The following is a 57,122-nucleotide window of genomic DNA, read 5'->3' as shown; positions in this document are numbered from 1 at the left end:
ACGTTGTTAAACGAATACATCCGTGAGACCCAGAGGTCCGACGGTTGAGTACTCACTCTAGGAGCGAGCTATGAGCGGCAAAATCTCTATCATTCAGCAGATCGAAGCTGAGCAGATGGGTAAGCAGATACCTGAATTCGGCCCCGGTGATACCGTTGTCGTACAGGTTAAAGTAACTGAAGGCGCCCGTACGCGTCTGCAGGCGTTTGAAGGTGTAGTGATCGGCAAGCGTAACCGCGGCCTGAACTCTGCCTTCACCGTACGCAAGATCTCCCACGGCGTGGGCGTTGAGCGTACTTTCCAGACCTTCAGCCCGACTGTTGACAGCATTGGTGTCAAGCGTCGCGGCGACGTGCGTCAGGCCAAGCTGTACTACCTGCGCGAGCGTAGCGGCAAATCTGCACGTATCAAGGAAAAACTGGGCTGAGCCTTGGCTCACTTCGGTTTCTAAAAGGGCGGCCCTCGGGTCGCCCTTTTTGTGTTTGGGGCTTTAGTGGGTCTGTCGTTGGCCTGATAGCGATTTGTCGCTATGATGCCTAGTATTAAAATCTCTGTAAGCCGGTACTGACAGACTACAAAGGAGCTGCGGTTATGCGGAAGTTGTTTAGGTTACTGGGATTTTTACTGGTGCCGGCACTGATTGTCGGTGGTGCCTACGGGTATTACTGGTACCAGGTAAAAAGCTCCGCTGATCGCATGGTTGAGGCCGCGGCACCCTACGCAAAGATCACCTATGCGCGCGTTGTTGCCGGGCTCGATGGCAGTGCCGGCATTGCTGGCGTGCAGGTAACGCCGGTGGGTAGCAAGGATGCCGTAGAAGTTGGGTCTGTTCTGTTCCAGGCGCCAGATCCGCTGTTTTACCTCGATGCTGAGAAGACCCTGCGCGAAGGCAACTGGCCCGAGCACATGGGGCTGTCGATCAGTGGTCTGGAGATGAATCTAGATGCCGATTACCTGGCGCAGTGGGAGGCCATGGGGCAATCCTTTGCCGTACCGCAGCAAGGTACCGGCTTTGAAGCTCTCGCCTGCGGCGATGTGCAGCGCTTTGATCTGGCCACCACTCGGGCAATGAAGTACCAGCGCCTGAGCATGGATATGCTGGTGGCGATGGACTTTATGCCCCGTACCCAGTCGCTGCGTCTGCGCTCCGATGTCAGCGTCGCCGACATGGCGCAAAGCAGTTTTTATGTCGATCTATCCCTGGCCAGTCAGGTGCTTTCTATCGGCTCGCTGGTGCAGGCGCAGCCGTCCCTTGAACGCGTCTCGCTGGATTACAGCGACCTGGGCTACAACGCCAGGCGCAACCGTTTCTGTGCTCAGCGTGGTGGCTACGCGCCGAACGAGTATGCGCAGCGTCACAGCGACCTGGTGCAGTCCGAGCTCAAGCAGCTTGGCTGGTCGGTGCCTGATCTGCTGGTGAAAGCCTACGCGGATCTGCAGCAGCCGCGGGCCATATTGCAGCTGGCGGTTGAGCCGCCGCCGGGCTTTGGTGCTCAATCAGTGGCGACGATTTCCTCGCCGGAGGAGCTGCTTGATCTGCTTAATATCCGGGTGTCTGTTAATGGCGTGAACCAGGATCTGAGTGGTATCGACTGGTCGCTGGATCAGGCTGAAACCGTCGCCGCAAATGGCACTGGGGCTGAGGCTCTGCCGGGTGAGGCTGTGCAGGCTGAAGTACTGAGCACTGAAGAGCTGCCCGTCGAGCTGCTGGCGCCGCAGACCCAGGCCGCCGGCGTGGTTGAAAAACGTGCGCCACAGGAAGATCTGGTGGTGGAACTTGAGCAGTCCAGGCCGGAACCGGAGCAAGTGGCTGTCATTATTGACCCCGACGTGGTTCAGGTTATGCCTGGGATCGTGGTCAAGGCCAGGGCCGCGGAAAAAACCTTCAAGCCGACCTCGGTGCAACAGGTGAACGGCTATGCCGGGCAGAAGGTCAAGCTGCGTACCTATTTCGGGCGCCGTATCGAGGGCACTCTGGTGCGGGTGGCTGAGGGTAACCTTGAAGTAGAGCAGCGTCTGAGCCGCGGAGTGGCAGTTTTCCCGATTGCCGCTGACAAGGTGGCAGAGCTGCTCGTCTGGCGTTAACCGCACAGTGCAGGATGTAGAAGGCGACGGCCGCTTGCGCCGGCGCTCGCCGGATGTGGCTGATCAGCGCGACATAGAGCGCTATATCGACGCCCTCTGGCTGGAAAAGGGCCTCAGTGCCAATACGCTGGCGTCCTACCGGCGTGATCTCAGTCTTTTTGCCTGCTGGCTCAATGATCAGGGCGCGGTCTTGCTGGAAGCGGACCGTGCGCTACTGCGTCATCATCTCGACTGGCGGCTCGAAGCTCGGCTCAAGGCCAGCTCTACGGCGCGCTTGCTGTCCTGCCTGCGCGGCTTTTATCGCTACTGGATTCGCGAGGAGCGCCTGGCTGATGATCCGACGCTGCAGATCGACAGTCCGCGGCGTGTCCGCCCATTGCCCAAAACACTGACCGAGGACGATGTTGAGCAGTTGCTGGCGGCGCCGCCGCTGGATGACGCCCTGGGCCTGCGGGATCGCGCCATGCTGGAAGTGCTCTACGCAACCGGCTTGCGGGTGTCGGAGCTGGTCGGTCTGTCCTGTGGTCAGGTGAACCTGCGTCAGGGGTTGGTGCGGGTGATCGGCAAGGGTGATAAGGAACGGCTGGTGCCACTGGGTGATGAGGCGGTGCACTGGCTGCAGCGTTATCTGGCGCAGGGTCGGCGGGAGCTGATTGAAGCGGGTTCAGAGGTCCTGTTTCCCAGTCGGCGCGGGCAGCAGATGACGCGCCAGACATTCTGGCATCGTATCAAGCTGCACGCCGTGGCAGGGGGTATCGACAAGCCACTGTCTCCCCATGTGTTGCGTCATGCCTTCGCCACCCATCTGGTGAACCATGGCGCTGATCTGCGAGTGGTGCAGATGCTGCTGGGGCATAGCGATCTTTCGACCACGCAGATTTATACTCAGGTTGCGCAGCATCGGTTGCAGTCCGTGCACCGTCAGCACCATCCGCGGGGCTAGGGTTTTCAAGGAACTTATTAGTGCCTGTCTCGTCTGAGAAGGTCTATGAACATCGACTGATATTGAGGGTTTTATGCATAAATCTATCCTGGGTGCCCTTCTGGTGCTGGGCTTCAGTGGCACGCTCCAGGCAGCCGAGGCTGATGCCGGGGTCGCCGAGGTCATTGCTCAGCAGTTGATGAAAGTTGATGCACGTCTTCCGGTTGAATCCGTCACCGCAGCGCAGATTCCGGGGATCTATGAAGTGGTTCTGGGTACCGGCGAAGTGCTTTATGCCGACCAGAAGGGCGAGTACTTCATGCTGGGGCAGCTTTACAAGCTGAGTGATGACAAGGGCTTTGTAAACCTGACGGAAGAACGTCTGAATGCCCAGCGGGTCGCGCTGATCGGGGGTGTGGATGCAAAGGATCGCATCTCGTTCAAGCCCGAGGGTGAGGTCAAGGCGACGATAGCAGTGTTTACCGATGTCGATTGCCCCTACTGCCGCAAGCTGCACGCCGAGGTTCCCAAGCTGAACGCCATGGGTATTCAGGTGGATTACCTGGCCTTCCCGCGCGGTGGCGAGCGTTCCGCAGCCTTTGCCAAGATGCAGTCGGTCTGGTGTTCGGCGCCGGATCAGCGTGCCGCGAATCTCTCCAAGGTTAAAAATGGTGGAGCCATCGAGGCTCAGGTCTGTGATTCGCCGGTGATGGATCAGTTTACGCTGGGGCAGAAAGTGGGGGTAACCGGTACGCCTGCGCTGGTATTCGAAGACGGCAGTCTGGTGCCGGGCTACATGCCGGCGGCGCGCCTGGCTCAGATGCTCGGTCTGGCGCAGTAAAATTGCTTCTGAAGGTGGCACGGTTTTACCGTGTCACTGGTTGTCTGTCTGTCCTTCCCTGGTCTGCCGTTCGGCAAATTCATCCTGCATCTTCTGTCTATCCCTATCCAAGTCAGGTCCAACACCCGTTATAATACCCACCCATTTTTACCGCGGATGATGAAAGGTCATCCGGATCGACTCAACAGCGAGTGAGGTATTGATTTGAAACCGGTTAAAGTTGGTATCTGCGGTCTTGGCACCGTAGGCTGCGGCACCTTCAACGTGCTTCAGCGCAATGGAGACGAAATCAGCCGTCGTGCAGGCCGCGATATTGTCGTAGCCCAGGTGGGAGCGCGGCGTGAAAACCCGAACGCTGATACCCGCGGCATTGACATTACCGCCGACATTTTCGCGGTTGCGACCAATCCGGAAATCGATATCGTGGTTGAGCTGATTGGCGGCTATGACGTCGCCCGCAAGCTGGTGCTGACGGCGATCGAAAATGGCAAGCATGTCGTTACCGCCAACAAGGCGCTGATCGCCGTGCACGGCAACGAGATTTTTGAAGCAGCGCAGAAGAATAACGTGATCGTGGCTTTTGAGGCGGCGGTTGCCGGCGGCATCCCCATCATCAAGGCGATCCGTGAGGGCCTGGCCGGCAATCAGATCAACTGGCTGGCGGGCATCATCAATGGCACCGGCAACTTCATCATGAGCGAAATGCGTGAGAAGGGCCGTGACTTCGCCGATGTACTGGCCGAAGCCCAGGCTCTGGGTTACGCCGAAGCCGATCCGACCTTCGATGTCGAAGGTATCGATGCAGCCCACAAGCTGACCATCCTGGCCTCCATCGCATTCGGTATTCCGCTGCAGTTTGACAAGGCTTACACCGAAGGCATCAGTGCCATCACTCAGGATGACGTGACCTACGCCGACGAGCTGGGGTATCGCATCAAGCACCTGGGTATCAGTCGTCGTACGGACGAGGGTATCGAGCTGCGTGTACATCCGACGCTGATTCCCAAGCAGCTGCTGCTGGCCAATGTTGAAGGCGTGATGAATGCGGTCATGGTCGATGGCGATGCCGTGGGTCAGACGCTCTATTACGGTGCCGGTGCAGGTGCGGAGCCTACGGCGTCCGCCGTGGTGGCCGATGTAATAGACGTGGTACGCATGCTGGTTTCCGAACAGGGCCACCGTGTGCCGCATCTGGCCTTCCAGCCAAGCCGGCTGTTGGACCTGCCGGTGTTGCCGGTGGAGGAAATCCATACAGCCTACTACCTGCGCATTCACGCCATCGAACGTCCCGGTGTCCTGGCGCATATCACCAAGATCTTTGGTGACAGCGGTATCAATATCGAAGCCATTATCCAGAAGGAAACCACCGCCGAGCAGGTGCCGGTGATTATCCTCACCCAGCGGGTAAAAGAGCGGGTGATGAACGATGCCCTGGCCCAGGTTGAGGCGCTGGACGATATCCTTGGCAAGGTAACCCGCATCCGTGTCGAGTTGCTGAAGGATTGAGGAAACGAGCATGAAATATATTTCGACCCGGGGTCAGGCCCCCGCACTCAATTTCGAAGAAGTGCTGTTGGCAGGTCTGGCCAGTGATGGTGGACTTTATGTCCCCGAAACGCTGCCGACCTTCAGCACCGAAGAGATCGCATCCTGGGCGGCATTGCCGTACCACGAGCTGGCTTTCAAGGTGATTCAGCCCTTCGTCAGCGACTGCATCGATGATGCTGATCTGAAAACCATGGTGGATGAAACCTACGCCGGTTTTAGTCACAGTGCCGTGGCGCCGCTGGTTCAGCTGGGCTGCAACGAATGGGTGCTGGAGCTGTTCCACGGCCCGACGCTGGCATTCAAGGATTTCGCGCTGCAACTGCTCGGGCGCCTGATGGATCATGTGCTGGCCAAGCGCGGCGAGCGCCTGGTCATCATGGGTGCCACCTCCGGTGATACCGGATCTGCGGCCATCGAAGGCTGCCGTCACAGCGACCACCTGGATATCTTCATCCTGCACCCCAACAAGCGGGTGTCCGAGGTGCAGCGGCGCCAGATGACCACTGTGAAGGCCGACAACGTCTTCAATATAGCGCTGGAAGGCAACTTTGATGACTGCCAGCAGATGGTAAAGGACAGCTTTGCCGATCAGGCCTTCCTCAAGGGGCTGAAGCTCGGTGCCGTCAACTCGATCAACTGGGCCCGCATCATGGCCCAGATCGTGTACTACTTTGCGGCCTCGCTGGCCGTGGGTGGCCCGCAGCGTCCGGTGGCCTTTTCGGTGCCGACCGGCAACTTCGGCGATATATTCGCAGGCTATCTGGCCAAGCAGATGGGCCTGCCCATCGCCCAGCTGGTGGTCGCCACCAATCGCAACGACATTCTGCACCGGGTCATTTCCGGTAACGACATGAGCCGCGGCGAGCTGGTGCATACGCTGTCGCCGTCCATGGATATCATGGTGTCGTCCAACTTCGAGCGTTTGCTGTTCGATGTGTACGACCGTGATGGTGCGGCCATCTCCGACCTGATGGCGCGTTTTCGCACCGAGGCCGTACAACTCGATGCGCCGCGCTGGGACAAGGTCCGGGAGTTGTTCGACAGCCAGGCGGTCGACGACGAAACCACCTGCAAGCTGATTCGTCAGGTGCATGCGCAAACCGGCTATCTGCTGGATCCGCACACCGCGATTGGCCTGCAGGCCGGGCGCGACTGCAACCGTGATCGCAGCATTCCGATGATCACCCTGGCTACGGCCCATCCGGTCAAGTTCCCGGAGCCTGTGGTCAAGGCGGGTCTCGAATCGCCGCAGCTGCCAGAAGGCATGGCGGATCTGTTTGAACGCCCCGAGCACTATGAAGTGCTGGCCAATGACCTGTCTGTGGTGCAGGCATTCCTGGCCTCCCATGTTCACAAGGCGTGAAGGTCCCTGGGCCTGATATGCTGAGTCCGATACGCAGCGCCTGTGGCGTTGTGTATCGATTGTGCGTGCATGGATAACCTGTTTTTCCTCATTTCCAAGACCCTGTGGCTGGCGCTACAGCCGGATAACCTGCTGGTTCTGCTGCTGTTGCTGGCTGCCTGCGGTATCTGGCTGCGCCGCCGCTGGGCCCGGGCGCTGCTGGGGTTTCTCGCCCTGGCCATGCTGGGCCTTATGCTGATGCCCCTGGGCAATTTGCTGCTGGAACCGCTGGAATCGCGTTTCCGGCCTGCGACAATGCCCGAGTCGGTGGCGGGCATCTTGGTGCTGGGCGGCGGCGAGGATGCTGATCTGAGTGCGCGCTGGGGGCAAAGCCAGTTCAACAGTGCGGCCGAGCGTCTGATGGTGCTGCCGGAGCTGATGCAGCGTTACCCCGATGCCCAGGTCCTGTTCAGCGGTGGCTCTGCGGCGGTGCTGGATGCGCAGTACCGTGGCGCGGATGTCGCCCAGGACTGGCTGGCCACACTGCCGGCTTCTCTGGCCGAGCGGCCGATACTGTTCGAGCGTGATTCGCGCAATACCTGGGAGAATGCCCTTTTAAGTACCCGTCTGCTGGGCGGCGTACCGGAGCAGCCGTGGCTGCTGGTCACCTCTGCCTTCCATATGCCGCGCTCCATGGGGATCTATCGTCAGCTGGGCTGGCAGCTTGTGCCTTACCCGGTGGACTACATCAGTAGCGGTGATCTGGTGCGTGTGCAGTTCGCCCTCAATCTGCGTGATCTGGTGGTCGGCGTAAGGGAATGGACCGGTCTGCTGATTTATTATCTTACAGGGCGAACCACTGCGTTTTTCCCGGCACCTGAGGCTTGATGCCATGACGGATATACAGATTGAGCGGCGTCCTGCGCCGGACAGCAGTCTGCCGGTTTTCAGCGAAACCCATCCCGTACTGGCGCGTGTTTATGCCGCCCGCGGCGTGCAGTCACTGAGTCTTCTGGGGCGCTCGCTGGCAGAATTGCTGCCGGATTCCGGCCTGCAGGGGCTGGATGCGGCGGTGGCCCGGCTGCTAAGGGCGATTAGCGCCGGCGAGAGCATACTGATTGTCGGTGACTTTGACTGCGACGGTGCGACCAGTACCTCGGTGGCGGTGCTGGCGCTGCGCATGATGGGCGCAGCCCAGGTGGATTACCTGGTGCCTAACCGGTTTGAATACGGCTATGGCCTGAGTCCTGAAATTGTTGAGGTGGCTCGTCAGCAGAACCCGCATCTGCTGGTGACGGTCGACAATGGCATATCCAGCATTGAGGGGGTGGCCCGTGCCAACGCCTGTGGCATGGATGTGGTAGTCACCGATCACCATCTGGCCGGTAGCGAACTGCCAGCGGCCTGCGCCATCGTCAACCCCAACCAGCCCGGTTGTGGCTTTATCGCCAAGTCGACCTGTGGTGTCGGGGTGATTTTTTACGTCATGATCGCGCTGCGCCGGGCGCTGGCGGCCAGCGGCTGGTTTGAACAGCGTAACCTGCCGGCGCCGAATCTCGCCAGCCTGCTGGACCTGGTCGCGCTGGGGACTGTGGCTGATGTGGTGGCGCTGGAGCACAACAACCGGGTGCTGGTGCATCAGGGGCTGCAGCGAATCCGTGCCGGCAAGGCACGCCCAGGGCTGCAAGCACTGATTGAGGTGTCGGGCCGCAATCAGTCACGCCTGGTGGCGAGTGATCTTGGCTTTGCCCTGGCGCCGCGCCTCAATGCCGCCGGCCGGCTTGAAGACATGTCTATCGGCATTGAATGTCTGCTGACCGATGATCCTGATCGTGCACTGGAGCTTGCCCGCACCCTTGATGAGCTGAATCAGGAGCGTCGCGGCATCGAGCAGGAAATGCAGCAGCAGGCGCTGCAATCGCTGACGCGGCTGGAACTGGATGAAACCGAGCTGCCCATGGGGCTCTGCCTGTACGATGAAAGCTGGCATCAGGGCGTTATCGGCATTCTGGCTTCGCGCATCAAGGAGCGGGTGCATCGTCCGGTGATCGCCTTTGCGCCCGGTGATAACGGCGAGATCAAGGGGTCGGCCCGCTCGATCAGCGGCTTCCATATCCGCGACGGACTCGATGCCATCGCCGCGCGTTACCCCGGCATGCTGCACAAGTTTGGCGGTCATGCGATGGCGGCGGGAATGACGCTGGATGCGGCACGCTTTGCCGATTTCAGTGCAGCCTTTGATGAGCAGGTGCGGTTGCAACTCGACGCTGGCGCCCTCACGCGACGCCTGCTGACGGACGGTGCGCTGAGTGCCGCCGATCTGAACATCGAGCTGGCTGAAGTGCTGCGAGAGGCTGGGCCCTGGGGGCAGCTGTTTCCGGAGCCGCTGTTCGATGGCGAATTCGGTCTGCTGCAGCAGCGCATTGTCGGGCAGCGGCATCTCAAGCTGGTGCTGATGGAGCCGGCCACAGGCCTGGCGATTGATGCCATCTGGTTTAATATTGATACCGCGCTCTGGCCGGACACTTCGGTGCAGCGGGTGCGGGTGGTGTATCGGCTGGACGTGAATGAATTTCGCGGTCAGCGCAATCTGCAGCTGATGGTGGATCACCTCGAAGCGATCAGCTAATTAATGTGGGGCCACCCAGGCTCCCGAATCTGGTGATAGAGGAAGTACGGGAATGAATGATCTGACGCTGAATGAACTCAACACTCTGCTGGCGGTTTTCGCCAGGGCTGGCGTTGAAGCGGACGCGGGTGCCGAGGGTGAGCTGCTGCAGCGTCTGAGTCAGGCCCGGGCCGAGCGCGAAGAGCTGGACAACATGGACTTTGACGACTGTGCCGGCGGTGCCTGCAAGCTGTAATGCTGTTTGCTCTGCGTCTAGTCAGTGGCGATGGAGGGCGGTTTGAGCGTGCAGGTTTGCGGTGAGCGTGAACATCATGCAGGATGTGAAGGATGACTTAATCACGGATGAAACCCGATAGGGTCTGCCGGGGTAAATGATTGCAGAGTCTCGCTCTGCCGCCGCATCTTAGCGTCGAAGTCGACCGGGCCCTGTGGGCTCAATCAAGTCAGGAGCCGCTGATGTCAGCAGGACGCAGGACGATGTCTGCTCAGAAAGCACAAGGCCGCGTGCCTTTGCCGGGTTTTGTTTCAGTGTCCGCTGTTACGTCGATGCTGTGGTCATCGGTGTCAATGGCGGCCGACGTGCAGCTGCTACTCGATGATCCCGCATTTGTGATGACCGCACTGCTGGTGCTGCTTGCGCTGGCCCTGGCCGTGCTGGCTGCAGTCTGCTATCGCAGTTGGCATCTGCAGAGGCAACTGCGCGAACTCGACGCCAGTCGGAACCGCTACCGGGCCGTCTTTGATGCGCTGCCGGAGGCGGCCAGCATCAAAAATGCCCGTGGTCAGTTTCTGGACTGTAACCCTGCCTTCGCAGAGTTCGCTGGCTTGAATACTGAGGGGCTGCGTGGGAAAACCAGCGGTGAAATATTCTCGACAGCCGACGGGCAGCGCATCTCCGTGGAGGAGCGTCGTGCCCTGAATTCCGATGGCATCTTTCGAAGCGAAGACTGGGTGCACGGTGCCGGACATCGGCCGCGCCTGGTAAGTTTTCTGCGCGCCCGCCTGCCGCTGCAGGGGTCGCAGGAGCAGGCGCTGCTTGTCATCGGCAGAGACATTACGGAGCAGCGTCAGGAGGAGGTCATCACGCGGCTGCAGAACATGACGCTGGATTGCCTGCTGCGCGGCATTGCCTTGACCAGGGTGCTTGAGCGGCTGGTCGAAACGGTGGAGCAGGCCTATCCCGGGCTGCTCTGTTCGGTCATGTTGCTGGACAAGGACCGATTGCTGCGCTCCACGGCGACACCTTCACTGCCCGATTACTTTAGCGAAGCCACAGATGGGCTGGCTGCGGCCGAAGGCGTTGGTGCCTGCGGTACGGCCGCCGCCACCGGTAAACGGGTGATTGTCGAGAACGCGCAGGAACATCCCTATTTCGCTCCTTTTGTAGAGATCGTTGCCCAAGCCAATATCATTGCCTGCTGGTCGGAGCCGGTGCTGGGCAGTCAGGGTGAAGTGCTGGGGACCTTCTGCCTGTATTCGCCCGAAGTCGGTGGGCCCATGCCGGCGCAGATCAAGTTGCTGGAGCAGGCGGCACGGCTGGTGAGTCTTGCGGTGGAACGCAGCCGGCGCGAAGATCAGCTGCGAAAGCTGTCGCGAGCGGTGGAGCAAAGCTCCAGTATGGTGGTGATTACCGATGCCAGCGGCATTATTGAATATGTTAACGAAGAATTTTGTGAAGTCACCGGCTACAGCGTTGAGGAGGTGCTGTCGCAGCGTCCGTCGCTGCTGAAATCCGGTGAGACCGATGCCGAGGTGTACCGCAGCATGTGGCAGGCATTGCTGGCGGGGCAGGACTGGCACGGTGAAATTCGCAACCGCCGCAAGTCAGGCGCGCTCTACTGGTCGGCGCTGTCGGTGTCGCCTATTCTGGACGAAGGCGGCAATGTAACCCACTTTATCGGCCTCAGTGAGGATATCTCCGCCCAGAAACATTCCCAGGCGCAGATTGAGCAACTCGCCTTCTACGACCCTCTTACCCAGCTGGGCAACCGGCGGCTGTTCCGCGAGCAGCTGGATCAGGAGCTGCGCAAGGTGCGCCGTACCGGCCAGCAGCTGGCGGTGTTCTACCTGGATCTGGACAACTTCAAGCAGATTAACGATACCCTCGGCCATGACGTCGGTGACCGGCTGCTGCAGGCGGTCGCCGGACACCTGCGGGTGACGCTGCGCGAGGCGGATATCATTGCACGCCTGGGCGGTGATGAATTCATTATCCTGCTGCCCCAGGTGACCGGTCTGGCGCAGGCCAAAAGGGTGGCGGAGAAGCTGCTTAACGCCCTGCGGACACCGATTCCTGTGGCCGGGCATGAGGTGCTGATCACCTTCAGCATCGGCATCACACTGGCACCGGATGACGGAGATACCTGGTCTGTTCTGATGAAGAACGCAGATCTGGCGATGTATCGCGCCAAGCGCCAGGGGCGCAACAACTATCAGTTCTTCACCCGCGAAATGAATGAGGAAGTCATGCGGCGGGCGCAGATGGAAGCTGAGCTTCGCACGGCGCTGGAGGAGGGGCATTTCTCCCTCGCCTACCAGCCGCAGTGGAATTTGCTGGGCGGCTTGCAGCTGGTGGGCATGGAGGCGCTGATCCGCTGGCACCATGCGGAACGTGGCTGGATATCACCGGCCGAGTTTATTCCGGTGGCCGAGGAACTGGGTCTGATTGTGCCGCTGGGCAACTGGGTGATTCACGAAGCCTGTCGGGCCGGTTTTCATCTGGTCGAGCAGGGGCACGACGTCAAGGTGGCGGTGAACCTGTCGCTGCGCCAGTTCCGTGACCCTAACCTGTTGAATACGGTGCGTCTGGCGTTGCAGGACAGCCGGCTCGAAGCGCGGTATCTGGAGTTCGAGATCACCGAGTCCATGATCATGGATGATATCAGCCGGGTACTTGAGATTCTGGGTGCCCTCAAGGATCTGGGCGTGACGCTGTCTATTGATGACTTTGGCACCGGCTATTCGTCGCTGAGCTATCTCAAACAGTTACCGCTGGATCAGCTCAAGGTGGATGCCTCCTTTGTGCGGGATATTCCCCATGATCTCAACGACATGGAAATAGCCGCCGCCGTTATCGCCATGGCTCACAAGCTGGGGCTCAAGGTGGTGGCAGAGGGTATTGAAACCCCGGCGCAGCTTGCCTTCCTGCGGGACAACCGTTGTGAAATGGGCCAGGGCTACCTGCTGGCACGTCCTATGTCGCTCGAATCCGTGCTGCAGTTGCTTGAGGTCGAGCTGACCGATTGAGTCGCAGGCGCTGGGGAGGGTTTTCTGCCGTTGTCATGAATCTGTCATTAATCGGGCATAGTCTGGCGGCCAGAATGTCGCTAGTGTGCTGGTGCATTCTTGGTGGTGCTTTAGAGCGAGCTCATTTTTTCGTCAGCCAAGGCGTGAGGCGGAGTCATAGTGGGGCTATGGCGACAACGAACAACGCAGGATGGCGGAAAAAGGGGCCGTTGTAAGCTTCATATAGCGTGCAACAGTACAGTAGCTCCCGGTGAATAACGCATGCAGTCAAGCCTTCACATAGCGCCCGTGGCGAACGAACTCAGTGTGCTGGACACCATTATTCGTGACGAAAATCTGACTCCCTATTTTCAGCCGATAGTCGATCTTCAGAGCGGTGAGGTGATTGGGCACGAGGCGCTGATTCGCGGCCCCCAGGGCTGCGCCATGCAGATGCCGGGGCCTCTGTTCGAAGCAGCACTGGCCGCGGGCCGCCTGGCGGAACTTGAGTTGCTGTGCCGGCGCCTGGCGTTGCAGCGTTTTGCCGAACTGCGCCCCGCTGGCAAATTGTTTCTGAATATCAATGCGTCCCTGCTTGGCATGCCGGGTCATCCCCAGGGCCTGACGCTGGAATGGCTCGAAGAGCTGCAAATCCCCCAGGCCAGTATCGTTATCGAGTTGTCGGAACAGCATCCGTTTGATCATTGCGGCCTGACGCAGACCGCGGTGCGCCACTATCAGGACATGGGCTTTGGAATCGCTATCGATGACCTGGGTTCCGGTTATTCGGGGCTGCGGCTCTGGTCGGAGCTGGAGCCGGCCTACGTCAAGATCGACAAGCACTTTGTACGCGGCATTGATCAGGACAGCGTGAAGCGGGAGTTCGTCAAATCCATTATCAATATTGGAAACAGTACCCGCTGTCGTATCATTGCCGAGGGGATTGAAACCCGCGGCGAGCTGCATGCGCTGCAGCTGCTGGGTGTCGGTTTTGGCCAGGGTTTTCTGCTTGGCAAGCCCCAGTCGCTGCCGGTCGCGGCCGCCGCGTGCCGCCAGATTGCCATGATGCCAAGGGGGGCCAACCGGGACAACGAAGGTGCCGAAACCGCTGCCGTGCTGCTCAGGTCTGCGCCGGCGGTGATGCTGGAAGACAAGATCCATGCCGCCAGTGCGCTGCTGCACCAGCACCCGGATCTGACGCTGATTCCGGTGCTGGATGATGGTCGCCCCGTGGGCGTGCTGCGTCGACAGGCGCTGTGGGAGCTGTATTCCAGCCAGTATGGTCGGGCGCTGTATGAGCAGCGTTCTGTTAGCCACATCATGCAGGGTGATTTTCTGGCGGTTGATATTGGCATGCCGCTGGAGCAGGTATCGCACCTGCTGACTGAACAGGAATCCAGTCTGATGCAGCAGGATATCCTTATCGTTCAGGATGGCAGCTATCTGGGCATGGGCAATATACGCGACCTGCTGCGCAATATTACTGAACTCAAGATCCGCAGGGCCCGCTATGCCAATCCGCTGACGCTGCTGCCGGGCAATGTGCCGGTGAACGAGGAACTCGGCCGTCTGCTCGAGGGCGCCTGTGATTTCCATGTGGCCTATTTTGACCTGAATCAGTTCAAGGCCTACAACGATCGCTACGGCTATGCCCGGGGCGATCGGGTAATTCGGCACCTCGGCGATCTGCTGACGCGTCATGCCAGTGCACCTGATACCTTTGTCGGCCATATCGGCGGCGACGACTTCGTGGTGATCTTTCGCCATGGGCTCTGGCGACTGGCCTGTGAGCGCATTCTGGAAGAGTTCGGTCATTCGGTGCGCGATTTCTATGATCCGCAGCACCTGAAGGATGGCGGTATCTGGGCCGAGGGGCCTGAAGGCGGCCGTCAGTTCTATGAACTGCTGGGGCTTGCCGTCGGCGTGGTGCACCCGGACCCTTACCGCTGCCCGGGCTTTCAGGAGGTGGGGGAACTCGCCGCTGAGGCCAGAAAGGCCGCCAAGACAGCCCGCCTCGGACCCCTGTATCTGTCCCCGCGTCGCGCCCTCTGAGCGCCGTCCACTCAATATAGCCTCTGGCCTGCGCCGATTATGATCTCTGCTATAGTGTGCGTTTCACAACGGGAGCGCAGAAATGACTGGCGCCTGGAAACCCCGTTTCGGCGTCGCTGATTTTCATATCAGCGCCGACGAAGCGCTGCATCATGGCTTTTTCAAGCTTGACCGCGTAACGGTGACACACCGCTGTTTTCTGGGCGGCGAGGTTAGCATAGAGCGCGAGCTATACCGGCGCCGTGATGCTGTCTGTGTGCTGCCCTATGACCCTGTGCTACGCGCCGTGGTGCTGATCGAGCAATTCCGCATAGGTACCCTGGATCATCCCCGTGGCCCCTGGCAGCTCGAACTGGTGGCGGGGCTGGTGGAGCCGGGGGAGAGTGCCGCGGATGTTGCACGCCGTGAAGCCGTGGAGGAGGCCGACCTGCAGCTGGGGGCCATCGAAGCCATCAGCCGCTTTACGCCCAGCCCTGGCGCTGCCCGAGAATATATTGATCTGCTTTGCGCCCAGGTGGATGCCAGTCAGGCCGGGGGAGTTCATGGCCTGGCGGAAGAGGGTGAGGACATTCTCGTGCATGTACTGTCGCTGGATGACGCCTGTGCGCTGGTGCGGGAAGGGGTGATCGATAACGCCCCGGCGATCATTGCGATACAATGGCTGCAAATGCACAGCCCGCGACTCGAACAGCAGTGGGTTTAACGGGAGCCACCATGAAACGCAAGTATGTACCCGACCTGTCGCGGCAGATGGCCCAGTGTGAGGCCAACTACGCGCGCATGATGAAGCTGCTGCCGGACCTGGATGTCTGCGATCATCGCGAATTCCAAGTGTACTGGAAAGCGCATCAGGTCGTGGTGCGTCTCGAAGTGGAGGAGCGCTTCGCCTATACCTCCACGGTGCTGGTAAAGCAGCTGCACGAAGGTGGTTCTAACTGGCTGACAACCCCCACGCTGGTGGTGCGGCTCTACCACGATGCCACCATGGCGGAAGTCATCTGCATGAAGAGCCGGCGGCAGTTGTCCGGCGTCTATGGCTATCCCAACCGTGACATGCACCATCCCGACGAAAAGGCGCAGCTCAATGGCTACCTGGGTGAGTGGCTAAGCCACTGCCTGAACCACGGTCACCACAATGAACCCGTCTTTGTTTAACGATCTGTGTAATAGCGCTGTTTCAAGAGCTGTCTGAAATGCCCCTTCGCCTGCTGCAGTTGAGTGACTGCCATCTAAGCCCGGAGCCCGGTGGCCTGTTCCGTGGTATTGATCCCCTCTGTCATCTGCAGGCCGTGGCCGCTGATGCGCGTCAGCGCTTTGCACAGGCCGACCTGCTGTTGCTGACCGGTGATCTGACGCATCACGGCGCGCCCGATGCCTACCGGCGGCTGCTGGATTCTGTTGCTGGCCTGGCAGCACAGCGCCACTGGCTGGCGGGCAATCATGATGTGCCTGGGTCCATGCAGGCGCTTGAGGCGCAGGAGCCGGCACTGGGCTGCAAGCTGATCGACAGCGAGCACTGGCGCATTCTGCTGCTGGATTCCACCACTCATCCCGATGGCCGTGGTAGCGGCAGCCTGTCCGACGCGGAGCTTGAATGGCTGCGCCAGCAACTGCAGAGCGTCGGCCAGCGCTGGGTGTTTATCGCCTTGCATCATAATCCAGTGGCCCTTGGCAGTGCCTGGCAGGATGCCATCATGCTGGGCAATGCCGCGCAGTTCTGGGCCGTTGTTGATCGTTGTCCGCAGGTGCGCGGGCTGATGTTCGGTCATGTACACCAGCAGCAGCATCTGCAGCGCGGCCAGATACAGCTGTTTGCGGCGCCTTCCACCGCGATGCAGTTCCAGGCGGGCTGCGACAATTTTCAGCTGGAAACCGACGCTGCGCTGGCGCGTCCCGGCTATCGCTATTACGCGCTGCAGGATGATGGCCGCATAGATGCAAGGCTGTGTCGCGTCGATATGCCGGATTGCGTCAACTAGGCCCCTCCGGTATGGTTCCGCCATGTAGTATCAGCAAGGAGCGGGGATGACGCAGACCCATTTTATCTATGTTCACGGCTTTAACAGTTCCCCCGCGTCCATCAAGGCCCGCATCCTGGGTGACTACCTCGAAGGTGAGGGTTTGGCGGCGCACTACAGCGTGCCGGCTCTGTCGCACTGGCCCGCAGAGGCCATGGCGCAGCTCGAAGCGCTGGTGGCAGACCCGCAGCAGCCCGTGCTGCTGGTGGGCAGTTCACTGGGCGGGTTTTACAGTACCGCGCTGGTGGAAAAATACCCGCACTGTCGCTGCGCGCTGGTCAACCCGGCCGTAGCGCCCCAGACGCTGCTGGCCGGCTGGCTCGGCGACAACGAAAATCTCTATACCCACGAACACTACCAGCTGACGCCGCTGCATCTGGCCCAGCTGGAGGCGCTGGTCTGCCCCGAACTGCATGCTCAGGAGCGTTATCTGCTGCTGCAGCAGAGCGGGGATGAAACCCTGGATTATCGCGAGGCGGTGGCCCGTTATGCGGGCTGCGTGCAGTTTGTGCAGCCAGGTGGCAGCCATGGTTTTGACCGTTTCGAGAATCTGCTGCCGGCGATTCTCGCCTTTGCGGCCGGGCGTATCGAGTTGCCCGAACCCGTAGCCTTACCTTTCTCCCAGCTATCGCATTGACAGGAATCCGCAACCGATGGCGACACAATACACAGCCGAGGCGATTGAAGTCCTCAGTGGTCTGGATCCGGTAAAACGCCGGCCGGGCATGTATACCGAAACCGACCGTCCCAACCACCTGGCCCAGGAGGTGATCGACAACTCCGTCGATGAGGCGCTGGCCGGCCACGCCAAACAGATCGACGTCGTGCTGCACAAGGACGGCTCCATGACCGTGAGCGACGACGGCCGTGGCATGCCGGTGGATATCCACCCCGAAGAGAAGGTCAGTGGCGTTGAGCTGATCCTCACGCGGCTGCATTCCGGCGGCAAGTTCAATAATGACAACTACCAGTTCTCCGGCGGCCTGCACGGCGTGGGCGTGTCTGTGGTCAATGCCCTGTCGCGCCTGCTGGAAGTGCAGGTCAAGCGTGATGGCAATGTCTATCGCATTGGCTTTGCCGATGGCGACAAGGTCTCCGAGCTCGAAGTCGTCGACAATTGTGGCAAGCGCAATACCGGCACCAGCCTGCGCTTCTCACCGGACCCGAAATACTTCGACAGCCCGAAATTCAGCGTACCGCGTCTCAAGCATGTGCTGCGCGCCAAGGCGGTACTCTGTCCGGGGTTGCGGGTCACCTTTATAGACCAGGGCGATGCCAAGGCCGAGAAAGACGAGTGGTACTACGAAGATGGCCTGGTGGCCTACCTCAAGGGGTCGACCCAGGTATTCGAGGCGCTGCCGGCAGAGCCCTTCAGCGGTAGTCTTACCGGTGAAGAAGACGCGGTGGAGTGGGCCGTGCAGTGGCTGGTGGATGGCGGTGACATGGTGGGCGAAAGCTACGTCAACCTGATTCCCACAGCCCAGGGCGGCACCCATGTGAACGGCTTTCGTACCGGCCTTCTCGAAGCCATGCGCGAGTTCTGCGAGTTCCGCAACCTGCTGCCACGGGGCGTCAAGCTCAGTGCTGATGATGTCTGGGAGCGCTGCTGCTATATCCTCTCGGCCAAGATGCGGGACCCGCAGTTTGCCGGCCAGACGAAAGAGCGCCTGTCGTCACGCAAGATTGCCGCCTTTATTTCCGGTGCCATCAAGGATGCCTTCTCCCTCTGGCTGAACCGCCATGTGGAAGAGGGTGAGCAACTGGCGGAGCTGGTCATCAGCAATGCCCAGCGTCGCCTGCGGTCCAACAAGAAAGTAGTGCGCAAGAAGGTGACCCAGGGGCCTGCACTGCCGGGCAAACTGGCGGACTGCTCCGGCGGTGATGCCATGCAGTCCGAGCTGTTTCTGGTGGAGGGTGACTCGGCCGGGGGCTCGGCCAAGCAGGCGCGGGATCGCGAATTTCAGGCCATCATGCCGCTGCGTGGCAAGATCCTGAATACCTGGGAAGTGGACTCCGGCGAGGTGCTGGGGTCGCAGGAAATTCACGATATCTCCGTGGCCATTGGTGTTGAACCCGGCTCCGACAATCTTGCAGGTCTGCGCTACGGCAAGGTCTGCATTCTTGCCGACGCCGACTCCGACGGTCTGCACATCGCCACCCTGCTGTGCGCCCTGTTTGCGCGTCATTTCCGCCCGCTGGTGGCGGCCGGTCATATTCATGTCGCCATGCCGCCACTGTTTCGTATCGATGTCGCCAAGGAAGTGTTCTATGCCCTGGACGAGGACGAGAAGAACGGCATTATCGAGCGCATTCGTGCCGAACGCAAAAACGCCAAGATTGGCGTGCAGCGCTTCAAGGGTCTGGGTGAAATGAATCCGCTGCAGTTGCGTGAGACCACCATGGCGCCGGATACCCGCCGTCTGGTGCAGCTCACCATTGATACGGACGAGGGTGACGACACCGACGAGACCATGGACATGCTGCTGGCCAAGAAGCGCTCGCCGGATCGCAAGAGCTGGCTCGAGATCAAGGGCAACCTGGCCGATATCTGAGGTCGGGCAACGGCATCAGATGCACTGACGGAATTTTGAAATGAGTACAGAATCCACTTTTGAGAACGGCGTCGAGCGATTGTCGCTGAAAGATTTCAGCGAGAAGGCCTATCTGGATTATTCCATGTACGTCATTCTCGACCGCGCCCTGCCGCATATTGGCGATGGCATGAAACCGGTGCAGCGACGCATCGTCTATGCCATGTCGGAGCTGGGCCTCAAGGCGACGGCCAAGTACAAGAAATCGGCCCGTACCGTCGGCGACGTGCTGGGCAAGTTCCACCCCCACGGTGATTCGGCCTGCTACGAGGCCATGGTGCTGATGGCGCAGCCGTTCAGCTACCGCTACCCGCTGGTCGATGGCCAGGGTAACTGGGGCTCGCCCGACGATCCCAAGTCCTTTGCCGCCATGCGATATACCGAGTCGCGCCTGGCGCCCTATGCCGAGCTGCTGCTGCGCGAGCTGGGCCAGGGCACGGTTGACTGGCTGCCGAACTTTGACGCCACCCTGCAGGAGCCCGCGGTACTGCCGGCGCGTCTGCCCAATGTGCTGCTCAACGGCACCACCGGCATTGCCGTGGGCATGGCGACCGATATACCGCCGCACAATCTGCGTGAAGTGACCCAGGCCTGTCTGCACCTGCTGGACCATCCTTCGGCGGATGTGCAGTCGCTGTGCGAATTCATTCCGGGGCCGGACATGCCCACGGACGCCGAAATCATTACGCCGGCCCATGAGCTGCGCAAGCTCTATGAAACCGGTCGCGGCTCGGTGCGCATGCGTGCGGTCTATATCCGCGAGCAGGGTGAAATTGTGGTCACGGCGCTGCCGCATCAGGTCTCAGGCGCCAAGATTCTGGAACAGATCGCAGGTCAGATGCAGGCCAAGAAGCTGCCGATGGTGGCGGATCTGCGGGATGAATCCGATCACGAAAACCCCACCCGGCTGGTGATCATTCCGCGCTCCAATCGCGTTGATATCGACCAGCTGATGGCACATCTGTTTGCCTCCACCGATCTGGAACGCAGCTACCGCGTCAACCTCAACATGATCGGCATTGATGGCCGGCCCCAGGTGAAGGATCTGCGTCAGATCCTGACCGAGTGGCTGAGCTGGCGAACCCAGGTGGTGCGCCGCCGTCTGCAGCACCGTCTCGACAAGGTGCTGGACCGGTTGCACCTGCTCGAAGGTCTGATGATCGCCTACCTCAATATCGACGAGGTGATTGCCATCATCCGCTACGAGGAGGAGCCCAAGGCCGAGATGATCCGGCGCTTCAATATCAGCGAGCGCCAGGCCGAGGCGATTCTGGAGCTCAAGCTGCGCCACCTGGCCAAGCTGGAAGAGTTCAAGATCCGCGCCGAGCAGGACGAACTGGAGGCCGAGCGCAAGCGCCTCGAGGAAATCCTGGGCTCAGACGCGCGTCTGCGCAAGCTGATCAAGGATGAGCTGAAGGAAGACGCTAAGACCTACGGCGATGACCGCCGTTCGCCCATAGTGCAGCGCAACGAAGCCCAGGCCTTCAGCGAGAAGGACCTGCTCAGCGCCGATCCCGTGACGGTGGTGATTTCAAAGCAGGGCTGGATTCGTGCCGCCAAGGGCCACGAGATCGATGCCCAAGGGCTGAGTTACAAGTCCGGTGACAGTTTCAAACTGGCCTGTACCGGGCGCATGAATCAGCCGACATTGCTGCTCGACTCGACCGGGCGCAGCTATACCCTGGATACCCACACGCTGCCGTCGGCGCGGGGACAGGGCGAGCCTGTGACCAGCCAGCTGTCGCTACCCAAGGGTGCGACCATCGAAGGCATGTTCTCGGGGCAAGATAACGATCGGGTGTTGCTGGCCTCGGATGCGGGCTATGGCTTTATCGCCAAGGTGTCTGATCTGAGCAGCAAGACCAAGAACGGCAAGGCGGCGCTGACGCTGCCGGAGGCGAGCCTGACCCTGATGCCCATTCTGGTGAAGGATGTGGCACGGGACCTGCTGGCGGCGGTCACCAATGAAGGCCGGCTGCTGGTCTTCCCTGTGGCGGATCTGCCGGAGCTGGCGCGGGGCAAGGGCAACAAGATCATCAATATCCCTGGGGCAAGGGCCAAGGCGCGGGAAGAGTATCTGACCGCACTGGTGACGCTGGATCCGGACCGGACCCTGGTGGTACATGCCGGGCGGCAGCATCTCAAGCTCAAGCCGGCGGAGATCGATCACTATCGTGGCGAGCGTGGCCGACGCGGCAACAAGCTGCCGCGGGGCTATCAGCGGGTTGATCGTCTGGAAGTGGACGGTAGCGAGTAGCGGGCAGCGCCTGCACGCGCTCTGAAATACGAAAAAGGCGCTGGCGACCTCTGTGTCGCCAGCGCCTTTTTGCTGTCTGGTCTGTGGTGCCTCCGGCTGAGGTCAGTCTGTCTTGCTCATCAGGTGGCTGGCCTGTCGCTGCAGCAGTTCCTCGTAATCCTCGCTCAGGCGATGGATCAGTACCTTGTCTTCGTCCTCGCGCCTGATATCGGCGTGCTCCAGCAGATTGCCCTTCAGGTCCGGAACTTCGGTCAGCGCCGTGTGGCTGATCAGCTCGTTACTCTGGGTGCTGCGGGTCAGGAACTGGACTTCTTCCAGCATCAGTGAGGGCTTCTGGCAGTTGCCGCGTACCAGTGCTATATGCAGGTTCAGTACCGGCTGGAAACAGCGAATGCGGCTCTGGTTAAAGGCCCGGTACAGCAGGGTGAACAGCTTGGCGGCACAGAGGGCATTGGCACCGTGGGCGTCGTCGTCGGTGGGCTGGCGGAACCAGATGCGAACGTCGCCGTTGTCCTGTGGCTCGATGTCACCACTGTAAATGGCGGCGATCTGATGGGCGAACTGGCCGTAGTGGGTCAGCAGTTCGGTACGCTCGTTCTCGTCGACATACTCGGCATGGCCGCTGGCGGCGTCGATCAGCAGCAGATAGCTGGCCTCTTCCGGCGTCAGTATCAGTTCCAGTTCGTGCTCAAAACTGTAAAGGCCCAGCTGAGTCTCGGCGCGTTCGCGCAGCGGATTGGGCGCGCTGGGGCGCTCGGGTTCGGCCGCGGCTGGCTCATCGTCGTCAAACTCCAGATCCTCGTCGATAAAGCGCGGCTCCTGGGTGCGCTCGAATTCTTCCGGCTGCGGCGCCGAGGGCATGAAACGGGGCATCAGCCGCTCCTTCACCGGCCGCAGCAGATCCAGCAGTCCCTCGAAGCCTGACTCTTCCCGATCAGGCTGTCGGCGCTTGTTCGAGGCGTCGTTCTGATCGTCGTACGGATCACTGCCCTGGTCGGGATCAAACTCATCGTCGTCGAGGAGCTGATAATCCTCGGGGGCTGCGTCCGATGCGTCTGCGTCTTCGGCCGGGAAATCGTAGCGCCGGGGATCGGCTTCAGTATCGGCGTTATCCTGGTGCAGGTCCGCCGCATCCGGATTTTCCGTCGAGAAGGCCATTGCGTTCAGCTCGTGCATCGGTTCTGCATCCAGCGCTGCGCCTGGTTCTTCTTCCAGCTCGGCATCCGTCAGGGCTTCATCGTATTCTTCGGCATCGAGGGGTTCGCGTGGCGGGCGAGGATTCAGCGTCATGGCCAGGGTCAGCAGGGACACCAGGGCGCTGCCGAGCCAGAGCATGGCCACCAGGGGCAGCTGCCCCAGGCGCTGCTCCCGGGCAGGGGCCGGATCGAGCCAGAACAGCATGCGGCCCAGGGTCTGCTGCTCGCGCTCCAGCACCAGTTCGCGTTCCAGCGGTCCTTCGGCTTCGCCGCTGCGGGCGACCAGTTCGTTGGTCTGGTTATAGAGTGCGATGCCGCGCACTTCGGGCTGATCGCCAAGCTCGTTAATAAGGTAGTTCAGGCTAACCCGGTCGTCGGCCAGCAGCAGCGGCTGCAGCAGCACGGCGGACTGGCGCATCAGCTTGCCGCCGGATGCCAGCGTCTGTGCCTGGGCATCCTTGCTGGCGCTGAACCAGAGGTAGCCGCCGCTGAGCAGCAGGCCAAAGGTCATAATCATGGCCAGTTGCAGCAGCAGGCGACGACGCAACGGGGACGGAATGGCGGTGATATGGGGCTGGACTGCGGACATAGTGTGCTGGGTTATCCAGGGGCGCGTGGAAATTGGACGAAACCGATCATAACAGCTCAACCGGGGCCGGCACAGTGCTGCCGGGCTGCATGTTGCAGCGCACCCAGACGCCATTTAAAACGCCGGCTGCAGTGATCTGTTGATGCATCGATTCGGGTGCCGTATTCGACGCTTGCAGCAAAAGTGAAATCCTTCATGCAACATCCGGGTTCCCGACGGTATAATGCGCAGGTTAACGACCGGAGCTAAGGGCAGGGCATGAACGTAGAGGCATACATGATCGAGCTGGGTCAGCGTGCACGCGAAGCGTCGCGGCTGATGGCGCGGGCTGAAACCGGCATCAAGAACAAGACGCTGCTGTATATGGCAGAAGCCCTGGAGGCTGCCCGCGAGGTGCTGGCCAGTGCCAACCGACAGGATCTGGAAAACGGCAAGGCCAATGGTCTGGATGCAGCCATGCTGGACCGTCTGGAACTGACACCGGCGCGTATCGATACCATGATCGAGGGCCTGCATCAGGTGGCGACACTGGCAGACCCCATAGGTGGAATCACCGATATGAACTATCGCCCCAGCGGTATCCAGGTCGGCAAGATGCGCGTGCCGCTGGGCGTGATCGGCATCATCTATGAGTCGCGTCCCAATGTGACGGTCGAGGCGGCGAGCCTGTGCCTGAAGTCCGGTAATGCCGCGATCTTGCGTGGTGGCTCCGAATCGATTCATTCCAATCAGGCGATTGCGGCCTGCATTGCCGCGGGCCTCAAGCGCGCAGGACTGCCGCAGACGGCGGTGCAGGTGGTTGAAACCACAGACCGTGCCGCCGTGGGACAACTGATTACCATGCCGGAGTACGTCGACGTTATAGTACCCCGCGGCGGCAAGGGCCTGATCGAGCGGGTCAGCCGTGATGCGCGGGTGCCGGTGATCAAGCATCTGGACGGTATCTGCCATGTCTTTATCGACAGCGATGCCGACACCTCCAAGGCGATTAATATAGCGCTCAATGCCAAGACGCACCGCTACGGCACCTGCAACACCATGGAAACCCTGCTGGTCGACAGCAGTGTGGCCGCCAAGGTGCTGCCGGAGCTGGCCGGCGCCTATGAGCAGGCCGGCGTCGAGCTGCGCGGCTGTGAACGCACCCGTGCGCTGTTGCCGCAGATTGTGGCGGCAACGCAGGAAGACTGGTCCACAGAATACCTGGCCCCCATACTGTCGATCCGTGTGCTCGACGGCATGGATGAGGCCATCAGCCATATCAACACCTACGGTTCTCACCATACCGATGCCATCGTCACGGAAAACTACACCAAGTCGCGGCGCTTCCTGCGGGAAGTGGATTCCAGCTCGGTGATGGTAAATGCCTCGACGCGCTTTGCCGATGGTTTCGAGTACGGCCTGGGGGCCGAGATTGGTATTTCCACGGACAAGATTCATGCCCGTGGCCCTGTTGGCCTAGAAGGCCTGACGTCGCAGAAATACGTGGTGCTGGGTGATGGTCATATCCGTCAGTAAACGGACATGACCAATACCGGCCCTGCGGATGCCCTGGTTTTCATGGGCGGCACCTTTGACCCCGTGCACAATGGCCACCTGCGCACCGCGCTGGAGATCCAGCAGTGGATGGGGGTCGAACAGGTCTGCCTGATTCCGTCGAAGATCCCGGTGCACCGCGAGCAGCCCGGCTGCTCGTCGGAACAGCGTCTGGCCATGGTAGGCCTGGCGGTGGAGCAAGAACCGGCCCTGCGGGTGGATGCGCGCGAGGTGCTGTCGGACCAGCCGTCCTACAGCCTGCTCACGCTGCAGTCGTTGCGGGCCGAAATCGGCCCCGACCGGTCGCTGTGCATGGTGCTGGGCATGGATGCCTACCTCGGGCTGGCCAGCTGGCATGGCTGGGAACAGCTGCCTGACTACTGTCACATCATAGTGGTGTGCCGGCCAGGTTATGTATACGAGCCGGATGAGCGGATGCAGCGTTTTTTCCGTGCCCACGAAACCCGTTCGCTGAGGACAGTGCTGGGATCGCCCTGTGGTCGCGTGCTGATGCACGAACTGACGCCGCTGAGCATCTCGGCCACCCAGATTCGCCAGCTGGTGGCGAAGGGGCTGTCACCCCGATACCTGTGTCCGGACCCCGTCTGGCACTATATGCAACAACACAAACTTTACGTGATTGAAGAGGATAGTTAACCCAAGATGCGGATTGATCAACTGGTCACCCTGGCGCAAACCGCGCTGGAAGATATGAAAGCCAAAGATGTTGTGGTACTGGATGTGCAGGGCAAATCCAGCGTGACCGACTTCATGCTGATCGCCAGCGGAACCTCCCATCGCCATGTGAACTCCATTTCCCAGGAAGTGATCGATAAGGCGAAAGAAGCGGGCGTAATACCGCTGGGCACCGAAGGCCAGACCGGCGGTGACTGGGTGCTGGTGGATCTGGGCGATATCGTTGTCCATGTCATGATGCCGGATGCCCGCAGCTTCTATGATCTGGAACGGCTGTGGAGCTTTGACGCGGCTAAGGCGGCAGAGTAACGGCAATGAAAGTACGTCTGATTGCCGTTGGCGGCAAGATGCCTGGCTGGGTCACCCAGGGCTACGATGAGTACGCCAAGCGGCTGCCGGCGGATTTGACGCTGGAGCTGGTGGAGTTGACGCTGGGTCATCGGGGCAAGGGCGCGGATATCGCCCGGGCCAAGCGCCAGGAAGGCGATCAGATGCTGGCGGCCATCCCCAAGGGAGATCTGGTGGTGGCGCTGGAGGTGGAAGGTCGCAACTGGTCGACCGAGCAACTGGCCTCGAACATGGAAGGCTGGCGCATGGGCGGTCGAAACGTCTCCTTGCTGATCGGCGGTCCGGACGGTCTGGATGCCCGCTGCAGTGCGGCGGCTGAGCAGCGCTGGTCGTTGTCGGCGCTGACGTTGCCCCATCCGCTGGTGCGCGTGCTGCTGGCAGAGCAGCTCTACCGTGCCTGTACCATTTTGCAGGGTCACCCCTACCACAAATAGCGATTTCATGGCCTTCGAACGCTTCAAGGATTACAGCCAGGAAAGCCGCACCTTTGGTGCCCGGGCAATGCTGGCCTTTGTGCTGGTAATCGCGCTGGTGGCGGTGCTGGTTGGCCGGCTCTATTTCCTCCAGGTCGTGCAGTACGACCGTTATGCCGCCATGTCGGAGGACAACCGGGTGCATCTGCAGCCGGTGGCGCCGACCCGTGGCCTGATTTACGACCGCAATGGCGTTTTGCTGGCCGACAACCGTCCCAGCTACAGCGTGACGGTGCTCAAGGAAGAGGTGAAGGATCTCGACGGCACCCTGGCAATTCTGAAACAGCTGATTCCCATCACTGAATCCGAGCTTGAACGCTTTCAGAAGCGCTACCACCAGCGCCGCCGCCCGTTCGAAACGGTGCCGGTGCGTTTTCGTCTCACCGAGCTCGAGATTGCCCGCATTGCCGTCAACTATCACCGCTTGCCGGGCGTGCAGGTTGAGGCGGATCTGATCCGCTACTACCCCTACGGCGAGGCAGTGGTGCATGCGCTGGGCTATGTCGGGCGTATAAACGAGGCAGAGCTGCAGCGGGTGGAGGCCAACAACTACGCCGCCACGCACTATATCGGCAAGCTGGGTATCGAAAAATTCTACGAGCCGCAGCTGCACGGCCAGGTGGGCTTCCAGAAGGTCGAAACCAATGCCCGTGGCCGAGTCTTGCGCGTGCTGGAACGCGTCGATCCGGTGCCGGGGGATGATCTGGTGCTGAGCCTTGATCTGCGCTTGCAGCAGATCACCGAACGGCTGCTCGATGGGCGTCGTGCCTCGGTGGTGGCGATCGACCCCAAAACGGGCGGCATTCTGGCGCTGGTGAGCGAGCCGGGCTATGACCCCAACCTGTTTGTGACCGGTATTTCGACCACCGACTACAGCGCGCTGCGAGACTCGCCCGACCTGCCGCTGTTCAACCGTGCGCTGCGCGGCGGTTACCCGCCGGGGTCGACCATCAAGCCGGTGATTGCCCTGGCGGCGTTGGATTCCGGCACTGTATCACCGAGTCATTCAGTGTGGGATCCGGGTTTCTTTACCCTCAGTCAGGGCGGGCGCCGCTACCGGGACTGGAAGCGCGGCGGCCATGGCCGGGTGGACCTGAATCTGGCGCTGGCCCAGTCCTGTGACGTCTGGTTTTACGATGTCGGCTACCGCATGGGAGTGGACAAGATGTCGGATTACCTGGGGCGCTTTGGTTTTGGCGCTGTGACCAGTCTGGATCTGCCCGAAGCGGTACCGGCGGTGCTGCCATCCAAGGAATGGAAACGCCGCGCCCGCAAGCGCCCCTGGTATCCCGGTGACTCGGTCAACCTCAGTATCGGTCAGGGCTTTTTCGTAGCAACGCCGCTGCAGCTGGCAACGGCCGCCACTGTACTGGCCAACCGCGGCAAGTGGGTGCAGCCCAAGCTGTTGCAGGGGGTGCGCACCCAGGGCGAGGACGGCGATATCCGTATCAACATGCCGCCGCTGGATGATGCTGAGCCCGTGCCTGCAGACGTGACCCTGAAGTCCGATACGTACTGGCAGCAGGTGATCCAGGGCATGGTGGATGTTATGCACGGCGAGCGCGGTACCGCGCGCAAGGTCGGCAAGGACTCAAGTTATATCATCGCCGGCAAGACCGGTACCGCTCAGGTGGTGGGTATCAAGCAGGATGAACGTTACGATGCTTCCAAACTGTCGGAACGCAACCGTGACCATGCGCTCTTCCTCGCCTTTGCGCCGGCGGACGATCCCCAGATCGCCGTGGCCGTGGTAGTGGAAAACGGCGGCGGCGGCTCCAGTACGGCAGCACCCATAGCGCGTCAGGTCATGGATGCCTGGCTGCTGGGCATAGACCCCAGCCAAGATCCGATGGCAGAAGAAGTGCTGCAGGAAGTGGAAATATCACGATGACGACTGAATCACTGACTATGGGACAGCTGTTCTCTGTTGCAGCCTTGGGGGTTGTGGCATGAGCCTGCGCGATTTTCAGCGCACCATGCCGGAGTCCGGCCAGCATCTGGCAAAGCGCCCGGGCTGGTGGTCCCATACCCATCTGGATGCCTGGATGCTGCTGTTCCTGCTGATGCTGTGTGGCTTCGGGCTTTTCGTGCTCTATAGCGCATCCGGGCAGGACGTCGGTTACGTCAGCCGGCAGGCGATGCGCATGGGAGCGGCTCTGGTGGTGCTGGTCGGGTTGGCCCAGGTCAATCCGCGCCATCTGGCGCGCTGGGCGCCCTGGATGTTTGCCGCCAGCGTACTGCTGTTGCTGGCAGTGCTGCTGGTCGGGGTGGGTGCCAAGGGTGCGCAGCGCTGGCTGGCACTGCCGGGGTTCCGTTTTCAGCCATCGGAAATCACCAAGCTGGTGCTACCGCTGATGATTGCCTGGTATCTTTCGAGCCGGCCGTTGCCTCCGCGACCGTTGCACATTATTGTCTCGCTGGTGCTGCTGGGCATTCCGTCGGTCATGATCATGAAACAGCCGGACCTTGGCACCTCGCTGCTGATTGCGGCCTCCGGCATTTTCGTGCTGCTGCTGTCGGGCATTCTCTGGCGCTATGTGCTGGCCGCCCTGGTGGCTGCCGGGGCGGCGCTGCCCGGGCTCTGGATGGTGATGAAAGACTATCAGCGTCAGCGGGTACTCACTTTTCTGGACCCCGAGAGCGATCCGCTGGGCAGTGGCTGGAACATTATCCAGTCCAAGACCGCCATAGGTTCAGGCGGTGTCTGGGGCAAGGGCTATATGGCCGGCACCCAGTCGCAGCTGGATTTTCTGCCGGAGTCCCACACCGACTTCATTATCGCGGTCATTGCCGAGGAAATGGGTCTGATCGGTGTGCTGATTCTGCTGTTCCTGTATCTGCTGGTGATCGGCCGCGGCCTGATCATTGCCAGCCGGGCGCCGGACAGCTTTGGCCGTCTGGTGGCGGGCAGCATTATCCTGACGTTCTTTGTGTATGTATTTGTAAACATCGGCATGGTCAGCGGACTCTTGCCGGTGGTTGGTGTGCCGCTGCCCTTGATCAGTTATGGCGGTACCTCTATTGTGACGCTGATGGCAGGGTTCGGCATTATGATGTCGGTTCACACCCATCGGCAGATGCTGCGTCGATAAACAGGGATTAAGTATGCAAAAAGTTTTGGTTCCCGCTTTGGTTACACTGGCGCTGGTATTGCAAACCGGTTGTGCTTCAACAGCGGTTGGTCATGTCAGCAAGGACGCAGCTCCCGCCCCGGCGGCGGCAGATGCCGGCACCGGCTATTCGCAGTATCCCGAGGCGCAGGGGCTGATCGACGAGATGGTGGCCGAAGGCGTGGATCGCGCCTATCTGATGAGCCTGCTTGATCAGGCGCAGCGCCAGGAGTCTATTCTCAAGGCCATGTCGCGCCCGGCGGAAAAGCATCTGACCTGGGGCGAGTACCGCAAGATCTTTATTGAACAGAAGCGTATCGACCAGGGCCTTCAGTTCTGGCGCGAGAACGCCGATACCCTGGCCCGGGCCGAGCAGCAGTTCGGTGTGCCGGCTGAGGTGATTGTCGCCATTATCGGCGTTGAAACCCGTTACGGGCGCATTACCGGCAGTTACCGCGTGATTGATGCGCTGGCGACGCTGGGGTTTGATTATCCCAAGCGCGGCGCCTTTTTTCGCGGCGAGCTGAAGGAATACGTGCAGCTGGTGCAGGAAGAAAAGGTTGATCCACTGTCGCTCAAGGGCTCCTACGCCGGCGCCATGGGATACGGCCAGTTTATCCCGTCGAGCTTTCGCGCCTATGCGGTGGACTTCGATGGCGACAACAAGCGTGATATCTGGAGCAATCCGGTGGATGCCATCGGCAGCGTCGCCAACTATTTTTCTCGCCACGGCTGGAAAAAGGGTGAGCCTGTGATCAGCAATGTGGTGATCAACGGCACCACAGACGCCAGCTGGTTCAATGCCGGTCTCGAACCCGAAGTCACCCTGGCGCAGTGGGCCGAGCGGGGTATCAACACCCGCAAGGATCTTGATCAGACGCAGAAGGCGACCCTGATGCAGCTGGAGATGGCCGAAGGTGACGAATACCGCTTTGGTCTGCACAACTTCTACGTCATCACCCGCTATAACCACAGCCGTCTGTACGGCATGGCGGTGCATGAACTCAGCCAGATGATCGGCGCCGCCTACCGGGGGAGCAAGCAGGGGTGAGTTTCACACAAGTGCGCCTGTATCTGGGGCTGCTGCTGGCGTTGCTGGCCGGTTGCTCGTCCTCGGTAAAACAGACTGAAGACAGCACCGGCGCTAGCCGCGTCCCCGAAGCCAATGCCGGTCGTTATTCCATGCAGCACGACAAGGCGCCGCTGGAAATGGTGGATGTGTCCAAGGTGCCCGATGCCGTGCCGCGGCTGGAGCCCAAAAGCCTGAGGGGGAATCGCAGTCCTTACGAGGTGTTGGGGCAGCGTTACCACATTCTGGACAACGCGCTGGGCTATCGCGAGCAGGGCACCGCGTCCTGGTATGGACGCAAGTTCCATGGCTATGAAACGTCCAATGGCGAAGTCTACGACATGTTCAGTATGACGGCAGCGCACAAGTCGCTGCCGCTGCCGAGCTATGTTCGGGTGACAAACCTCGATAACAACCGCAGCGTGGTGGTGCGGGTGAATGACCGCGGTCCCTTCCATGAAGGACGGGTAATTGACCTGTCCTACGCGGCGGCGTCGCGGTTGGACATGATGGGCGAGGGCACGGCCCGTGTCTCGCTCGAAGTGCTGGATCCGCGCGGGACTCTGGCTGCGGCCCCCGCCCTGACTGCCGGAAAAAAAGCGGCTTCAGGGCCTGGGCGCTACCTGCAGGTGGGCGCCTTCTCGGACCGTGCGGCCATCGAGCGCATCGAACAGAATATTGGGCAGCTGTCTGCGGGCCTGAACCTGCGGGTGTCACCCGTGACCCAGGAAGGTCGCACCCTTTACCGGGTGCAGCTGGGGCCTGTGCCCGACAGCGAAACCGAAGCGCGCCTGATGCGTCAGCTGGCTGATGCCGGTTACACCGCCGCCCGTCCGGTGGACTTACCCTTATCGCCTGAGTAGAGTAGAACTTTTAGTCTCCCAAGACGTCTACCCTGCACCCAATTTCCCGCGAACTGAATAACGAGAATCATGGCTCAACGACCGATATACACTCGACTATGCGGCTTTTTCCTCTGCTCACTGCTTCTGACAGGCCCCGTACAGGCTGAAACGCCGACCCTGAACGCGACTCCGACGCTCAACGCGACCCCGACACTGTCTCCGGCCGAGCTGATACCGGCCTCGCCCCAGATCGCGGCTACCTCCTACCTGGTGATGGATGCCGAAACCGGTGAGATTCTGCTCTCGGACAAGGAAGACGAGCAGTTTGCACCCGCCAGCCTGACCAAGATGATGACTGCCTATATAGTCGAGTACGAACTGGCCAAGGGCAACATCTCCAAGGATGATATGGTGCTGATCAGCGAAAAGGCCTGGCGTACCGAAGGTTCGCGCATGTTCGTGCGTGAAGGTACCCAGGTCAAGCTTATCGACCTGCTGCAGGGCATCATTATTCAGTCGGGCAACGATGCCTCTGTTGCCGTGGCGGAGCATATCGCCGGCAGCGAGTCGGCCTTTGCCGACCTGATGAACCAGCATGCCGGCCTGCTGGGCATGAAGAACACTTATTTCCGCAACGCCACCGGATTGCCTGCGGATCAGCATATGTCCACGGCGCGTGATCTGGCTATTCTGGCGCGGGCGATCATTCGCCAGTTTCCGGAAAACTACCCGATTTATTCCGAGAAATACTTCACCTACAACGAAATTCGCCAGCCCAACCGCAATCGCCTGCTGTGGCGAGATGACTCGGTTGACGGCCTGAAAACCGGTCACACCGAAGAAGCCGGCTACTGCCTGGTGGCGTCGGCCAAGCGCGACGACATGCGCCTGATCAGCGTAGTGCTCGGCACCAGCAGTGAAGAGTCGCGCGCGCAGGAAACCCAGAAGCTGATGGCCTATGCGTTCCGCTACTACCGTACCCACAAGCTGTACGATGGTGGCACGCCGCTGAATAGCGCCACTGTCTGGGGGGGGCAGCGTGGCGAAGTGCGTCTGGGACTGGCCGAATCCCTGGCGGTTACTGTACCCCGTGGCCAGACCGATCAGCTGGAAGCCTCGCTGGATGTGGATCGCGTGATTGAGGCGCCGGTCGTGCAGGGGCAGGAATATGGCCGTTTACGGGTGACGCTCAACGGTGAAACCGTGCGCGAGGTGCCGCTGGTTGCGCTGGAGGATGTCGCCGAGGGTGGCCTGCTCAAGCGCATCTGGCACAGCATCCTGCTGTTCTTCCTCAGTTTGATTGGCTAAACCTTTAAAGTAAGTACCCACTGATCCTTCCGCCTGCACAGTGCCGACGGATTGAGGAGCCGGACGCCGATGAATATCGTATATCTCAAGGGTCAGTTCATGGCCTCTGAAGAGGCGACAGTGTCGCCTTTCGATCGCGGATTTCTGTTCGGCGACAGTGTTTATGAGGTGGTGCCCTATTTTCGCGGCATCGGCTTCAGGCTGCAGGAGCATATAGCCCGGCTGGAACACAGCCTGCGGGCGGTGCGCATTCAGGCCGATATCGACTGGGCCGTGCTGATGGACGAGCTGGTACAGCGCAATGGCGGCGGCACCATGTCGGTATATCTGCAGGTGACCCGTGGTGACTGCGGCAGCCGCAGCCACAGCTATGATGCCAGGCTTAAACCCACGGTCTTTGCCTGCTGTGCGCCGGTGCGCAATTTCGCCGCGGTGGCGGCAGCGGATGTGGTTGGTCTTAGCGCCATTGTCACAGCGGACCTGCGCTGGCATCGCTGTGATATCAAGTCCACCGGTTTACTGCCCAATATTCTGGTGCTGCAGCAGGCGAGGGATCAGGGTGCGGATGAGGCACTGCTGCTGCGCGATGGTGTACTGACCGAAGGCACCTCCTGCAATCTCTTTGTGGTGCGCCAGGGCGTGATCTATACGCCCAAGCGCAGCTCCGATATTCTGGGCGGAATTACCCGGGAGCTGGTACTGGGCCTGGCCGATGCCAACGGCATGCAGTATCAGGAAGTGGATATCGATTACGATAGCCTGATGAATGCCGACGAAGTCTGGATTTCCAGTTCGACCCGCGGCGTGGTGCCGGTGACAAGGGTGGATGATATCCCCATCGGCAGCGGTAACAAGGGGCCCGTCTGGGCTCGAATGTTTGAATTGTTGGCCCGTTACCAGCAGCAGCTGATGACGGGGGAGTGAGTAATGAGCGAACAGCAACCCCCAAAAATTGAGTTTCCCTGCCCCGATTATCCGATCAAGGTGATTGGTGTTAACAGCACCGACTTTCGGGATTACGTCATCGAAACCGTGCTCAAGTACGCACCGGATCTCGATGTTGCCAGCGTCACGGTGCAGGACAGCAACAAGGGCACTTTCCAGTCAGTGCGCTTTTGCATTACCGCCACAGGTGCCGAGCAGCTGGAGCAGATGCACCAGGACCTGAAGTCCTCCGGTCGCGTCAAAATGGTCATTTGATGGCCGTTGCCGATACGCTGATTCTGCGCAGTCTGGGACAGGTGCCCTATGACATTAGCTGGCAGCAGATGCAGGACTTCACCAATAGCCGCGATGACCAGACGCCGGATGAAATCTGGCTGCTGGAACATGCTCCGGTGTTTACCCAGGGGCAGGCCGGCAAGGCCGAGCATGTGCTCAATGCCGGAGACATTCCGGTGGTGCAGGCCGATCGTGGTGGTCAGGTGACCTACCATGGCCCCGGTCAGCTGGTGGTCTACCTGCTGCTGAACCTGCGTCGCAAAAGCCTGGGCGTGCGTGATCTGGTGGATCTGATGGAGCAGAGTGTCGTCGAGCTGCTGGGGGAGTATGGAATTGAAGCCTACCCCAAGCCGGATGCCCCCGGCGTCTATGTCGGCGATGCCAAGATTTGCTCGCTGGGCTTGCGGGTGCGCCGTGGCTGCTCCTTCCATGGCCTGGCGCTGAACCTGGACATGAACATGGAGCCCTTCCTGCGCATCAACCCCTGCGGCTATGCCGGCATGGCGATGACCCAGCTCTCGAGCCTGGTATCGGGGCTGGACAGCGCGGCCGCCGTCAGCCGTATGGGTGATATTTTGATCAACAAAATCGGGTATACTACGGTGTCCCGCAGAACCAGATTGGATTAGCGATTGTATGGCAAGTTCTGATAACAAAACCGCTGGCGCGCGCGTCGAGCAGGGTGTCAAACTTCGCGGCGCCGAAAAGGTCGCCCGTATCCCGGTGAAGGTTATCCCCACCGAGAAAGATGAAATGCCACGCAAGCCCGCCTGGCTTCGAGTGCGCATGGGCTCCTCTGCCGAGGTACAGCGCATCAAGTCCAAGCTGCGTGAGCACAAACTGTCTTCCGTCTGTGAAGAAGCCAGCTGCCCGAATATCGGCGAGTGCTTCACCAACGGTACCGCCACCTTCATGATCATGGGTGATATCTGCACCCGTCGCTGCCCGTTCTGCGATGTGGCCCACGGTCGCCCCAATGCGCTGAACGCCGATGAGCCCCGCGAGCTGGCCACCGCCATTGCGGACCTGGGTCTGCGCTATGTGGTTATCACCTCGGTTGACCGCGACGACCTGCGTGATGGCGGTGCCCAGCATATCGCCGACTGCGTACGCGAAACCCGCGAGCGCCAACCGTCCATCGAAATTGAAACCCTGGTGCCGGATTTCCGCGGCCGCATGGATGTTGCGCTGGAGATTCTCAGTGCCACACCGCCGGATGTTTTCAACCACAACATGGAAACCGTGCCGCGCCTGTACAAGCAGGTACGCCCCGGCGCCGACTACGAATGGTCACTGGATCTGCTCGAAGGCTTCAAGCAGCGTCAGCCCGGTATCCGCACCAAGTCTGGCCTGATGGTGGGCGTGGGCGAAACCAATGAAGAGATCGTCGCGGTCATGCGTGACCTGCGGGCACACAATGTCGACATGATCACCATTGGTCAGTATCTGCAGCCAAGCCGCAGCCACCTGCCGGTCGACCGTTTCGTAACGCCGGACGAGTTCGACGACTTTGCACGTCAGGCCAAGGAAATGGGCTTCTCCCATGTGGCTTCAGGTCCGCTGGTGCGTTCGTCCTACCATGCCGATCTGCAGGCCAAGGGTGAGAAGGTCGGTTAAGTCTGAACGACCCCCTGCGGGTAGCATAACTAGCTGAATGTTAATAGCTAAATGTAAAAAAGGAGCCCGTGGGCTCCTTTTTGCTGGCTGCGGTTTATTGCGTCCTAGCCCTGTGTGCTTGGCGCGGAGCCTGCATGGAACGCCGGGCGGCGCCCGGTGTTTCACTGAAGTGGTTCTTGAAAGCCCGGGAAAAGCTGGATGCATCGGCAAAGCCGACTTCCTGCGCCAGGGCCGCGAGCGGCATGCGGCTGTTGAGTAGCAGGTACTGCGCCTGTTGCAGGCGGCGGTGCATCAGGTAGTGCTGAGGCGTCACGCCGAGCTGACGCTGGCACAGGGCGTAAAAATGACTTTCGCTGAGGTTCATGGCGCTCGCCAGCTGCGCATTGCTAGGTGGCTCGGCGAGGCGGCGGTCGATGAAACGGTTCAGTTCAGTGATATCCAGGCGTGCCCGGGCCGCTAGCCGGATACTGTCGGATGAATAGAGCTGACAGAGCTGTGTCATGAACAGGGATACCAGCTGGCAACTGATCAGGGCTTTGCCCGGTTGCTGAGCCTGTTGCAGCTGGGTGGCGGCAAAATCCAGTAGCGGCAGTGTCACCGCATCCAGCGTAATGATCTCCGGCCGCTGGAACAGGGTGTCGCTGAACTGCAGAGCGCAGGCGCTTTCCAGCGATCTTATATAGGGATCGACGAACGAAACGTCGATCACCAGCAGTTCGCTATCGTCGCTCAGCCCCGCGTACAGGTGACCGGCACCGGCCGGCACCAGCGCGGCGCGGCCGCTGACCAGGCACCCGGCGGTGTCGTCGAAGCGGCAGTCCATGCGCCCGCGCCAGCCTATCAGCACCTGGGCATGGTCATGGTTGTGCTCGCCGCTTTGTCGCGCGATCAGATTGCGCCGCGCCTGGCTGTTCTTCATTGACGAATCCGCGCTGGATGGGGAGTTTCGTAGTCTGGGTATGGAATGCCAGAGTCTGGGTCAATGGCAATGATGCCGGTTTCGTTACCATGGTAAGACAGATTACCAACGGGAGAAGCCGATATGCAACTGAACGCCGAGCAGGTCCGTGATGCGCTGCCCTGGAACCTCATGATCGAGTCGCTGCGCGATATCTTTTCCCGCGACGACGTCTGTTCTCCGGTGCGTCATCACCATGGTGTCGAAGTTCCCGGCGAGCCGCAAGCGACCTTGCTGCTGATGCCGGCCTGGATCCCGGGGGAATATCTGGGGGTCAAGCAGGTCAACGTCTTTCCCGGCAACAGTGCCCGCCATATGCCGGGCCTGAGCAGCCATTACCTGCTCAGCTGCGGCAAGACCGGCAATGCGCTGGCACAGCTCGAGGGTAACGAGCTGACGGCCCGCCGCACCGCGGCGGCGTCCGCGCTGGCATCCCGTTTTCTGTCCCGCGAAGACAGCCGCGAGCTGCTGATGGTCGGTGCCGGCCGCATGGGACGACGGCTGATCCCGGCCCACATGAGCGTGCGGCCGATCCGCCGGGTCCGCGTCTGGGATCGCAATGAGGCGGCGTCCTCGGCGCTGGTGGCCGAATTGCGCAGCGACGGTATCGACGCCCATGTGTGTCGCGCCGACGGGTTGCAACAGGCCGCCGGCGAGGCCGATATCATCAGTTGCGCCACCCTTGCCACCGAACCCCTGGTGCTGGGGGACTGGCTCAGGCCTGGCGCCCACCTCGATCTGGTTGGCAGCTTCACGCCGACCATGCGCGAAACCGACAACAGTGCCATGCAGCGTTGCGAGGTATTCGTCGATGTCCGGGCCGGTGCGCTCAGCGAGACCGGCGATCTGATCATACCCATCCGCGAAGGCGCGATCACCCCCGACAGCATCGTCGCCGAGTTTGCGGATCTGTGCTCTGGCCGGCACGGTGGCCGCGCTGCGCTGTCTGATTCCGAAAACGCGATCACCCTGTTCAAATCCGTCGGGGATTCGCGAGAAGACCTCGCGGCCGCCATTCTGGCGTACCGCACTCAGAGCTGAATGCCTCTTGGGTCCTTCCTGTATGAAGGGCCCTTTTTTATTTCCTGAAGTTTGCTCCTGCGGCTTGAGGAATCCCTCCGTTCGTGGAGGTTATCCTGCGAGCACAGTCTGTGCGGCAGCAGGGTTTATTAAAACAACAATGGCATAGCGGTGAGCAGCGAGATCACTCATCGTGAGGAGTTCCGGACATGCAACAACAAGCCGCGCACATCGAAATGCCCAACCTCTGGGTCGCGCTGATACCCTGGAATGCCGGTGGTGCCTTTGTCATAGGCGCGCTGGGGCTGACGGTGGTATCCGGCGATTACAGCAATATGCTCTATGCGCCGCTGGCCTTTGCCTGCTGGCTGTCGCCGGCCATCGGGATTATCTATGCCCAGACCGGTTGGTTCTCCAAACGTGCCGAGTCCGATGATGCCGATCCGCAAAACCGCGAACTGGCGACCACCGTACTCGCCAGCAACACCGCAGGAGCTATCTGATGCACGCCCCTGGTTCTGCACCGCGTACCGGCTCCCAACCCACGACCGTTGCCATCATCGGCGCCGGGGTTGTGGGACTCTGTTGTGCGCTGCAAGCTCAGCGCAAGGGGTACAGGGTCACCCTGATCGATCGGGAGGCACCCGGCAAGGGCGCGTCCTTCGGCAATGCCGGATATATCGCCACCGAGCTGATCAACCCGTTGTCCACCGGGAAGACACTGCGTTCGGCATTGTGCCTGTGGCTCAGCCCCCGCGGGCCGCTGGCGCTGCCGCTGCGCTACCTGCATTGGATCCTGCCCTGGCTGGCGCGCTTCGTCATGGCCGCCCGGCCGGCACAAGTCGCGCGCTCGCGGGATGGGCTGGTCGCCCTCAATCGTGCGGCAGTTGCGGCCTGGCAACGCTGCCTCGAGGATATAGGTGCCAGTGCACAGCTGTGCCGATCCGGCTATCTGCTGGTATGGGAATCCTCGAACCGGCTTGACGATGCCCACCGTCATGCCGAGGATCTGCGGCAGTGGAATATCCGCACGGAGCTGGTGCAGGGTGCCCGACTGGTCGAGCTGGAGCCGGCGCTGGCCGGCACTGTCAGCCATGCACTCTATTTTCCCGATGCCTGCCAGGTACGCGAACCTTACAGCCTGTGTCAGGAGCTGTTCAAGGCTCTGCAGACACGGGGCGCAGACTTCGTGCAGCAGGCAGTCGAGAAGCTGATGCCCGACAATGACGGTGTCGGCCTGCAGACCGACACCGGGGTGCTGCACTTCGACCAGGTGCTGGTCTGCGCCGGTGCCTGGAGCAAACCGCTGCTGCAGGGTGTCGGTATTGAGGTACCGCTGGAAGCCGAGCGCGGCTACCACCTGAGCTTCGAGGGTGTGGGTACGGAACTCAACCGGCCGATCGGGTCGGCGGAGCGGCGTTTCGTCATGAGTCCACTGGACTCCGGCCTGCGCGCGGTCGGCTTTACCGAGCTCGGCGGCCTCAAGCTCAAGCCCTTCGCACGCCGTTTCCGGGTGTTGCGTCATCACAGTCAGGCGCTGCTGCCGGCACTGGCGAACCCGGCGCTCAAGACCCGGGAATGGATGGGACACAGACCCACGCTGCCGGATTCGCTGCCGGTGATCGACCGCCACCCGCTGCACCAACGGTTGTGGTTCGCCTTCGGCAACCAGCATCTGGGTCTGACCCAGGCGGCAATCAGCGCAGAGCTGGTGGTCAGCATGATGTCGGGGGAGGCGCCGCCGATTGATCCGCAGCCCTATCGCGTTGATCGCTTCTAAGCGCCAGCACCTGAAATAAGGGGCTTTTCATTGAGTCTGGTGGTCGGGCTGCACATACCTTTGCCGCAGCCATTGGGCTGGCTGCCTCGCGAATGCTTTCCGGCAGCCTGCCAGGCGTTTTAGGGCGCCAGATCACCCGCCGACCTAAACCTTGGTTACCCAGACCCCGACATCCAGGGTGGAGCTGGCGCTGCCGCGGTAAGAGCCTGCAATGGGCGGAACCGCATGGGGCAGGCGTGCTACGGCAACGGCGATATGGTCGGTGCCGGCGATCTTGCCGATGGTCGGGTCAAACCCCTTCCAGCCGGCGCCGGGCAGGTAGACTTCAGCCCAGGCATGGGTGGCGCCGTTGCTGTCTGGCGCCAGTATTGCGTGCAGGTAGCCGCTGACAAAGCGGGCCGCCAGACCCAGGTAGCGGGCGGCTTCCATAAAGAGCACGGCGAAGTCGCGGCAGGAGCCGGTACCGTATTCCAGCGTCTGGCGGGCGCTCTGCACGCCGGGTTCTTCGCGCACGCGATAACTCAGGGTCTGGTAAATATGCTCGGCGATGCGCTGCAGCAGGCTGTAGGTCTGAATTTTCTCGCCCGCTTGCCAGAAATTGCCGATCCAGGCGTGCAGTATGGCGCTGGTGTGCGCGTCGGGCAGCGTATGGTAGGGCGCCAGCATGGGTTCGTCATTCGGCTGGTAGCTGAACGGGTAGCTCAGTGCGTAGTCCGACACCAGGAAATCCAGCGGGGCTTCGTTGTACTGCTGAATAATGACTTCGCTTTTGACGACCAGCTGGCGGCAGGGCTGGGTGAAATTGGCCAGGGCGACTGAATTGTCTTCTACGTCCCGATGCCACAGCAGCGTAGCCGCCGGGCTGATGTCGAGGGAAAACGCCTGGATGCGCAGTTCATGGTCTTCGCGCGGTCGCAGCAGCAGTGTGTGTTCACCCAGCGAAACCTCGTTGGAGAAGTTGTAGTAGGTGTGATGCACGATCTTGTAGCGCTGCATAATATCATTCCGAAGTGGCTGCTGAGCTAGGTTAAGTAGACTTTCTGTTGCTGGCGTCCAGGCGCTGAGCAGGATCAGCCTCCGTGAGCATATCCCTGTTCATCAATCTGCTGCACGTGCACCTGTTGATGCCGGGGGTAGAGTGCCGGACCAAACTGGTTATAGACGGCGACATCGGCGGCGTCCCGGCCATAGCCGATGGCAACGTAGCCGCCGTGCAGCTGGGCCTGGGTGGCATCGAAGGTATACCAGCGATCGGCCACATAGGCTTCGAACCAGGCGTGCAGATCCATGGGTTCCAGATTATGCAGGTAACCCACCACCATGCGCGCAGGGATGCTCAGGCTGCGACAGAGCGCAATTCCCAGATGTGCCAGGTCACGGCATACGCCATATCCGCGGGCATTTACCTCGGTCGCTGAAATCTGGATATCGCTGCTTCCGGGCTCATAGCGAATGGTATCGCGCAACCAGGCCTCGATCGCGGCAACCTGATCGTAGCCCAGTGTATAACCCGCAGTGATACTGTTGGCCATCTGGCTAAAGCGGTCTGATTCACAATAGCGACTCGGCAGCAGGTAGTTGAGTGCGGACTCGGGCAGGTTCTGTATTTCGACGAAATGGGCGCGGGGAGCGCGGTCTATATGGTCCGAGGTCATGACCTCGGCTGCGGTATGAATGCCAAAGGCGCCGGGGGGGGCAATCAGACGCTGGCACAGATTGCCGTAGTTGTCGGTGAATTCGAACACGGGCACGCTGGGGATCAGTTTGTATTGTTCGCTGGCAATCCATTGCTGGGCTCCGCTGCGTGGGCGCAGCATCAGCACAAAGGGGGTTGGCACCGTAATGTCGAAGGTCAGATCACAGCTGGTTCTTAACCACATGGGCCTCTTCCTTTGCAAGAATATAGGTGGGTAGCTATTTAACTGTACAGGTTTTTGCACCTGCTAACGTATTCCTTTGTCGGGCTCAGGCAATGCAACAACAAGATCAGTTGGGTCAGACCTCGCGCAGCCTGTCGAAGTCCTCCGCCCCGGGCCCCAGCGGCTGACCGTAGCTGAACTCCACATAGTTGCCGTTGGGGTCGCGCAGGCCGCAGTAGTAGCCCACAGGGAAGGGTTCGTCCCGCGGTGCCCAGACCAGACAGCCAGCATCGCGCGCCTGCTGTGCGATGCTGTCAACGGCATCACGGCTCGCCAGAGCGAAGCCGAAATGGCGGTAGTCGTTGTCCGGCAGTTGCAGATCCTGGCCGCCATTCATCAGTACGAAGATAAAGTCACGCTCACGACCGGGCTCTGCCATCCAGCTGATGATCTGTGTGTGGCTATGGCGTTCGTGGATCAGCTGCATGCCGCAGAATCGACGGTAGAAGGCTACGCAGGCCGCCAAGTCGGTAACATGCAGGGCGATGTGGGTAATTCGGGCGACGGCAGACATGGGGTACTCCCAAGGTAATTAACGTCTGGGCTTTATAGTTATACACCCTGGGTGTTGATTGGGCCTGTATGTGGGTAACTTTACCGGGTTGGATAACTCTGGGCTCGTGCCGGCCTCTTATCTTATCCCCGAATGCTGTGCATAAGACTGTGAATAAGGTATGGGTACCCATCCATAGCCGCGCAGAGCCGGCGCGTTGCTTGATACGTGTGTTTTTTGAACGGCAAAAAATTTGGATTTTCAGTAACTTGGGCTGTGCATATGTGCAGAAAATCAGGCCGGTTAAAGGCCTGCTGTCAAGCCAAATCGGAAATTTTTCCGATTACGGATTTCCAGTTTATCCACAGAAATTCGGGGTAGATCTGTGTGTAACTTATGGGTAACTGGGTTTAGTGCTGCTGCAGGGGGCGAACGGGAAGTTGGCTGTTTTTTAATCAGTGGATGCTTGCCGCTGCAAAGGCAGGGTTAAGCGTTGGCTTAGGGTACGGAATATGCGTATTGGGCTATGCAGGCAGGTACTCGAATGGATACCGCGGTGCGGATATCAGCCGGTGGCATCCAGTGGCAGGGTGATGCCGGCCAGGTGCAGTAAAATTGAGGTGAGGGTCAGCCAGGGGTCACCGGCGCGGGCGCCCTTGACCAGTCGGTCTACCTCGGCGGCCTGCTGCAACAGGTTTTCCAGTGTCGCAGGCGACAGGCGCTTGGTGGCGCTGCGTACCAGTTGCTTGCGCTTGCCGAACAGACGCTGCTGCTGGCACAGGCTGTCGAAGGCGGTTCCCTGTTGCAGGCCGCGTTGCACAGCATGCAGGGTGCGTATTTCCCGGGCGACGGCCCAGAGCACCACGGCGGCTTCGGTGCCTTCCTGACGCAAGACCTGAATAATACGGGTGACACGCTGGGGCTGAGCGCCCAGGGCCGCATCGGTCAGGCCGAAGATATCGAAGCGCGAGCTGTCCGAGACGGCATCAATAACGTCGTCCGCACTCAGGGTCTTGTTGGGGAACAACAGCTGCAGCTTGCTCATTTCCTGGCGGGCCGCCAGCAGATTGCCTTCCACTCGCTGGCACAGAACTTCCACCGCGCTGTCGTCCAGGCGCATGTCCATCTGTACCGCGCGGCGACGGATCCATTCAGGTAGCTGGGCAGGTTCCACGGGCCAGAGTTCGACGATCACGCCGCTCTTGTCGACAGCCTTGAGCCAGGCGCTTTTCTTGGCACCGGCATCGAGCTTGTCGGCCGTGATCAGCAGCACGTTGTCGGGTGCAGGGTTGACCAGATATTGCTGCAGCATCTCGCTTGCGTTCTTGTTCAGCTTCTGGCTGCCAAGGCGCAGTTCGATGATCTTGCGCTCGGCAAAGAGGGACAGGGCGCTGGCACATTCAAGCAGGTATTCCCACTTGAAGCTGCCATCGACATGCAGGACTTCCCGTTCGGTAAAACCCTGCTCGAGGAATGTCCTGCGCAGCAGATCGCAGCTTTCCTCGGCCAGCAGGGGCTCGTCACCGGTGACCAGATAGACCGGCGCCACAGCCTGCTTCAGGCGGGCGCCGAGCTGTTCCGGCTTCAGCTTCATGGCTGACCGGCGGCGATATACAGACGCAGGATCTGGCGCGAAATATCCTGCTGCATTTCACGGCGCAGCAGGGCTTCCTGGGCGTTTTTGGCGGTAATGGCATCGGCGTCGTAGGTATAGACCCGTTCGGTGCGTACCGCGGTCGGTGCGATCAGGAAGCGTTCGCCCTCGGTGATCTGAAAGCGCACTTCGGTGCGCAATTCATATTCGTCCACCTTGATGCGCTCATCGAGCGAGGCGACACGGCGGCCCTGTTTCTCGTCGAGAATCTCCAGGGTGTAGGGGGCTGCTGCGGCCAGCTCAATGCCGTTGCTGCGCAGTGTACGGCTCAGTTCGAGTCGCAGGGCGCTGCGCCCTGCGGGCATTTTCAGCGCCAGCTGGCGCATCGCCGGCGGGACTTCGGCGCTGCCGCGCAACTGAAAGCCACAGCTGCTTAATAGCAGGGTTGCGATCAGCAGTATCAGCCTCAATTGCACAGTCATTGCCTTCTCCCGTCCTTAGCCTACAACGATATTGACCAGTTTGCCCGGCACTACAATTTTCTTGCGCAGCTGCTTGTCGGCCATGTGCTTGCGCACATTTTCGTCCGCCAGGGCAGTGTGCAGAATTACGTCCTCATCGGCGTCAGCGGCGACATTGATTTTGGCGCGCACCTTGCCGTTGACCTGTACCACCATTTCCAGTGATGCACGCACCAGGGCGCTTTCATCCACCTGGGGCCAGGGCGTATGCAGCAGGTCGTTGCTGCCGGTCAGCTGTTGCCAGAGATGATGCGTGATGTGCGGCACTATGGGTGACAGCAGCTGGGTGGCCGCCAGCACGGCTTCCCGGGTGACGGCACGACCCTGTTCGCTCACATCGACAAAACGCCCGATGCTGTTGGACAGTTCCATCACGGCGGCAATGGCGGTGTTGAACGTCTGGCGGCGCTCGATATCGTCGCTTACCTTGGCGATGGTCTCGTGCACCTTGCGACGCAGATCGCGCTGCTCGTTGCTGAGACTGGCGGTATCCAGCGCGGCCACGTCCTGACCCTGCTGCAGGTGATCGTGTACCTGTTTCCACAATCGCTTGAGGAAGCGGTGCGCACCTTCGACACCGGAGTCGGACCATTCCAGCGACTGCTCGGGCGGGGCGGCGAACATCATGAACAGGCGTACGGTATCGGCGCCGTATTTGTTGATCATGACCTGCGGATCTATGCCGTTGTTCTTGGACTTGGACATCTTCGAGACGCCAGCCTGTTCCACCGGCAAACCGTCGGACTTCAGGCGAGCGCTGATGATGCGGCCCTTGTCGTCCGTTTCGGTATCAACATCGGTAGGCGCGATCCAGATCTTGCCGCCCTTTTCGTCTTCGCGGTAGTAGGTATCGGCCAGCACCATGCCCTGGCACAGCAGGCGGGTGAAGGGCTCGTCGGATTGCACCAGGCCTTCATCGCGCATCAGCTTGTGGAAGAAACGCGAATACAGCAGGTGCAGGATGGCGTGTTCGATGCCGCCGATGTACTGATCCACCGGCAGCCAGTAGTTGGCCTGCTCGGGATCCAGCATGCTGTCGCCACTGCGGGCACAGGCATAGCGGGCGTAGTACCAGCTCGATTCCATGAAGGTATCGAAGGTATCGGTTTCACGCTCGGCGGCACCGCCGCAGCCGGGGCAGCTGGTCTGGATGAAGCTGTCCATCTTCTTGATCGGCGAACCGACGCCGTCGAATTCGACATCTTCCGGCAGCACTACCGGCAGCTGATCTTCCGGCACCGGCAGCGGGCCGCAGGACGGGCAGTTGATGACCGGAATCGGCGTGCCCCAGTAGCGCTGACGGGAGACACCCCAGTCGCGCAGGCGATAATTGATGGTCGTGCGGCCCTTGCCCTTGCGTTCGAGTTCCTTGGCGATGGCCTTGAAGGCGAGTTCGAATTCGAGTTCAGAGAAGTCGCCGGAATTGATCAGCACGCCCTTGTCGGTAAAGGCTTCGCGCTCGATATCGATCGGGGTCGCCGGATCCAGCGGTTTGATGACCTGGCGCAGCGGCAGACCGTACTTGTGGGCAAACTCCCAGTCGCGCTGGTCGTGGGCCGGTACCGCCATCACAGCACCCGAGCCGTAGTCCATCAGTACGAAGTTGGCGGTCCAGACCGGTACCTTTTCGCCGGTCAGCGGGTGGGTCGCTTCCAGACCCAGCGCCATGCCCTTTTTCTCCATGGTGGCCAGATCAGCCTCGGCCACCTTGGTGTGCCTGCAGTCTTCCAGGAAGGCAGCCAGCTCGGGGTTATTCTCGGCGGCTTGCCGCGCCAGCGGATGCTGCGGCGCCACGGCCACGTAGGTGACACCCATCAGGGTATCCGGGCGGGTGGTGAAGACTTCCAGTTCACCGTTGCCTGTGACCTGAAACTTCAACTCCACGCCCTGGGAACGACCGATCCAGTTGCGCTGCTGCGTACGAACCTGTTCCGGCCAGTGCTCCAGCTTGTCGAGATCGTCCAGCAGCTGATCGGCGTAGTCGGTAATTTTCAGGAACCACTGCGGGATCTTCTTGCGCTCAACCAGAGCGCCGGAGCGCCAGCCGCGACCGTCTATAACCTGCTCGTTGGCCAGTACCGTCTGATCCACCGGATCCCAGTTAACCTCGGATTCCTTTTTGTAGACCATGCCCTTGGCCATCAGCCGGGTGAAGAACCATTGCTCCCAGCGATAGTATTCCGGGTGGCAGGTGGCGATTTCACGGCTCCAGTCGTAACCAAATCCCATTTGCTGCAGCTGGTTGCGCATGTAGCTGATGTTTTCGTAGGTCCACTTGCCCGGCGCGACATTGTTCTTGATCGCGGCATTTTCAGCCGGCAGACCGAAGGCGTCCCAGCCCATGGGCTGGAGGACATTCTTGCCCTGCATGCGCTGGTAGCGCGAGACTACATCACCAATGGTGTAATTGCGTACGTGCCCCATGTGCAGACGGCCGCTGGGGTACGGAAACATCGACAGGCAGTAGAATTTTTCTTTGGTGAGGTCTTCATCGCTGCGAAAGCTATCGTGCTCATCCCAGTAGGCCTGGGTCTGGGACTCGATGTCCCCGGGCTGGTATTGTTCGTTCATGGATTTAGGAATCGACATTCTCTGACAATAAAACCGGCATCTGGAAATGCCGGCTATTGGTTCAATGGAAAGTTCGTGACATGCGGCATAGCATACAATAGAAGCCACTCCATCAACAGTGGAATGCGCCCGGTCTAGGAGACTGTCGGACTTAACACTGATCTACTGCGGAAAAACCGATTTTGGACATTTTTCGCGCTACTCTTTGTTAAATAGAACCACTATTTGCCTCAAAATAGCTCCAAAACTGCCTCATTCAATCGTAGGGAACGATTGAATGTGTAAGCCCCGAAGGGGTGAAGCACATGGATATGTTGAACAAAACGGACTTTCCCTCGCTACGACCGGCTAAGCCCGAAAGCCTCCCAGGAGACGATATGACTGATGATCCCCGCAAGCAGGAACAGCAGCACGACAAGGCCACCACGGCCTATGATCGTATTCTCAAACGGTTATTGGCCGATCTTGAGAACGCCGAGATTCGTTCCTGGGATTATTTGCAGGAACGCATAGAAGAAGCGGCCAAGCTGGAACTGGTCGCCGAAGAAATGACCCGCGACGAGATGGATCTGCTCACGGCCTATCTCAAACGTGACCTCAAGCGCCTGGGCTACTATGCCCATGAAACCGGTGCAGGTATCGCGGCCTGGCTGCATTTCGATCTGAATATTCTGGAGCATCGTCTGGGTCAGCTGCTGATGGGCCTGGCGGATAGGACGCGCATCGATCAGGAAGCGCTGCGTGAACGCCTGTCCCATGGCGAGGACGACTACCTCAGCGGCGAAATCGCCACCGTGGGCACCCTGGCCTGCCTGAACTGTGGTGCTACTAAGGAACTGACGGAAACCTCCCGCATCGATGACTGCCAGACCTGCGGCAAGGGCTTTTTCCGGCGTATATCCAAACCCTGGTCCGGGGCCTGAGGGCTGTGTTTAAGTATGTTCTGCCATGCACAAGCGCAGGGGTGCTCTTATGACGCCTGCACATAATTTAACCTGCGAGGGCGATGAGCGGCGCGTCGGCGTCGAGATCGAGCTGGCCGGTATCGAGCTGGATGATATCGCCCGCTGTATCCAGGCCACCTTCGGTGGGCGGGTAGAGCGGGTTTCGGTGTGCGAGCAGCGTGTGGCGGGCACCGAATTTGGCCGCTTCAGTCTGGAACTGGACCTGCGCTATCTCAAGCAGCTTGGCCGCGAACAGAGCCACGGTCATAGCAGCGAGCTGGAGAACCTGGCCACTGAGGCGTTGGCGGCGGTGGCCAGCAATCTGGTGCCCTTTGAAATCGTCTGTCCGCCCATTCCCTTTTCCCGCCTGAGTGTGCTCGAAACCCTGGTGCAAGCATTACGCGAGGCCGGCGCCCTGGGCACCCACGGTGCCGCCCGCTATGCCTTTGGGGTGCACTTTAATCCGGAGCTGCCTGCGCTGGACAGTCATACCCTGGTGCGTTATCTCAAGGCCTATCTGTGCCTGCATGACTGGCTGGGCGCGCGGGAGCAGACGGCACTGGTGCGACGCCTGAGTCCCTTTATCCAGCCCTATACGCGGGAGTACTGCGAGCAGGTACTGCAAAGCGACTACTGGCCGGATCAGGACGGCCTGATCCGCGATTATCTGGCCCTGAATCCGACCCGAAACCGGGCGCTCGACATGCTGCCGCTGCTTGCCTGGCTTGATCCTGCCGCGGTGCAAGCTGCCGTGCCGGATGAAAAGGTCAACGCAAGGCCCACGCTGCATTACCGCCTGCCCAATTCCGATATAGACAACCCCCGGTGGCGCCTGCTTGATGCCTGGCAGGACTGGCAGCAGGTGGAAGCGCTGGTGCAGTCGCCGGCGCGGCTGGACGCATTGTGTCGGGATTATCTGATCCACCTGCAGCGCACGCTGCCGGACTGGATAGCACCCTGGTCTGAAAAGGTGGAGCTGTGGCTGGCCGACCCCTCATAGGAGTTACGGGCCCCGATGGCGGGCTTGCCTTCGCCTGGTGGGCCAGCTGTCTGGCGATCTGGCTGGCCGGTGGGCGGGCACTGCGCCTGACGCCCTGCCGTTATCAGCAGCACAGTCACGACCGCCTGCGGGGCCTGATTATCGGCGGCGGGGATGACATAGACCCGACCCTGTACGGCGGTCATGATGATGGCCGGGCGCCGATCGACCCTGTACGTGACCGCTTTGAAATCGAAATGATCGAACATGCTCTGCAGACTCGGCTGCCGCTGCTGGGAATCTGCCGTGGCGCCCAGCTGATCAACGTGGTGCTGGGAGGCTCCCTGCACGGCGATATTCGAGGCCTGCGCCGCCAGACCTCCAATTTTCGCACCCCCCTGCCGCGCAAGACGGCGCTGAGTGCGCACCAGGGCCTGCTGTGCCGGGTGCTGGGGCGCGAGCGCTGGCCTATCAACAGTCTGCATCACCAGGCTATCGATCGGCTGGGAGAGGGACTGGTGGTCGCCGCACGGGATCTGGACAACTTTGTGCAGGCGGTGGAGTGCGAGCAGGGCCGGCTGATTCTGGGGGTACAGTGGCATCCGGAGTATCTGTTCTACCTGGGGGTGCAGCGTCGGCTGTTTCGCTATCTGATAGACTGTGCGCGACTGAGCAAGCCGGAATCCCTCGACGACTGACCATGACTGAATATCTTTTGCTGTTTGGCGGCGCTTTTGCTGCTGCTACCATTCTGCCGTTTTACTCCGAAGTTTATCTGGCAATTCTGTTGTCCGAGCAGCCTGCCAACTGGGCCTGGCTGTGGCTGATTGCCACCTTGGGCAACACCCTGGGCGCGGTGCTCAACTGGTGGCTGGGGCTATACATGCTGCATTATCGTGAGCGGCGCTGGTTTCCCGTCAAGGCGCGGGAGCTGGAGAAGGCGCAGCGCTGGTTTCAGCGCTTTGGCGTCTGGAGCCTGCTGTTTGCATGGCTGCCGATCGGAGGCGATGCGCTGACCTTTATCGGCGGCATCATGCGGGTGCGGCTGACTCACTTTATCGTGCTGGTGGGCATCGGCAAGGGACTGCGCTACCTGGTCGTCATCTTGTTCGCGGATGCACTGTTGTTCTGAATCGCTATGGCGTTAGAAGGGGCTGCGGCCCTCTCTGGCATCGTCATCTTGTTCGCGGATGCACACTGCTTTTTTAAAAGCTCAGTTTTCGCTCAGCACGTCTTCTACCCAGCTCAGCGCCGCCATCATGGCGGGAAACCCCAGAGTACTGGTGAGCAGTATAACGGCATGGCGGATTTCATCTGCACTGGCACCGGCGTCCAGTGCGCGGCGGCAGTGGCTGTGCACGGCGCCTTCGGAGCGGATGCTGGCGGCTGCGGCGAGCTGAATCAGCTGGGCGCTTTTCTCATCCAGCGGACCTTCCTCGCGCACCGCCTTGCCCAGGTTATCCAGTGCGCCGGCCAGTTTTTTGTACCGGCTGCGAAACTGGATATAGTTTTTCGGAAGCTTCGATTCGGCCATGGCAGCCCCTCCTGATTGATCCCGCGTACCACCTTACGCCTTGCAGCATAGCAGTCCGGCCAAGGCTGGGCTGGGCGTTCTTAAGGGCGCGGGTGCATGCGCACAGCCGTACGGGAGCTACTGCGGGAGTTCGAGCGTGATGTGCGCAGGCGGGAGATCAGCGCCAGGCTGCACAAGAGTGCCGCGATTAGCAGGGCTGGCCAGACGCCGCTGCGCTGATAGGGGGTCAGGCCGCGCATGCCCTGCACATGATCGACCAGCACAGCGCTCTGGTAGCGCGGCGCCTGGGCGCGTATCTGCCCATGATTGTCCACCAGTGCGCTGATGCCATTGTTGGTGGCCCGGATCAGCCAGCGACCGTTTTCCAGTGCCCGCATGCGGGCAATCTGCAGATGCTGGTCCGGCGCTATGGAGTGGCCGAACCAGGTATCGTTGGATACGGTCAGCAGCAGATCCGAATGCAGGCTTGAACGCCGCACCAGCTCCGGATAGGCAATCTCGTAGCAGATGGCCGCGGCTATGCGGTGCGGTCCGAATGGCAGCGGCTGCTGTTCGCTTTGGGGCAGGCTAAAGGCCGACATCGGCAGATTGAAAAAATCGATCAGGCCGCGCAGCCAGGATTCCAGCGGCACATACTCGCCAAAGGGTACCAGCCGCTGCTTGTGATAAAACGCGGGTTCAGGTGTCAGGATCGCCAGGCTGTTATGGTAGATGCTGCGGGCAGGGTCCTGGTTGTCCGGTAACACCGAGGGCAGGCCCGAGATAAAGCCGGTGCCGCTGCGCGCAAGTGCCTCGACAAAGGGTCTGAGCTGGCGTTCGGCCCGGTAAAGGGTCGAGGGGATGGCGGTTTCGGGCCAGACCAGCAGATCGACCGGGCCCGCCTGCAGGCTCAGCTGCTGATAGCGGCTGATGATGTCGAACAGACGGCCCGATTCCCATTTCATTTGCTGGGGAATATTACCCTGTACCAGTGCGACCTTGAGCGGTGCGCCTGAGGTCTGTGTCCAGCTCAGTGGCAGCAGGGCGACGCCGGCCAGTGGCAGGCTTAGCAGCGTTGCGGTCAGTACCCGGTTGCGGGTCGTGCGTGCCAGCAGCAGATGCACCAGGCCGGTACCCAGCAGCACGGCGATCAGGCTCAGCGCCCAGACGCCGCCCACCGGTGCCCAGAGCGCCAGAGGCGTGTCGATCAGCGGATAGCCCAGATAGAGCCAGGGAAACCCGGTCAGCAGCCAGCTGCGGACCCATTCCCAAAGCAGCCAGAGGCCGACAAAGCCGAGCCACTGGCCGCCGCCACGGCCAAAGAGGCGGCCGTACATCCAGCCCTGGGCCGCGCTCAGCAGCGCCAGGGCGGCGACAAAGGCGGCGGTAAGGAGTCCTGCCAGCCATACCGAGGCATTGCCGTAGGTATGAATGCTGACATAGACCCAGGATATGCCGATGCCATAAAAGCCCAGCCCAAACAGCCAGCCAAGCCAGGCCGCACGGCGGGCGGACTGATCCCGCAGGCAGAGCCACAGCAGCGCCGGCGCAAAGAGCGCCAGCGGCCAGAGGTCAAAGGGGGCAAAAGCCAGCGGTGTCAGGCCGCCGGCGAGGGCGGCTGCCAGCGCTCGAAGCCAGAGCGGGACAGCAGGATCCTTCGCAAACATAGGGGTATCCGGGATTAACGGGACTGGCGGCTGACCTGCAGCAGACGAATGCGGCGGTTGTCGGCGGACAGCACCTTGACGGTGAATTCGTCCAGTTCGACACTTTCGTCCTTGCGCGGCAGGTGACCGAAGCGCTGGGTGACGAGACCGCCGATAGTGTCGAAGTCATCGTCGGGCAGGCCAACATCGAAATACTCGTTAAAGTCCTCGATGGGGGTCAGTGCCTTGACGATATAGCCATTGTCGTCGAACAGGCGGATATTGCCGTCATCATCGTCAATGTCAGTTTCATCCTCGATTTCGCCGACGATCTGTTCCAGTACATCCTCGATGGTGATCAGGCCGGCGATGCCGCCGTACTCATCGACTACCACTGCCATGTGGTTGCGCGTGGCGCGGAACTCCTGCAGCAGCGTGTTAAGACGCTTGGATTCGGGAATCACCGTTACCGGACGCAGGGCGTTGCGGATATCGAAGTTGTCGTTGTTATCTTCCAGAATCAGCGGCAGCAGTTCCTTGGCCAGCAAAATACCCAGTACTTCGTCGGGGCTTTCGCCGATTACCGGAAAGCGGCTGTGAGCGCTGGAGATGATCACTGGCAGAAAGTCGCGTGGCGACTGCTCTACCTGAACGACCACCATCTGCGAGCGCGGGACCATGACGTCCCGCACCTGCATTTCGGCCACTTGCATGGCGCCCTCGATGATGCCGAGGGCTTCAAGGCTGAGGACATTGTCCTCAACGGATTCGCGCAGCAGGTAGAGCAAGTCTTCCTGGGTGCGGGGTTCGTCGGCAAAAGCCTGGGCAAGGCGGCCAAACCAACTTCGGGGTTGGCCCCCCGATCGGTCAACGCTCATGGTGTTCCTCGATTAGCGTTCCTGGTAAGGATCCGGGATGGACAGGTCGGCAAGCAATTGCCGCTCCAGTGCTTCCATCTCTTCGGCGTCCTCGTCCTTTATATGATCGTAACCCAGCAGATGCAAGGTTCCGTGAATAACCAGATGCGCCCAGTGATCGAGCAGCGGTTTTTGTTGCTCTGCAGCTTCACGTGCGACGACCTGGGCACAGATGACCAGATCGCCGAGCAGGTCGAGTTCGATACCCTCAGGTACCTCGAAGGGGAAGGACAGTACGTTGGTGGGCTTGTCCTTGCCGCGGTACTGCAGATTCAGCGCCTGACTCTCATGGCTGTCGACCACGCGAATGCAGAGTTCACCGCCGTCGAAGCGGCCGTTAAGGGCGGCCTCGACCCAGGTCTGGAACTCTTCATCCCCGGGGATATCCGCAGCCTCGCTGGCCCGTTGCACTTCTATGCTGGGTTTCAAGACGGACGGACTCCTGCTGTCGAGGCGTTGGCCTGTTCCAGTTCATAGCGCTCATAGGCACGCACTATGTGTTGCACCAGCGGATGACGCACCACATCCTTGGCCGAGAAGTGGGTAAATCCAATTTCCTCGACATCGCCCAGCACTTCCATGGCGTGTTTGAGGCCCGACTGGATGTGCTTGGGCAGATCGACCTGGGTGATGTCGCCGGTAATCACGGCGGTGGAGCCAAAGCCGATGCGGGTGAGGAACATTTTCATCTGCTCGCGGGTGGTGTTCTGGCTTTCATCCAGAATCACGAAGGAGCCGTTGAGCGTGCGACCGCGCATATAGGCCAGCGGTGCCACTTCGATGATGTTGCGCTCGATCAGTTTGGTGACGCGTTCGAAGCCCAGCATTTCATAGAGGGCGTCGTACAGTGGGCGCAGGTAGGGATCCACCTTCTGGGCCAGGTCGCCGGGCAGAAAGCCGAGCTTTTCGCCCGCTTCCACCGCCGGGCGCACCAGCAGAATGCGGCTGACTTCTTCACGCTCCAGGGCTTCCACGGCGCAGGCTACAGCCAGATAGGTCTTGCCAGTACCGGCGGGCCCTATGCCGAAATTGACGTCGCGGGTGCGGATGGCGCGCACATACTGCTGCTGATTTTCACCACGCGGGCGAATATGCACCTTCTTGGTACGGATGCTGACGTTACTGTCGGTGCCGCCCTGATCGATGCGGTTCTGCAGCAGTTCGACACCGGATTGCTGCAATTGCAGGTGCACGGCTTCGGGCGTCAGCTGTACGCCGGCGCTGGCTTCCTTGTAGAGATTGTGCAGCATTTCGGCGACAACGCGCACGATTTCCAGATCGCCAATCAGCTGAAAGTGATTGCCGCGATTACGGATTTCAATATGCAGGCGTTGTTCGATCAGTTTGATGTGCTCATCGAGCTGGCCACACAGGTTGGCCAGGTGTTCGATGTTGTCGGGTTCGAGGGTCAGGCGTAGCGTTTGCGCTGTGTTCAATTTGGCTCCTAGTCAGTAAGCACAGGACATGGGATGCCCTGCGGCTACAGAGTTCGTGTTCAGTGTGTTTGATCCAGCTCCGAGCTGATCAGTTCCCCGTGAAGCGAGTTGGCATAAGCTTCCAGAATTCTTACATCGGCGAAGTGGCCGATCAGGTCCGGATTGCTGGCGCGAAAGTTGACCACGCGGTTGTTCTCGGTGCGCCCGGACAGCTCGCCCGGATCCTTCCTCGAGTAACCGTTCACCAGTATGCGCTGCACGCTGCCCACCATGCGACGGCTGATCTGCATGGCCTGGGCAATAATCCGATCCTGCAGGATCTTGAGGTGCAGTTTCTTGGTCTCTTCCGACACCGTATCCGGCAGGTCAGCGGCAGGCGTGCCGGGACGGCGGCTGTACACGAAGCTGAAGGAATGATCGAAGCCGATATCCTGAATCAGGTTCATGGTGGCCTCAAAATCCGCTTCGGTTTCGCCGGGAAAACCGACGATGAAGTCCGACGAGAAGCTGATGTCCGGGCGCAGCTTGCGGATGCGGCGCAGCTTGGACTTGTACTCCAGCGTGGTATGGCCGCGCTTCATGGCCATCAGAATCCGGTCCGAACCGCTTTGTACCGGCAGGTGCAGGTGGCTGACCAGCTCCGGCACTTCGGCATAGGCGTCGATCAGGTCGTCGCTGAATTCCACCGGATGGGACGTGGTGAAGCGAATGCGGTCGATACCCTCGATGCCGGCGACCCGGCGAATCAGCTCGGCGAGGCCGGCGGTGTCTCCGTCGCCGGTGGCGCCGCGGTAGGCATTGACGTTCTGACCCAGCAGGTTCACTTCACGCACGCCCTGTTCAGCTAGCTCCTGGCATTCGGCCAGCACGCTGTCCAGAGGGCGACTGACTTCCTCGCCGCGGGTGTATGGCACCACGCAGAAAGTGCAGTATTTGCTGCAGCCTTCCATTATCGATACGAAGGCTTCGGCACCCTCGACCTTGGGGGCGGGAAGGTGATCGAACTTTTCGATTTCCGGGAAGCTGACATCCACCACGCCTTTCTGGCCCTGGTGGGTCAGATCGATCATTTCCGGCAGACGGTGCAGGGTTTGGGGTCCAAAAATCATGTCCACGTAGGGGGCGCGCTTATAGATGGCTTCGCCTTCCTGGCTGGCGACGCAGCCGCCCACACCTATCACCAGGTCAGGGTTGCGATCCTTGAGCTTGCGCCAGCGGCCGAGTTGATGGAACACCTTTTCCTGGGCTTTTTCACGTATCGAACAGGTGTTGAGCAGCAGCACATCCGCATCTTCCGGGTTGTCTGTCAGCTCCAGCGCATGGCTTTCACCCAGCAGATCCGCCATACGGGACGAATCGTACTCGTTCATCTGGCAGCCATGGGTTTTGATAAACAGCTTCTTCGCCATTTCTCACCTGTATTGATTAAACGGGTTGCTCTGGGGAGTCGGGTCTGGCCTGCTGCTTGACACAACAGCGCCGCATCCGCCCCCGAAAGGACCGCGCATTATACTGAAAGTGGGCGGGGCTGCCTAGATTTTGAGCAGCCTTGTATCGAGCGATTTCGCCCTCATTATAAAGCGTAATACAGTTAGCAGCAGCACAGACCATGACCAGTGACGAACGAATGTATCGGGTGCAATTCATCAATCAGGATCAGGTGTACGAGCTTTATGCGCGCCATCTGTGCCAGAGCGAGATGTGGGGCTTTATCGAGATCGAGGACTTTGTCTTTGGCAGCCGTTCCGAGCTGTTGGTGGATCCTGGCGAGGAAAAACTGAAAAAGCAGTTCGGGGACGTAAAGCGATCCTATATTCCGATGCAGGCCATTATTCGTATCGACGAAGTTCGCCAGCAGGGGGTTCCCAAGATCAGCGAAGCGCGTGGCAGTGTTACGGCCTTCCCGTTGTCGGTACCGCCGCGCAGGGAGCGTTAGTGGCTCGCACGCCGAAGGATTAAAAAGATGGCGGCGGGGCAGCCGGCAGGCCGGCGCCCCTGGGGGTCATTGTAGTGCTGCCTGTTGCTAATGCTGTGCCAGAGAGGGCCGGCAGCTGTTATTCAGGCTGGGATCGAGAATCTCGCCCAGGCGACTCTCGTTGTAAAACTCGTTGGCGCCATCCATATAGATGATCTCGACACCCTCGACTTCAAAGCAGGTTGCCTTGCTGTTGCTCCAGATCTTGTCCCACTTGTGCTCGCCCGCGCTGCTGAAGGGCCGGAAGGGGCCGGCAACGCGCAGCCAGGTATCGGGCCTGTTGGTTTTCTTGGCGTTGATGATTTTGCCCTCGGCGTCATAGGCCGTGGTCTTGAACATCACAAACTGGAAGGTCTGCTCAGAGACGTTACTGAAGCTGATATGCGCATCGGTCAGGCCGCCCCTGCCGGGCTTGCTGGCACGAAAGCCGTGTATCTGCACAACGGGTTTGGGAATGGGGCGGACATACACAACAGGTTCTGGTTCGGGCTCCGCAACGGGGGCGGGCTTTTTGAACATATTGCCACAACCGACCAGCGTAATGGCGCCGGCGGCGACAACCAAGAGTTTCCAGGCTTTCATCTGAACAGGCTCCTGCGTAGATCCATGATGATTATTTTTCCTGCGGTGATGCTATTTTGACCGTGCCAGACTGAGTCTGTTCTGTGTGCTTGGGCATCGGGCCCAGATTGTCGCATGAAGCCGATTCAGGCGGTACTGTCTCCTCCGAGCGCCAGCAGGGTTTTCGAAGGGCGCCCCGGAATCTCCCGTGCAAGGCGCGGCAGCAGAAAACCGGGCAGTTCGGCCTGCAATGCCTGCATTAACGCCTTTGCCTCGTTATCACTGACATCAAAGTGAGCGGCGCCTGCCACAGCATCCAGTACAAACAGATAATAGGGTAGTACGCCGGCGGCAAAGAGTCGCTCGCTGAGTGCCTGCAATGCCTCGACGCTGTCATTCACGCCGCGCAGCAGCACCGACTGATTCAGCATGGTCACGCCGGCGCGCTTGAGTTGGTTGACGGCCAGGTCCACCTCGGCGTCAATCTCGTTGGCATGGTTGGCGTGCAGCACCATGACCGGCTGCAGGCGGGTGCCGGTGAGGGCATCGATCAGGCTGTCAGTCACCCGCTGGGGGATCACCACAGGCAGCCGGCTGTGCACGCGGATGCGGCTGAGATGGGGAATGTCGGCCAGGTCCCGGATCATGCGGGCCAGGCGCTTGTCGCTGGTGGCCAGCGGGTCGCCGCCGGAGAAAATGACTTCATTGACTTGTGGTTGCTGGCGCAGATACTCAAGCACTTGCTGCCATTGCTCCGGCCCCAGGCGGTTGTCGTCGTAG

55 protein-coding genes (2 of these 55 only partly in view) are annotated in these 57,122 nt (G+C 60.4%); 39 read left to right on the top strand and 16 right to left on the bottom strand.

Annotated features, from left to right (window positions below):
• The 18 genes from trmD to parC form a co-directional block, all read left to right on the top strand.
• Positions 1-48, top strand: the end of a protein-coding gene (gene trmD, locus MRS74_RS00540; protein ID WP_254578318.1) for a tRNA (guanosine(37)-N1)-methyltransferase TrmD. 702 nt of this gene lie to the left of the window's left edge; the window shows 48 of its 750 coding nt (coding positions 703-750); the start codon falls outside the window, past its left edge; the stop codon is at positions 46-48.
• A gap of 22 nt (positions 49-70) precedes the next feature.
• Entirely contained in the window at positions 71-427 is a 357-nt protein-coding gene (gene rplS / locus MRS74_RS00535) for a 50S ribosomal protein L19 (protein WP_067286209.1), read from the top strand.
• A 164-nt stretch (positions 428-591) separates the two neighbouring features.
• Entirely contained in the window at positions 592-2,085 is a 1,494-nt protein-coding gene (locus MRS74_RS00530) for an aq_1923 C-terminal domain (protein ID WP_254578317.1), read from the top strand.
• Between the two features lie 7 nt (positions 2,086-2,092).
• A complete protein-coding gene (gene xerD / locus MRS74_RS00525; protein WP_254578316.1) occupies positions 2,093-3,028 on the top strand; it encodes a site-specific tyrosine recombinase XerD in 936 nt (311 codons plus the stop codon).
• Between the two features lie 73 nt (positions 3,029-3,101).
• A complete protein-coding gene (locus MRS74_RS00520; protein WP_254578315.1) occupies positions 3,102-3,848 on the top strand; it encodes a DsbC family protein in 747 nt (248 codons plus the stop codon).
• Positions 3,849-4,052: 204 nt separating this feature from the next.
• Entirely contained in the window at positions 4,053-5,354 is a 1,302-nt protein-coding gene (locus MRS74_RS00515) for a homoserine dehydrogenase (RefSeq protein ID WP_254578314.1), read from the top strand.
• A 10-nt stretch (positions 5,355-5,364) separates the two neighbouring features.
• Complete coding sequence (gene thrC / locus MRS74_RS00510) at positions 5,365-6,759, top strand: threonine synthase (protein WP_254578313.1); 1,395 nt, start codon at positions 5,365-5,367, stop codon at positions 6,757-6,759.
• Between the two features lie 69 nt (positions 6,760-6,828).
• Complete coding sequence (locus MRS74_RS00505; RefSeq protein WP_254578312.1) at positions 6,829-7,626, top strand: YdcF family protein; 798 nt, start codon at positions 6,829-6,831, stop codon at positions 7,624-7,626.
• Positions 7,627-7,630: 4 nt separating this feature from the next.
• Positions 7,631-9,367, top strand: a complete 1,737-nt coding sequence (gene recJ, locus MRS74_RS00500; RefSeq protein ID WP_254578311.1) for a single-stranded-DNA-specific exonuclease RecJ — start codon at positions 7,631-7,633, stop codon at positions 9,365-9,367.
• A 52-nt stretch (positions 9,368-9,419) separates the two neighbouring features.
• Positions 9,420-9,602 carry a hypothetical protein gene (locus tag MRS74_RS00495; RefSeq protein WP_254578310.1) on the top strand — a complete coding sequence of 61 codons (183 nt, stop codon included), beginning with the start codon at positions 9,420-9,422 and terminating at the stop codon, positions 9,600-9,602.
• A gap of 242 nt (positions 9,603-9,844) precedes the next feature.
• Positions 9,845-12,613, top strand: a complete 2,769-nt coding sequence (locus MRS74_RS00490; protein WP_254578309.1) for a sensor domain-containing protein — start codon at positions 9,845-9,847, stop codon at positions 12,611-12,613.
• A gap of 261 nt (positions 12,614-12,874) precedes the next feature.
• A complete protein-coding gene (locus MRS74_RS00485) occupies positions 12,875-14,644 on the top strand; it encodes a GGDEF domain-containing protein (protein WP_254578308.1) in 1,770 nt (589 codons plus the stop codon).
• Between the two features lie 82 nt (positions 14,645-14,726).
• On the top strand, positions 14,727-15,347 hold the full coding sequence (locus MRS74_RS00480; protein WP_254578307.1) for an NUDIX domain-containing protein: 621 nt from the start codon (positions 14,727-14,729) through the stop codon (positions 15,345-15,347).
• Between the two features lie 11 nt (positions 15,348-15,358).
• Complete coding sequence (locus tag MRS74_RS00475) at positions 15,359-15,799, top strand: DUF1249 domain-containing protein (protein WP_254578306.1); 441 nt, start codon at positions 15,359-15,361, stop codon at positions 15,797-15,799.
• Between the two features lie 38 nt (positions 15,800-15,837).
• Complete coding sequence (locus MRS74_RS00470) at positions 15,838-16,623, top strand: metallophosphoesterase (protein ID WP_254578305.1); 786 nt, start codon at positions 15,838-15,840, stop codon at positions 16,621-16,623.
• A gap of 46 nt (positions 16,624-16,669) precedes the next feature.
• A complete protein-coding gene (locus MRS74_RS00465; RefSeq protein ID WP_254578304.1) occupies positions 16,670-17,299 on the top strand; it encodes a YqiA/YcfP family alpha/beta fold hydrolase in 630 nt (209 codons plus the stop codon).
• Between the two features lie 16 nt (positions 17,300-17,315).
• Positions 17,316-19,214 (top strand): DNA topoisomerase IV subunit B, encoded by a 1,899-nt coding sequence (gene parE, locus MRS74_RS00460; RefSeq protein WP_254578303.1) that lies wholly within the window; start codon positions 17,316-17,318, stop codon positions 19,212-19,214.
• Positions 19,215-19,254: 40 nt separating this feature from the next.
• Positions 19,255-21,510 carry a DNA topoisomerase IV subunit A gene (gene parC, locus MRS74_RS00455; protein ID WP_254578302.1) on the top strand — a complete coding sequence of 752 codons (2,256 nt, stop codon included), beginning with the start codon at positions 19,255-19,257 and terminating at the stop codon, positions 21,508-21,510.
• A 102-nt stretch (positions 21,511-21,612) separates the two neighbouring features.
• Here the strand turns inward: parC and MRS74_RS00450 are convergent, their stop codons facing one another.
• Entirely contained in the window at positions 21,613-23,295 is a 1,683-nt protein-coding gene (locus tag MRS74_RS00450; RefSeq protein WP_254578301.1) for a hypothetical protein, read from the bottom strand.
• Between the two features lie 258 nt (positions 23,296-23,553).
• On the opposite strand from MRS74_RS00450, the gene MRS74_RS00445 reads away from it, so the two are divergent.
• From MRS74_RS00445 to lipA, 13 genes are all read left to right on the top strand, one after another.
• Positions 23,554-24,810 (top strand): glutamate-5-semialdehyde dehydrogenase, encoded by a 1,257-nt coding sequence (locus MRS74_RS00445; protein ID WP_254578300.1) that lies wholly within the window; start codon positions 23,554-23,556, stop codon positions 24,808-24,810.
• A 6-nt stretch (positions 24,811-24,816) separates the two neighbouring features.
• Complete coding sequence (nadD, locus tag MRS74_RS00440; RefSeq protein ID WP_254578299.1) at positions 24,817-25,485, top strand: nicotinate-nucleotide adenylyltransferase; 669 nt, start codon at positions 24,817-24,819, stop codon at positions 25,483-25,485.
• Between the two features lie 6 nt (positions 25,486-25,491).
• Positions 25,492-25,833 (top strand): ribosome silencing factor, encoded by a 342-nt coding sequence (gene rsfS, locus MRS74_RS00435; RefSeq protein ID WP_254578298.1) that lies wholly within the window; start codon positions 25,492-25,494, stop codon positions 25,831-25,833.
• A gap of 5 nt (positions 25,834-25,838) precedes the next feature.
• On the top strand, positions 25,839-26,306 hold the full coding sequence (rlmH, locus tag MRS74_RS00430) for a 23S rRNA (pseudouridine(1915)-N(3))-methyltransferase RlmH (protein WP_254578297.1): 468 nt from the start codon (positions 25,839-25,841) through the stop codon (positions 26,304-26,306).
• Between the two features lie 7 nt (positions 26,307-26,313).
• Positions 26,314-28,236 carry a penicillin-binding protein 2 gene (gene mrdA / locus MRS74_RS00425; protein ID WP_254578296.1) on the top strand — a complete coding sequence of 641 codons (1,923 nt, stop codon included), beginning with the start codon at positions 26,314-26,316 and terminating at the stop codon, positions 28,234-28,236.
• A 58-nt stretch (positions 28,237-28,294) separates the two neighbouring features.
• Positions 28,295-29,437 carry a rod shape-determining protein RodA gene (gene rodA / locus MRS74_RS00420; protein WP_254578295.1) on the top strand — a complete coding sequence of 381 codons (1,143 nt, stop codon included), beginning with the start codon at positions 28,295-28,297 and terminating at the stop codon, positions 29,435-29,437.
• Positions 29,438-29,450: 13 nt separating this feature from the next.
• Positions 29,451-30,506 (top strand): lytic murein transglycosylase B, encoded by a 1,056-nt coding sequence (mltB, locus tag MRS74_RS00415; protein WP_254578294.1) that lies wholly within the window; start codon positions 29,451-29,453, stop codon positions 30,504-30,506.
• The gene (locus tag MRS74_RS00410) at positions 30,503-31,387 is read left to right on the top strand and encodes a septal ring lytic transglycosylase RlpA family protein (RefSeq protein ID WP_254578293.1); all 885 of its coding nucleotides are present in this window, start codon (positions 30,503-30,505) and stop codon (positions 31,385-31,387) included. The genes mltB and MRS74_RS00410 overlap by 4 nt, the downstream gene beginning before the upstream one ends.
• A gap of 69 nt (positions 31,388-31,456) precedes the next feature.
• On the top strand, positions 31,457-32,677 hold the full coding sequence (locus MRS74_RS00405; RefSeq protein WP_254578292.1) for a D-alanyl-D-alanine carboxypeptidase family protein: 1,221 nt from the start codon (positions 31,457-31,459) through the stop codon (positions 32,675-32,677).
• A gap of 69 nt (positions 32,678-32,746) precedes the next feature.
• On the top strand, positions 32,747-33,601 hold the full coding sequence (locus MRS74_RS00400) for an aminotransferase class IV (protein ID WP_254578291.1): 855 nt from the start codon (positions 32,747-32,749) through the stop codon (positions 33,599-33,601).
• A gap of 3 nt (positions 33,602-33,604) precedes the next feature.
• On the top strand, positions 33,605-33,877 hold the full coding sequence (locus tag MRS74_RS00395; RefSeq protein ID WP_254578290.1) for a YbeD family protein: 273 nt from the start codon (positions 33,605-33,607) through the stop codon (positions 33,875-33,877).
• On the top strand, positions 33,877-34,527 hold the full coding sequence (gene lipB, locus MRS74_RS00390; RefSeq protein ID WP_254578289.1) for a lipoyl(octanoyl) transferase LipB: 651 nt from the start codon (positions 33,877-33,879) through the stop codon (positions 34,525-34,527). The genes MRS74_RS00395 and lipB overlap by 1 nt, the downstream gene beginning before the upstream one ends.
• 7 nt (positions 34,528-34,534) lie before the next feature.
• Positions 34,535-35,515 (top strand): lipoyl synthase, encoded by a 981-nt coding sequence (gene lipA / locus MRS74_RS00385; RefSeq protein ID WP_254578288.1) that lies wholly within the window; start codon positions 34,535-34,537, stop codon positions 35,513-35,515.
• A gap of 94 nt (positions 35,516-35,609) precedes the next feature.
• On the opposite strand, the gene MRS74_RS00380 is transcribed toward lipA, so the two are convergent.
• Positions 35,610-36,434, bottom strand: coding sequence for an AraC family transcriptional regulator (locus MRS74_RS00380; protein WP_254578287.1), 825 nt, complete (start codon positions 36,432-36,434; stop codon positions 35,610-35,612).
• 123 nt (positions 36,435-36,557) lie between these two features.
• On the opposite strand from MRS74_RS00380, the gene lhpI reads away from it, so the two are divergent.
• The 3 genes from lhpI (at position 36,558) to MRS74_RS00365 (ending at position 39,273) form a co-directional block, all read left to right on the top strand.
• Complete coding sequence (gene lhpI / locus MRS74_RS00375) at positions 36,558-37,514, top strand: bifunctional Delta(1)-pyrroline-2-carboxylate/Delta(1)-piperideine-2-carboxylate reductase (RefSeq protein WP_254578286.1); 957 nt, start codon at positions 36,558-36,560, stop codon at positions 37,512-37,514.
• A 188-nt stretch (positions 37,515-37,702) separates the two neighbouring features.
• Complete coding sequence (locus MRS74_RS00370; protein WP_306421932.1) at positions 37,703-37,996, top strand: hypothetical protein; 294 nt, start codon at positions 37,703-37,705, stop codon at positions 37,994-37,996.
• Positions 37,996-39,273 (top strand): NAD(P)/FAD-dependent oxidoreductase, encoded by a 1,278-nt coding sequence (locus MRS74_RS00365; protein WP_254578285.1) that lies wholly within the window; start codon positions 37,996-37,998, stop codon positions 39,271-39,273. Before MRS74_RS00370 ends, MRS74_RS00365 begins: the two co-directional genes overlap by 1 nt.
• 144 nt (positions 39,274-39,417) lie before the next feature.
• Here MRS74_RS00365 and MRS74_RS00360 read toward each other — a convergent pair whose 3' ends face one another.
• The 6 genes from MRS74_RS00360 to leuS form a co-directional block, all read right to left on the bottom strand.
• Positions 39,418-40,269, bottom strand: a complete 852-nt coding sequence (locus MRS74_RS00360) for a transglutaminase family protein (protein ID WP_254578284.1) — start codon at positions 40,267-40,269, stop codon at positions 39,418-39,420.
• A gap of 74 nt (positions 40,270-40,343) precedes the next feature.
• Positions 40,344-41,153 carry a transglutaminase-like domain-containing protein gene (locus MRS74_RS00355; RefSeq protein WP_254578283.1) on the bottom strand — a complete coding sequence of 270 codons (810 nt, stop codon included), beginning with the start codon at positions 41,151-41,153 and terminating at the stop codon, positions 40,344-40,346.
• A 115-nt stretch (positions 41,154-41,268) separates the two neighbouring features.
• Complete coding sequence (locus MRS74_RS00350; RefSeq protein ID WP_254578282.1) at positions 41,269-41,706, bottom strand: VOC family protein; 438 nt, start codon at positions 41,704-41,706, stop codon at positions 41,269-41,271.
• 544 nt (positions 41,707-42,250) lie between these two features.
• Positions 42,251-43,279 carry a DNA polymerase III subunit delta gene (gene holA, locus MRS74_RS00345; RefSeq protein WP_254578281.1) on the bottom strand — a complete coding sequence of 343 codons (1,029 nt, stop codon included), beginning with the start codon at positions 43,277-43,279 and terminating at the stop codon, positions 42,251-42,253.
• Positions 43,276-43,761, bottom strand: a complete 486-nt coding sequence (locus tag MRS74_RS00340; protein WP_254578280.1) for an LPS-assembly lipoprotein LptE — start codon at positions 43,759-43,761, stop codon at positions 43,276-43,278. Before MRS74_RS00340 ends, holA begins: the two co-directional genes overlap by 4 nt.
• A gap of 15 nt (positions 43,762-43,776) precedes the next feature.
• Positions 43,777-46,371: a leucine--tRNA ligase gene (gene leuS, locus MRS74_RS00335; RefSeq protein WP_254578279.1), complete on the bottom strand. Its 2,595-nt coding sequence runs from the start codon at positions 46,369-46,371 to the stop codon at positions 43,777-43,779.
• A gap of 377 nt (positions 46,372-46,748) precedes the next feature.
• On the opposite strand from leuS, the gene MRS74_RS00330 reads away from it, so the two are divergent.
• Genes MRS74_RS00330 through MRS74_RS00315 form a run of 4 tightly spaced genes read left to right on the top strand, consistent with a single transcriptional unit; the run spans position 46,749 to position 49,426 of the window.
• Positions 46,749-47,294 (top strand): zinc ribbon-containing protein, encoded by a 546-nt coding sequence (locus tag MRS74_RS00330; protein WP_254578278.1) that lies wholly within the window; start codon positions 46,749-46,751, stop codon positions 47,292-47,294.
• A gap of 49 nt (positions 47,295-47,343) precedes the next feature.
• Entirely contained in the window at positions 47,344-48,315 is a 972-nt protein-coding gene (locus tag MRS74_RS00325) for an amidoligase family protein (protein WP_254578277.1), read from the top strand.
• Positions 48,294-48,992, top strand: coding sequence for a gamma-glutamyl-gamma-aminobutyrate hydrolase family protein (locus tag MRS74_RS00320; protein WP_254578276.1), 699 nt, complete (start codon positions 48,294-48,296; stop codon positions 48,990-48,992). Before MRS74_RS00325 ends, MRS74_RS00320 begins: the two co-directional genes overlap by 22 nt.
• A 2-nt stretch (positions 48,993-48,994) precedes the next feature.
• A complete protein-coding gene (locus MRS74_RS00315; RefSeq protein ID WP_254578275.1) occupies positions 48,995-49,426 on the top strand; it encodes a YqaA family protein in 432 nt (143 codons plus the stop codon).
• 81 nt (positions 49,427-49,507) lie between these two features.
• Here MRS74_RS00315 and MRS74_RS00310 read toward each other — a convergent pair whose 3' ends face one another.
• From MRS74_RS00310 to miaB, 6 genes are all read right to left on the bottom strand, one after another.
• Positions 49,508-49,828 (bottom strand): carboxymuconolactone decarboxylase family protein, encoded by a 321-nt coding sequence (locus MRS74_RS00310; protein ID WP_254578274.1) that lies wholly within the window; start codon positions 49,826-49,828, stop codon positions 49,508-49,510.
• Between the two features lie 80 nt (positions 49,829-49,908).
• Entirely contained in the window at positions 49,909-51,474 is a 1,566-nt protein-coding gene (lnt, locus tag MRS74_RS00305; RefSeq protein WP_254578273.1) for an apolipoprotein N-acyltransferase, read from the bottom strand.
• A 14-nt stretch (positions 51,475-51,488) separates the two neighbouring features.
• Entirely contained in the window at positions 51,489-52,331 is an 843-nt protein-coding gene (locus MRS74_RS00300) for a CorC family transporter (protein WP_254578272.1), read from the bottom strand.
• Positions 52,332-52,343: 12 nt separating this feature from the next.
• Positions 52,344-52,799 carry an rRNA maturation RNase YbeY gene (ybeY, locus tag MRS74_RS00295; RefSeq protein ID WP_254578271.1) on the bottom strand — a complete coding sequence of 152 codons (456 nt, stop codon included), beginning with the start codon at positions 52,797-52,799 and terminating at the stop codon, positions 52,344-52,346.
• The gene (locus MRS74_RS00290) at positions 52,796-53,806 is read right to left on the bottom strand and encodes a PhoH family protein (RefSeq protein WP_254578270.1); all 1,011 of its coding nucleotides are present in this window, start codon (positions 53,804-53,806) and stop codon (positions 52,796-52,798) included. The genes ybeY and MRS74_RS00290 overlap by 4 nt, the downstream gene beginning before the upstream one ends.
• A gap of 59 nt (positions 53,807-53,865) precedes the next feature.
• Positions 53,866-55,215 (bottom strand): tRNA (N6-isopentenyl adenosine(37)-C2)-methylthiotransferase MiaB, encoded by a 1,350-nt coding sequence (gene miaB, locus MRS74_RS00285; protein ID WP_254578269.1) that lies wholly within the window; start codon positions 55,213-55,215, stop codon positions 53,866-53,868.
• Positions 55,216-55,415: 200 nt separating this feature from the next.
• Here miaB and MRS74_RS00280 point away from each other — a divergent pair, with 200 nt between their 5' ends.
• Positions 55,416-55,742: a DUF1820 family protein gene (locus tag MRS74_RS00280; RefSeq protein ID WP_254578268.1), complete on the top strand. Its 327-nt coding sequence runs from the start codon at positions 55,416-55,418 to the stop codon at positions 55,740-55,742.
• Between the two features lie 87 nt (positions 55,743-55,829).
• Here MRS74_RS00280 and MRS74_RS00275 read toward each other — a convergent pair whose 3' ends face one another.
• Together MRS74_RS00275 and epmB are read right to left on the bottom strand one after the other, a co-directional pair.
• Positions 55,830-56,363 carry a hypothetical protein gene (locus MRS74_RS00275; RefSeq protein ID WP_254578267.1) on the bottom strand — a complete coding sequence of 178 codons (534 nt, stop codon included), beginning with the start codon at positions 56,361-56,363 and terminating at the stop codon, positions 55,830-55,832.
• A gap of 125 nt (positions 56,364-56,488) precedes the next feature.
• Positions 56,489-57,122 carry the 3' portion of an EF-P beta-lysylation protein EpmB gene (epmB, locus tag MRS74_RS00270; RefSeq protein ID WP_254578266.1) on the bottom strand. 386 nt of this gene lie beyond the right edge of the window, so the window shows 634 of its 1,020 coding nt (coding positions 387-1,020); its start codon lies beyond the right edge, outside the window; its stop codon occupies positions 56,489-56,491.

Source organism: Marinobacterium sedimentorum, from assembly GCF_024267675.1.
GTDB classification, from domain to species: Bacteria; Pseudomonadota; Gammaproteobacteria; order Pseudomonadales; family Balneatricaceae; genus Marinobacterium_A; species Marinobacterium_A sedimentorum.
Note: the sequence above shows the minus strand (reverse complement) of the source record. Positions and strands in the feature narration are given on the sequence as shown.

Bases quoted from the DNA above. Each gene is read 5' to 3' on its own strand.
- rplS (WP_067286209.1), top strand. From the start codon at position 71: ATGAGCGGCAAAATCTCTATCATTCAGCAGATCGAAGCTGAGCAGATG.
- MRS74_RS00530 (WP_254578317.1), top strand. From the start codon at position 592: ATGCGGAAGTTGTTTAGGTTACTGGGATTTTTACTGGTGCCGGCACTG.
- MRS74_RS00520 (WP_254578315.1), top strand. From the start codon at position 3,102: ATGCATAAATCTATCCTGGGTGCCCTTCTGGTGCTGGGCTTCAGTGGC.
- thrC (WP_254578313.1), top strand. From the start codon at position 5,365: ATGAAATATATTTCGACCCGGGGTCAGGCCCCCGCACTCAATTTCGAA.
- MRS74_RS00505 (WP_254578312.1), top strand. From the start codon at position 6,829: ATGGATAACCTGTTTTTCCTCATTTCCAAGACCCTGTGGCTGGCGCTA.
- recJ (WP_254578311.1), top strand. From the start codon at position 7,631: ATGACGGATATACAGATTGAGCGGCGTCCTGCGCCGGACAGCAGTCTG.
- MRS74_RS00495 (WP_254578310.1), top strand. From the start codon at position 9,420: ATGAATGATCTGACGCTGAATGAACTCAACACTCTGCTGGCGGTTTTC.
- MRS74_RS00490 (WP_254578309.1), top strand. From the start codon at position 9,845: ATGTCTGCTCAGAAAGCACAAGGCCGCGTGCCTTTGCCGGGTTTTGTT.
- MRS74_RS00485 (WP_254578308.1), top strand. From the start codon at position 12,875: ATGCAGTCAAGCCTTCACATAGCGCCCGTGGCGAACGAACTCAGTGTG.
- MRS74_RS00480 (WP_254578307.1), top strand. From the start codon at position 14,727: ATGACTGGCGCCTGGAAACCCCGTTTCGGCGTCGCTGATTTTCATATC.
- MRS74_RS00475 (WP_254578306.1), top strand. From the start codon at position 15,359: ATGAAACGCAAGTATGTACCCGACCTGTCGCGGCAGATGGCCCAGTGT.
- MRS74_RS00470 (WP_254578305.1), top strand. From the start codon at position 15,838: ATGCCCCTTCGCCTGCTGCAGTTGAGTGACTGCCATCTAAGCCCGGAG.
- MRS74_RS00465 (WP_254578304.1), top strand. From the start codon at position 16,670: ATGACGCAGACCCATTTTATCTATGTTCACGGCTTTAACAGTTCCCCC.
- parE (WP_254578303.1), top strand. From the start codon at position 17,316: ATGGCGACACAATACACAGCCGAGGCGATTGAAGTCCTCAGTGGTCTG.
- parC (WP_254578302.1), top strand. From the start codon at position 19,255: ATGAGTACAGAATCCACTTTTGAGAACGGCGTCGAGCGATTGTCGCTG.
- MRS74_RS00450 (WP_254578301.1), bottom strand. From the start codon at position 23,295: ATGTCCGCAGTCCAGCCCCATATCACCGCCATTCCGTCCCCGTTGCGT.
- MRS74_RS00445 (WP_254578300.1), top strand. From the start codon at position 23,554: ATGAACGTAGAGGCATACATGATCGAGCTGGGTCAGCGTGCACGCGAA.
- nadD (WP_254578299.1), top strand. From the start codon at position 24,817: ATGACCAATACCGGCCCTGCGGATGCCCTGGTTTTCATGGGCGGCACC.
- rsfS (WP_254578298.1), top strand. From the start codon at position 25,492: ATGCGGATTGATCAACTGGTCACCCTGGCGCAAACCGCGCTGGAAGAT.
- rlmH (WP_254578297.1), top strand. From the start codon at position 25,839: ATGAAAGTACGTCTGATTGCCGTTGGCGGCAAGATGCCTGGCTGGGTC.
- mrdA (WP_254578296.1), top strand. From the start codon at position 26,314: ATGGCCTTCGAACGCTTCAAGGATTACAGCCAGGAAAGCCGCACCTTT.
- rodA (WP_254578295.1), top strand. From the start codon at position 28,295: ATGAGCCTGCGCGATTTTCAGCGCACCATGCCGGAGTCCGGCCAGCAT.
- mltB (WP_254578294.1), top strand. From the start codon at position 29,451: ATGCAAAAAGTTTTGGTTCCCGCTTTGGTTACACTGGCGCTGGTATTG.
- MRS74_RS00405 (WP_254578292.1), top strand. From the start codon at position 31,457: ATGGCTCAACGACCGATATACACTCGACTATGCGGCTTTTTCCTCTGC.
- MRS74_RS00400 (WP_254578291.1), top strand. From the start codon at position 32,747: ATGAATATCGTATATCTCAAGGGTCAGTTCATGGCCTCTGAAGAGGCG.
- MRS74_RS00395 (WP_254578290.1), top strand. From the start codon at position 33,605: ATGAGCGAACAGCAACCCCCAAAAATTGAGTTTCCCTGCCCCGATTAT.
- lipB (WP_254578289.1), top strand. From the start codon at position 33,877: ATGGCCGTTGCCGATACGCTGATTCTGCGCAGTCTGGGACAGGTGCCC.
- lipA (WP_254578288.1), top strand. From the start codon at position 34,535: ATGGCAAGTTCTGATAACAAAACCGCTGGCGCGCGCGTCGAGCAGGGT.
- MRS74_RS00380 (WP_254578287.1), bottom strand. From the start codon at position 36,434: ATGAAGAACAGCCAGGCGCGGCGCAATCTGATCGCGCGACAAAGCGGC.
- lhpI (WP_254578286.1), top strand. From the start codon at position 36,558: ATGCAACTGAACGCCGAGCAGGTCCGTGATGCGCTGCCCTGGAACCTC.
- MRS74_RS00370 (WP_306421932.1), top strand. From the start codon at position 37,703: ATGCAACAACAAGCCGCGCACATCGAAATGCCCAACCTCTGGGTCGCG.
- MRS74_RS00365 (WP_254578285.1), top strand. From the start codon at position 37,996: ATGCACGCCCCTGGTTCTGCACCGCGTACCGGCTCCCAACCCACGACC.
- MRS74_RS00360 (WP_254578284.1), bottom strand. From the start codon at position 40,269: ATGCAGCGCTACAAGATCGTGCATCACACCTACTACAACTTCTCCAAC.
- MRS74_RS00355 (WP_254578283.1), bottom strand. From the start codon at position 41,153: ATGTGGTTAAGAACCAGCTGTGATCTGACCTTCGACATTACGGTGCCA.
- MRS74_RS00350 (WP_254578282.1), bottom strand. From the start codon at position 41,706: ATGTCTGCCGTCGCCCGAATTACCCACATCGCCCTGCATGTTACCGAC.
- holA (WP_254578281.1), bottom strand. From the start codon at position 43,279: ATGAAGCTGAAGCCGGAACAGCTCGGCGCCCGCCTGAAGCAGGCTGTG.
- MRS74_RS00340 (WP_254578280.1), bottom strand. From the start codon at position 43,761: ATGACTGTGCAATTGAGGCTGATACTGCTGATCGCAACCCTGCTATTA.
- leuS (WP_254578279.1), bottom strand. From the start codon at position 46,371: ATGAACGAACAATACCAGCCCGGGGACATCGAGTCCCAGACCCAGGCC.
- MRS74_RS00330 (WP_254578278.1), top strand. From the start codon at position 46,749: ATGACTGATGATCCCCGCAAGCAGGAACAGCAGCACGACAAGGCCACC.
- MRS74_RS00325 (WP_254578277.1), top strand. From the start codon at position 47,344: ATGACGCCTGCACATAATTTAACCTGCGAGGGCGATGAGCGGCGCGTC.
- MRS74_RS00315 (WP_254578275.1), top strand. From the start codon at position 48,995: ATGACTGAATATCTTTTGCTGTTTGGCGGCGCTTTTGCTGCTGCTACC.
- MRS74_RS00310 (WP_254578274.1), bottom strand. From the start codon at position 49,828: ATGGCCGAATCGAAGCTTCCGAAAAACTATATCCAGTTTCGCAGCCGG.
- lnt (WP_254578273.1), bottom strand. From the start codon at position 51,474: ATGTTTGCGAAGGATCCTGCTGTCCCGCTCTGGCTTCGAGCGCTGGCA.
- MRS74_RS00300 (WP_254578272.1), bottom strand. From the start codon at position 52,331: ATGAGCGTTGACCGATCGGGGGGCCAACCCCGAAGTTGGTTTGGCCGC.
- miaB (WP_254578269.1), bottom strand. From the start codon at position 55,215: ATGGCGAAGAAGCTGTTTATCAAAACCCATGGCTGCCAGATGAACGAG.
- MRS74_RS00280 (WP_254578268.1), top strand. From the start codon at position 55,416: ATGACCAGTGACGAACGAATGTATCGGGTGCAATTCATCAATCAGGAT.
- MRS74_RS00275 (WP_254578267.1), bottom strand. From the start codon at position 56,363: ATGAAAGCCTGGAAACTCTTGGTTGTCGCCGCCGGCGCCATTACGCTG.